This window comes from Enterobacter sp. R-1.6.2, from assembly GCF_035064085.1.
Taxonomy (GTDB): domain Bacteria; phylum Pseudomonadota; class Gammaproteobacteria; order Enterobacterales; family Enterobacteriaceae; genus Enterobacter; species Enterobacter asburiae_B.
In genome coordinates, this window is sequence record NZ_JASEYI010000002.1 from 115,344 (window position 1) to 171,355 (window position 56,012).

The window sequence follows — 56,012 nt, forward strand, 5'->3', positions numbered from 1 at the left end:
CGAAAGTATTGAACAAGCCATCGAACGTGCTGGCACCAAAGCCGGTAACAAAGGTGCAGAAGCTGCACTGACCGCGCTTGAAATGATCAATGTATTGAAAGCCATCAAGGCCTGATTTTTTTGTAAGGGGAATTCCGTGAAACCTGCTGCTCGTCGCCGCGCCCGTGAATGTGCCGTCCAGGCACTTTACTCCTGGCAGTTGTCCCAGAACGACATCGCTGATGTCGAATACCAGTTCCTGTCAGAACAGGACGTAAAAGACGTTGACGTTCTGTACTTCCGCGAACTGCTGTCGGGAGTGGCGACTAATAGCGCGTATCTCGATGGCCTGATGAAGCCATACCTGTCCCGTCTGCTCGAAGAGCTGGGCCAGGTGGAAAAAGCAGTGTTGCGTATCGCGCTGTTTGAGCTGTCTAAACGTGATGATGTGCCGTATAAAGTGGCCATCAACGAAGCGATCGAACTGGCGAAAACCTTCGGCGCTGAAGACAGCCACAAGTTTGTAAACGGCGTACTTGATAAAGCAGCACCTGCGATCCGTCCCCACAAAAAGTGATCCGCAAACCGGAGTCCTGCATTGCCTGACGGGCAGTGCGGCTCCGGTTTTTTCTTTTATTTGCTGAGGCATAACGTATGGCATGCGGCGAATTCTCCCTGATTGCCCGTTATTTCGACCGTGTCAGAACCTCTCGTCTTGATGTTGAAACCGGCATTGGCGATGACTGTGCACTTCTCAATATTCCCGAAAAACAGACGCTGGCAATCAGCACCGACACCCTGGTGTGCGGCCGTCATTTCTTACCGGATATCGATCCTGCCGATCTGGCGTATAAAGCCCTGGCGGTTAACGTCAGCGATCTGGCGGCGATGGGTGCCGATCCCGCGTGGCTGACGCTGGCTCTGACCCTGCCAGAGGTAGATGAAGCCTGGCTGGAAGCCTTTAGCGATGCGCTGTTTGAGCAGCTTAGCTATTACGATATGCAGCTGATTGGCGGCGATACGACTGCCGGTCCGCTGTCGATGACGCTGGCGATCCACGGCTACGTGCCGCTCGGCCGCGCGCTGAAGCGCTCAGGCGCAAAACCGGGCGACTGGATCTACGTGACCGGTACGCCGGGCGACAGCGCGGCAGGGCTGGCGATCCTGCAGAACCGTTTAACGGTTGAAGATGCTGACGACGTGGCGTATCTGGTGAAACGCCATCTGCGGCCAACGCCGCGTATTTTGCACGGACAGGCGCTGCGCGAACGGGCAAGCTCGGCTATCGATCTCTCTGACGGGCTGATCTCGGATCTCGGGCATATCCTGAAGGCCAGCGGCGTAGGCGCGCGCGTTGACCTGGATCTGTTTCCGCTTTCGGAGCAACTGCTTCGCCATGTAGAGCCTGAGCAGGCCCTGCGCTGGGCGCTGTCCGGTGGTGAAGACTACGAGCTGTGCTTCACGGTGCCTGAGCTCAACCGTGGAACGCTGGACGTGGCGTTAGCGCATCTCGGCGCGAAGTTTACCTGCATCGGTCAGATCATGCCGGAGAGTGAAGGGCTGAAGTTTGTGAAAGACGGTGCGCCCGTTACGCTGGACTGGAAAGGGTACGATCACTTCGCGTGAGTTTGTGCGCTCTGTATTGCCGGGTGGCGCTGCGCTTACCCGGCCTACAAACAGGGTGCGATCGTAGGCCGGGTAAGGCGGAGCCGTCACCCGGCAAGTGTTTACTTAAACCCCACTACCGGATGCTGCTGATACGGCGTCTCCAGCTCGGCAACCTGCTCCGGCGTCAGCGTGATATCCACCGCATTCAGCAGCTCATCAAGTTGTTCTTCCCGCGACGTTCCAATAATCGGCGCTGCGACCCCGCGCTTGCCCAGCAGCCACGCCAGGGCCACCTGAGCGCGGGTTGCACCGGTATCGTCGGCGATCCCGGCTAAACGTTCGGCAATCAGCGCATCGCTGGCTTCTGTACCGCCATAGAGATTTTTTCCCACTTCATCCGATACCAGCCGAGCCGTGGTTTCACCCCATGGACGGGTCAGGCGACCGCGCGCCAGCGGGCTCCACGGGATCACCGCCACGCCCTCCTGATGGCATAGCGGCAGCATCTCGCGTTCTTCTTCACGATAGATCAGATTGTAGTGATCCTGCATGGTGACAAAGCGCTCCCAGCCGTGCTGCGCCTGGAGATCCAGCGCCTGAGCAAACTGCGACGCGTGCATAGACGATGCGCCGATGTAGCGAGCTTTCCCGGCTTTCACCACGTCGTTCAGCGCTTCAAGCGTCTCCTCGACTGGCGTGTTGTAATCCCAGCGGTGAATTTGCAGCAGATCGACGTAATCCATGTTCAGGCGTCTGAGGCTGTCATCAATGGAGCGCAGGATCTGCGCGCGAGAAAGGCCCTCAGCCAGATCGCCCACCGGATAGTAGACCTTGGTGGCGACGACGACGTCATCACGGCGGGCAAAATCGCGCAGGGCGCGGCCGACAATTTCCTCGCTGCTGCCGTCTGAGTAGCTGTTGGCGGTGTCAAAGAAGTTAATGCCGCCCTCGATGGCGCGTTTGATAATCGGACGGCTGCTCTCTTCCGGCAGCGTCCAGGCGTGGTTTCCCCGATCGGGCTCGCCAAAGGTCATGCAGCCCAGGCAAAGTCGGGAAACCTTAAGGTCCGTTTTTCCTAATGTTGTGTATTGCACGGTTCCGCTCCTGCTGTTTAAACACCAGGTTTAAGCATAGCAGGAGCGGAAAAGGGGGAAGGGTCAGTCCAGCCAGGTACGGATTTTGGCTTCGATACCGGCGGCGTCCAGGCCTATCGCCGCACGGGCTTCGTCCTGAGTACCTTGCGGAATGAAGCGATCCGGCAGGCCGAGGTTCAGCACCGGCACGGCTTTACGGTTCGCCATCAGCACCTCGTTCACGCCGCTGCCCGCGCCGCCCATGATGGCGTTTTCTTCCAGCGTGACCAGCACGTCGTGGGTCTCAGCCATACTCAGGATCAGAGATTCATCGAGGGGCTTCACAAAGCGCATGTCCACCAGGGTGGCATTCAGCGCTTCAGCCGCTTTAGCCGCCTCTGGCATCAGCGTGCCGAAGTTCAGGATCGCCACTTTCTCACCGCGACGCTTCACCAGACCTTTACCGATCGGCAGTTTTTCCAGCGGCTGAAGCTCAACGCCTACCGCATTGCCGCGCGGGTAGCGAACGGCGCTTGGGCCATCCTGATAGTGGTAGCCGGTAAACAGCATCTGACGACATTCGTTCTCGTCGCTTGGCGTCATGACAACCATATCCGGAATACAGCGCAGGAACGACAGATCAAACGCGCCCTGGTGCGTCTGGCCGTCGGCACCGACGATGCCCGCACGATCGATAGCAAACAGTACCGGCAGCTTCTGAATCGCCACGTCATGGATCACCTGATCGTAGGCGCGCTGCAGGAAGGTGGAATAGATCGCGACAACGGGCTTGTAGCCGCCAATCGCCAGGCCCGCTGCAAACGTCACCGCATGCTGCTCGGCAATGGCGACGTCAAAATACTGGTCAGGGTATTTTCTGGAGAACTCCACCATGCCGGAACCTTCACGCATGGCCGGGGTGATCGCCATCAGCTTGTTGTCTTTGGCTGCGGTTTCGCACAGCCAGTCGCCGAAGATTTTGGAATAGCTCGGCATGCCGCCGCTGCTTTTTGGCAGACAGCCGCTGGACGGGTCAAATTTCGGTACCGCGTGAAAGGTGATCGGATCTTTTTCCGCCGGTTCGTAACCGCGCCCTTTTTTGGTCATGATATGCAGGAACTGCGGGCCTTTCAGGTCGCGCATGTTCTTGAGCGTGGTCACCAGTCCCAGCACGTCGTGACCGTCAACCGGGCCAATATAGTTAAAGCCCAGCTCTTCAAACAGGGTGCCCGGCACCACCATGCCTTTGATGTGTTCTTCGGTACGCTTGAGCAGCTCTTTAATCGGCGGTACGCCGGAGAAGACTTTCTTGCCGCCTTCGCGCAGCGAGGAGTAAAGCTTGCCGGAGAGCAGCTGGGCCAGATGGTTGTTAAGCGCGCCGACGTTCTCGGAGATCGACATTTCGTTATCGTTGAGGATAACCAGCATGTCCGGCTTGATGTCGCCCGCGTGGTTCATGGCTTCGAAGGCCATACCGGCGGTAATGGCGCCGTCGCCAATCACGCAGACGGTGCGGCGCTGCTTGTTCTCTTTCTCGGCGGCAACGGCAATACCGATGCCCGCAGAAATGGAGGTGGAGGAGTGGCCGACGCTCAGCACGTCATACTCGCTCTCACCGCGCCACGGGAACGGGTGCAGGCCGTCTTTCTGACGAATGGTGCCAATTTTATCGCGACGTCCGGTCAGAATTTTGTGCGGATAGGCCTGGTGTCCCACGTCCCAGATGAGCTGATCGAACGGCGTGTTATAGACGTAGTGCAGCGCCACGGTCAGCTCTACCGTGCCAAGCCCGGAGGCGAAATGGCCGCTGGAGCGGCTTACGCTGTCGAGCAGGTAGCGACGCAGCTCGTCGCACAGCTTCGGCAGGCTCTCTTTCGGCAACAGACGTAACTCCTGGGTGGAGTCAACTAACGCCAGTGTCGGGTATTTGGCAATATCAAAACTCATCAAAGGCTCATCGAGATATATAGTTTATTTATCACGCTGGATTATATAGTCCGCTAGCGCTTCCAGTGCCGAGGTATCCAGCGATTGCGCGGCCAGTTCATTTAGCGACTGGCGGGCATCGTCAATCAGATCCCGGGCTTTACGTTGGGCTTGCTCAAGACCCAGCAGGGCGGGGTAGGTACTTTTGCCAAGCTGCTGGTCCGCACCCTGACGTTTACCCAATGTTGCAGTATCGCCCACCACATCCAGAATGTCATCCTGAACCTGGAATGCCAGACCGATACTTTCTGCGTATCTGTCCAGAATCGGCAGGGCTTTGCGCCCTTGTTCACCCGCGCTCAGCGCGCCCAGGCGAACGGCGGAACGAATCAACGCCCCGGTTTTATGGCGATGAATACGCTCCAGCTGTTCCAGATTAACCTGACGTCCTTCCGCTTCAAGATCCAGCGCCTGTCCGCCGCACATGCCGGCCACGCCGCTGGCCATTGCCAGCTCGGAGATCATCGCCAGGCGGTCGCGGTCGGCCACTTCCGCCATCGGCGCGTCGCTCAGAATCGAGAACGCCAGCGTTTGCAGGGCATCACCCGCCAGAATGGCATTCGCCTCGCCAAACTTGATATGGCAGGTGGGTTGACCCCGACGCAAATCGTCGTCGTCCATGGCCGGGAGATCGTCGTGGATCAGCGAGTAGGCGTGGATGCACTCCACGGCGGCTGCCGGGGCGTCCAGCGTGTTATCGCTGATGCCAAACATATTGCCTGTGGCGTACACCAGGAACGGGCGCAGGCGCTTTCCACCCAAGAGTGCGCCATAGTGCATGGCTTCAACCAGAGGAGTGTTCTGAAAAGGCTGTGGCGCAATAAAACGGCGCAGGGCGTCGTTGGCGCGTTCGACACGCGCCTGAAGCTCGTTGGCAAAATCCATTTACTCGGCGTCCGGTGTGAAAGGCGTGGTCTTCGCGTCTTCGCTGTCGGAAAGCAGGATCTGCACGCGCTGCTCGGCCTGCTGCAGTTTGACCTGCCCCTGGCGCGCCAGCTGCACGCCACGCTCGAATTCGTTGAGCGCCTCTTCCAGCGTGAGATCGCCGCTTTCAAGACGGGTAACGATTTGCTCCAGTTCACTCAGCGCAGTTTCGAAACTGGCCGGTGCGTCGTTCTTCTTCGGCATAGTGAATTGACTCTTATATTCTCAGCCCCGACATGGTAACGGACTCAGGGCAATTATCAAATAACGCGCAATGTGCACAGGAGCGGCGCGATGGTGGTATACTTGCGCGCCTGGATGCAGCCACGGGTGTGGGCTGCTGTACTCTTTTCCATTACAAGCCTTAATACGCTTGCCTAAGAAACATTGCCGCCATGAAGTTTATCATTAAATTGTTCCCTGAAATCACCATCAAAAGCCAATCTGTGCGTTTGCGCTTTATTAAAATTCTCACCGGGAACATTCGTAACGTATTAAAGCACTACGACGAAACCCTCGCCGTGGTGCGCCACTGGGACCACGTTGAAGTGCGCGCCAAAGACGAAAACAAACGTCAGGATATTCGCGACGCGCTGACCCGTATTCCGGGGATCCACCATATCCTGGAAGTGGAAGATGTTCCGTTCAGCGATATGCACGACATCTTCGAGAAAGCGCTGGTGCAGTACCGCGACCAGATCGAAGGCAAAACCTTCTGCGTGCGCGTGAAGCGTCGCGGCAAGCACGAGTTCAGCTCTATTGAAGTGGAACGTTACGTTGGCGGCGGTTTGAACCAGCACGTTGAAACGGCGCGCGTTCGTCTGACCAACCCGGACGTGACCGTGAACCTGGAGATCGAAAACGATCGCCTGCTGCTGGTGAAAGGGCGCTATGAAGGTATCGGCGGCTTCCCGATTGGCACCCAGGAAGACGTATTGTCCCTGATCTCCGGCGGCTTCGACTCCGGCGTCTCCAGCTATATGCTGATGCGTCGCGGTTGCCGTGTGCACTACTGCTTCTTCAACCTGGGCGGCGCGGCGCACGAAATCGGCGTTCGTCAGGTCGCGCATTACCTGTGGAACCGCTTCGGCAGCTCCCACCGCGTGCGTTTCGTGGCGATCAACTTCGAACCTGTGGTCGGCGAAATCCTCGAAAAAGTGGACGACGGCCAGATGGGCGTGGTGCTGAAGCGCATGATGGTGCGTGCGGCGTCCAAAGTTGCCGAGCGCTACGGCGTACAAGCGCTGGTCACCGGTGAAGCGCTGGGCCAGGTCTCCAGCCAGACGCTGACCAACCTGCGTCTGATCGACAACGTGTCTGATACGCTGATCCTGCGCCCGCTGATCTCACACGATAAAGAGCACATCATCGATCTGGCGCGCGAAATCGGCACCGAAGATTTTGCCCGCACCATGCCGGAATACTGCGGCGTGATCTCAAAAAGCCCAACGGTGAAGGCGGTGAAGGCGAAGATCGAAGCGGAAGAAGAGAACTTCGATTTCAGCATTCTGGAAAAAGTGGTGGAGGAAGCGTCCAACATCGACATCCGCGAGATTGCCCAGCAGACCGAGCAGGAAGTCGTTGAAGTTGAAACCGTGAGCGGTTTCGGCGCTAACGATGCGATTCTGGATATCCGCTCCATTGACGAGCAGGATGACAAGCCGCTGCAGGTTGAAGGCGTCGACGTGGTTTCTCTGCCGTTCTATAAGCTGAGCACCAAGTTTGGCGATCTCGACCAGAGCAAAACGTATCTGCTGTGGTGCGAGCGCGGGGTGATGAGCCGCCTGCAGGCGCTGTATCTGCGCGAGCAGGGCTTTGCGAATGTGAAGGTGTATCGCCCGTAGCGTGCGGCCTGGAGCCCTCACCCCGACCCTCTCCCACAGGGAGAGGGCGCAAACATAAAAAACGGCAACCAAAGGTTGCCGTTTTGCTTTTACCTCGCGCCACCCGGCTTTTTTTATCCACTACTCTTCATAGTAATTATAAATTCCCGCCGGCATCACCAGCGATGACGCCACTTCGTACGCTTTCTCGCGCCCGACCAGCAGGTCAATAATCTTTAAGCCAAAATCAATCGCGGTGCCTGGCCCCTGGCTGGTCAGCAAGTTGACGCGCGGATCCCAGACGACGCGTTTATCCACCCAGTGCTCTTCCGGGATCGTATCCTTCAACCCCGGGAAGCCGGTCATGTTGCCGATGGGGAAGATATCGTGCGGAACCAGAACCGTTCCTGCTGCGGCACAGATTGCCGCGACGATGCGGCCGGATAAATGAAACTGACGCACGGTCTCGACCAGCAGCGGGCTATCGCGAAAACATTCCGCGCCTTTTAAGCCGCCGGGCAGCACGATGATGTCGTAATCGCCGTCAGCCACCTGAACGAGGGGGGCATCCGCAAGGATTTTCACCCCGCGCGAGCAGGTGATTGCCAGATTGCCGTCGCTGGCGACGCTGGCGGTGGTGACCTTAATGCCGCCGCGCACCATCAAATCAATGGTGGTGACCGCTTCCATCTCTTCGCTACCAGGGGCGAGACAGATCAGTGCTGACGCGCTCATATTCACTCTCCTTACGTTTAACAAGGTCATACAGACGGGCGTTTTCCGGCACGGAAATGCCGTGCGCGCGGGCGCGTTTTAGCAGATAGCCGGTAATGTAGTCGATCTCCGTGTGGCGTAAAGCCCGAACATCCTGCAGCATCGAGGAGATGTTTTCTGCCGTGCTCTCAATGACCTGCTCGACATAACAGCGTAAATCGTCGGCCGAGGTATGCAGGCCTTCCCGCTCAACGACCGCCGCGACTTCCGCACACAAAATCGCAACGTCCTGCGGATGATTTTTCAGCTCCCCGTTCGGGCAATTCCACAGCGCCGTCAGCGGATTGATCACGCAATTTACCGCCAGCTTGCGCCACAGCTGAGGGCGGATGTTGTTGTGCCAGGCGACGTCCGGCAGCACCTTCTGCAGCACATCGGCAAGATAGCTGTAATCTCCATCCTGAGTTCTGGCGGGCCCGATGTGCGTCACGCCGCTGGCGACATGCACGATGATGTTGCCGTCGCGACGCGCAGCGTGCGTGGTCGTCGCCATCAGCAGGGGCTGCGGGACGCTTTTCAGCTCATCAAGGGTTCCCATGCCGTTATGCAGCAGCAGTATGGGCGAAGTGGGGGGGAGCAGCGCGGCCAGTGTCTTTACCGCGTCTGAGACCTGCCACGCTTTGAGCGTCACCAGTAAAAGATCGCTTTGCGCCAGGAAATCAGGATCGTTCGCGGTGAGGGATTCGTTAAAGATGCTTCCGTCTTCACCAATCAGGTTTACACTGCAATAGGGCTGGGGCACGCGCAGCCAGCCCTGAACCTCATGTCCGTGCTTGCACAGCGCGGTCAGCCACAGCTGACCAAGCGCTCCGCATCCGAGCACCGTAATTTTCATTGTTCCTCCTCACCTGCAACTGCGCCAGGTGTTACAGCTTAATTATACAGCTAAGCTTCTGTTGAGTTATGCCTCGTAGCGGGTATTATGCAACGCAACAAAAGTGAAGGGAGAAGAAAAGATGCCATCTTTCGATATTGTTTCCGAAGTTGATATCCAGGAAGTTCGCAACGGCGTTGAGAACGCAACCCGCGAAGTTGAGTCACGTTTCGATTTTCGTGGCGTTGAGGCGTCGTTTGAGCTGAACGACGCAAATAAGACCATTAAGGTGCTGAGCGAGTCTGATTTCCAGGTGAATCAGCTGCTCGACATTCTGCGCGCCAAGCTGTTAAAGCGCGGCATCGAAGGGACGTCTCTGGACGTGCCGGAAGAGTTTGTGCACAGCGGTAAAAACTGGTTTGTTGAAGCCAGGCTGAAGCAGGGCATCGAGAGCGCGGTGCAGAAGAAGATCGTTAAGCTTATTAAAGACAGCAAGCTGAAGGTGCAGGCGCAGATCCAGGGCGAAGAAATTCGCGTGACCGGTAAGTCCCGCGATGACCTCCAGTCCGTAATGGCGCTGGTGCGCGGCGGCGATCTGGGGCAACCGTTCCAGTTTAAAAACTTCCGCGATTGATATAAAAAAGCCCGGTTTAACCGGGCTTTTTTTCACGCTTTGAGCGCCTGCTCGACCTCGAAGCGGTTGGTCATTTTACTGTCTATTTTGACGTAAGCGCTGCGCTCTTCCGGGACGATGAGCACCTCTGTCACACCCTCTTTGGCTTCCAGACGCTGCTTCAGCACATCGCTGATTTCCACATCATCCGGGATTTCCACGCGCAGGCTGCTCACGTAGCGCGGCTCTTTCATGGTGCTGGCGACCAGCAGCCAGACTGTCGCCAATAGCGCACCGGCGAGAAACACGGTTTGTGAATCAAACAGGCCGTCCACCCAGCCGCCGAGCGAGCCGCCGATCGCCACGCCGAGAAACTGGCTGGTGGAGTAGATGCCCATCGCGGTGCCTTTGTAACCGGCGGGGGACTCTTTGCTGATCAGCGACGGCAGCAGCGCTTCCATCAGGTTAAAGGCCAGGAAGAACAGCTGCACGCCGGCAATCAGCTCCCAGAAGTGCGGGCCAGCACCCCAGAGCACAATTTCGGCAATCAGCAGGACCGCCACGCAGCCCACGAAGACGCGCTTCATTTTGCGCTTCACTTCGGCGTAGATGATGAACGGCACGACGGAGACAAACGAAATCAGCATCGTGACCAGATAGATTTTCCAGTGCTCAGCCGCCGGGAAACCCGCTGCGGCAAGCTGGCCGGGCAGGGCGACAAAGGTGGACATCAGCAGGATGTGCAGACACATAATGCCAAAGTTCAGCTTGAGCAGGCGCGGCTCGACAATCACTTTGCTGAAGCAGCCTTTTACCATCCCCGATTCACGGTTCAGGACGTGGTTCTTGCTGTCCGGCACGACCCACAGGGTTAAGGCAATACCGATGGTCGCCAGCACGGCAATCATCCAGAACAGGGCGTGCAGACCCAACGTGTGCGTAATGATGGGGCCCAGCACCATCGCAATCGCAAAGGTCACGCCAAAGCTCACGCCGATGAACGCCATCGCTTTAGTACGGTTTTGCTCGCGGGTTAAGTCGGACAGCAGCGCCATCACCGCGGCGGCAATCGCGCCGGAACCCTGCAGGGCGCGGCCGAGAATAATCCCCCAGATGGAGTGGGAGAGGGCGGCAATCACGCTTCCGAGCACAAAGACCAGCAGCCCGCCGACGATCAGCGGCTTTCGGCCCACCCGATCAGAGAGCAGGCCAAACGGGATCTGGAAAACCGCCTGCGCCAGGCCGTAGATGCCGATCGCGAGGCCAATCAGCGCCTCGCTGGCCCCCTGCAGCGCCATACCGTACGTGGTCAGAACAGGCAGGACCATAAACATGCCAAGCATCCGTAGCGAGAAGACAGTCCCTAAGCCCCAGGTCGCGCGTAGCTCGCCTGGCGTCATTTTATAATCGTTCATTACCACCTCAGTTCAAAAGCAGGCCATAGTGTAGTGCGGGGAAGGGGCGGGGTAAATAAAGGGTTATTTAACAAATATTACATGCGTTATTAGTAGATTCAGTGAATAAAAAAGGGTGCCGAAGCACCCTTTTATTGACCTGTTTGGCTTACCAGACGTAAGTCAGCAGGTTGTGTGAATCTGGCACCATGAAGTCCACGGACATCATCACGGACAGCGAGGTGATGGCCACAATCGAGAACACAAACAGTTTGCGCGCCCAGACTTTGTCATCTTCCACTTTGTAACCGCGCAGCGCCATACCGAGCCACCAGACGCTCACCGCAGCCGCTACCGCCAGATATTTATACCCGGCGTAACCACCCAGAGAGAGCATCAGCGTTGCCACGGCAAAGGCGATGATGTACAACGTGATGTGGTTCTTGGCAACAGAAATGCCCTTCACGACCGGCAGAACCGGGATGTTCGCTGCCTGATAATCCTTAAAGCGGAAAATCGCGATGGCATAAGAGTGCGGCATCTGCCACAGGCTAAAGATAGCCAGCAGGATCAGCGCACCGCTGTCGAACTCGTTCGTGACCGCGCAGTAGCCAATCACCGGCGGCGCAGCGCCGGAGAGAGAACCAATCAGCGTGCCGTAGACGGAGTGGCGTTTCATATACAGGCTGTAGACGCCCACATACACCACGAACCCCATCACCCCCAGCCAGCAGGCCAGCGGGTTAGCACCAAACCACAGCAGCATAAAGCCAGCAATACCCAGCAAGGTGGCGTACACCAGCGAGACGGAAGGGGCGATCAGGCCTTTCACCAGCACCCGATTTTTGGTCCTTTCCATCTTCTTGTCGATATCCATGTCGATGTAGTTGTTAAATACACAACCGGACGCAACAACCAGTGACACACCGACCAGCGTGTAGATAAAGAGGGTGTAATCAATGCTGCCCTTAGAGGCCAGCAGGAACCCTCCGATCACGGAGATCAGGTTGCCAAAGATGATGCCTGGTTTCGTTACTTGCAGGTATTGCTTAAACATACTCGCCGCTCTTAGTGAACCATCATGTTGTAGTTGAGGTTCCACATAATCCAGATGGAACCGACTACCAGGATAGCGATGATAATCACGGTAAAGATAAAGGCGGTCATATTCCAGCCTTCATCGGACTTAGTGTTCATGTGCAGGAAGCAAACCAGATGCACCAGAATCTGAATCACCGCGGTCACCAGGATTGCACCCAGAATAACCGGCTTAGACGCAGAACCGCTCATCACCATCCAGAACGGGATCACCGTCAGGATGATCGACAGGATGAAACCTGTCATGTAGGTTTTTACGCTACCGTGGGAAGCGCCATGATCGTTTGAATGACTCATTACATCGCCCCCATCAGATATACAACAGAGAACACACAGATCCACACCACGTCCAGGAAGTGCCAGAACAGGCTCAGGCACATGATACGGGTACGGTTAGTGCTGGTCAGGCCGCGACGGGATACCTGGAACATCAGTACCGCCATCCAGATCAGACCAGAGGTCACGTGCAGACCGTGGGTACCGACCAGCGCGAAGAACGCGGACAGGAAGCCACTGCGATCCGGACCGAAACCTTCCAGAATCAGGTGATGGAATTCATAGATTTCCATCCCGATAAATCCAGCACCAAACAGCCAGGTCAACGCCAGCCAGGACACAACCTGGCTCTTGTTGTTTTTGTACATGGCGATAGCCGCCATGCCGTAGGTGATGGAGCTGAATAACAGCAGTGCGGTTTCAACCAGAACGAACGGCAGTTCAAAGATGTCCTTGCCAGCCGGGCCGCCCGCCGTGCCGTTCACCAGAACGGCGTAGGTCGCGAACAGACAGCAGAACAGAATGCAGTCGCTCATCAGGTAGATCCAGAAACCGAAGACTTTGGTCGGTCCTGTATCGTGGTGCGCATGTTCATGCGCGTGGGCAGTTGAGTGCGCCAGAGTATCAGTTGCCATTTTTCAGCCCCGCTTTAGAAATCTCGTCGAAATGCTGATTTTCCAGCTTCTCAACTTCACGGACTGGTACGTAGTAGTCCACGTCCTCGTCAAAGCTCTTCACAATCCAGCTGATTACGATGCCAGCGAAGCCAACAATCGCCATCCACCAGATGTGCCAGATCATTGCGAAACCAAATACCGTTGCGAAGGCGGCAATCACAATGCCCGCACCGCTGTTTTTCGGCATGTGGATTTCTTCGTAATGAGCAGGTTGCTTGTACGCTTCACCTTTTTCTTTCATTTCCCAGAATGCGTCGCGTTCATGAACCTGCGGCACGATGGCAAAGTTATAGAAAGGAGGTGGAGAAGAGGTCGCCCACTCCAGCGTACGGCCACCCCATGGGTCACCGGTCAGGTCACGGTTCTGGTCGCGGTCGCGAATAGACACGTAGAACTGAATCAGCTGAGACGCGATACCGCAGGCAATCAGCACGGCACCGCCCGCTGCAACCATCAGCATTGGGTGGAACTGCGGATCGATCTGCTGGCTCAGACGACGGGTCATACCCATGAAGCCCAGCACGTACAGCGGCATAAATGCTACGAAGAAGCCGATGATCCAGAACCAGAACGCGCGTTTACCCCATTTTTCGTTCAGCGTGAAGCCGAACGCTTTTGGCCACCAGTAGGTTACGCCAGCGAAGCAGCCGAAGACCACGCCACCGATGATAACGTTATGGAAGTGCGCAATCAGGAACAGGCTGTTGTGCAGAACGAAGTCAGCACCTGGTACCGCCAGCAGTACGCCGGTCATCCCACCTACGGAGAAGGTCACGATGAAGCCGATGGTCCACAGCATCGCTGAGTGGAACACGATACGGCCCTGGTACATGGTGAACAGCCAGTTGAAGATCTTCACCCCGGTAGGGATGGCGATAATCATGGTGGTAATACCGAAGAAGGCGTTTACGTTCGCGCCCGCACCCATGGTGAAGAAGTGGTGCAGCCAAACAATGAACGACAGAACGGTAATACACACGGTTGCCCACACCAGAGAGGTGTAACCAAACAGACGTTTACGCGAGAAGGTTGCCGCGATTTCGGAGAACACACCGAACACAGGCAGAACCAGAATGTACACTTCCGGGTGACCCCAGGCCCAAATCAGGTTGATGTACATCATCATGTTGCCACCCATATCATTCGTGAAGAAATGGGTGCCCAGGTAGCGGTCCAGGGTCAGCAGCGCGATGGTGACGGTCAGAATTGGGAAGGAGGCTATAATCAGGATGTTGGCGCACAGAGATGCCCAGGTAAATACCGGCATCTTGAACATGGTCATGCCTGGGGCACGCATCTTGATAATGGTCACGAAGAAGTTGATACCGGTCAGGGTAGTACCGACACCGGAGAGCTGAAGCGCCCAAATCCAGTAGTCGACGCCAACGCCCGGACTGTACTCAATTCCTGACAGCGGCGGGTAAGCCAGCCAGCCGGTCTGCGCGAATTCGCCCACACCCAGTGACAGGTTAACCAGGATAACGCCGACAACCGTGAACCAGAAGCTCAGGTTGTTCAGGAACGGGAACGCCACGTCGCGCGCGCCGATTTGCAGCGGAACGACAACGTTCATCAGACCGATAACCAGCGGCATCGCCACGAAGAAGATCATGATAACGCCGTGGGCGGTAAAGATCTGATCGTAGTGGTGCGGTGGCAGGAAGCCGGCTTCGCCCGCAGAAGCGAGTGCCTGCTGGCTACGCATCATGATCGCATCCGCAAAGCCACGAATTAACATGACGATACCGACGATGCAGTACATGATACCGAGTTTTTTGTGGTCAACCGAAGTCAGCCACTCGTTCCACAGGTAGCTCCACTTACCGAAGTAAGTGATCAGGGCCAGTAAGGCCGCGCCACCAATGATAATTGCAGCCACCGTAACCACGATAATCGGTTCATGGTAGGGCACTGCATCCAGTGTCAATTTTCCGAACATTTTCTTCCTCGGCCCCTTAGTGAGCGGTTTCCGCGTGGCTCATGTCCATGCCTTCCATACCTTCGTGCGCGCTGTGCTCGCCTTCAGGCTGGGTCATGTCCATGCTCTTGCCGTGATCCATAAATTTGCCAATAACGTCTTTGAACAAATCTGGTTTCACATTAGAGAAGTACTCCACCTTGTTGTATTCGCTTGGTGCAGCCACTTTTTCGAACGCCGCCATGTCAGACATGGTGTTTGGAGACTGCTTCGCTTTTTCAACCCACTGGTCGAAAGCGGCACGGTCTGGCGTCGCAATAGCTTTGAACTTCATACCTGAGAAGCCCGGGCCGCTATAGCTGGCGGAGATACCATCATAGGTGCCTGCTTCATTCGCGATCAGGTGCAGGTTGGTCTGCATACCGGCCATCGCGTAAATCTGGCTACCCAGACGTGGGATGAAGAAGGAGTTCATTACGGAGTTGGAGGTCACTTTGAACTGAACCGGAGTGTTCGCCGGGAAGGCGATTTCATTCACGGTAGCAATACCCTGCTCTGGATAGATGAAGAACCATTTCCAGTCCATGGAGACCACTTCAATGGTAATAGGTTTCTCATCGTGAACCAGCGGTTTGCTTGGCTCAAGTGCGTGAGTGGTTTTCCAGGTCAGTACGGCAAGGAACAGGATGATCAGAATAGGTACCGTCCAGACCACAGCTTCCACTTTATTGGAGTGTGACCAGTTAGGGCTATACTTCGCATCTTTATTGCTCGCACGATACTTCCAGGCGAAACCAACAGCCATCAAAATGGCAGGAATAACCACAATCAACATCAGGCCAAAAGCCGTCAATATCAGTGAACGTTGTTCCAGTCCAATCTGTCCTTTGGGGTCTAGTAGTGCAGAATCGCAGCCACTGAGTAATACAGTGCCCGCGAATAATGACAACCATCCCAAACTTTTATTGTATTTCCCGAGTCTCATTTAACGACCTCAATTCCACGGAGTCTGGTGGCGTTTAAAGTGTGCGGGCATTTTACGGGAAGGTTACATTACTGTAAACATCATTAGGCCTGTGTCAGGAAGGTGTTACCGGGTTCTGCCGCACGTGTCACAAGTGTTGCAAATTATGTCGGTTTTTATGACCGAAGCCGCATGGCATGGGCTTTATAACGAAAGGACCCCCAAGCATACCCTAAAAGGGGCAATTGGTATAACCATTGTTGAAAATAAACAAAAAATTAACAATTAATTATCAATAAAAAGACATCTGAAAAACGAAAAATCAAACTCTCGTATGCTGAATCGTTTAATGAAAAATAGCGTTTTGGAATGGGAGCCAATAATTTCCAAATCCTATCCCGCACAAAACAACAAATATTTTTTTTGCGCCTGGCGGCTATTTCGCCGTTATAATTTCGGTTAGTGATTACAACGGGAAATAACCTTTCGCATTTTTCTTCAGGTCATCTGCGTTTTACGCAACGCCATGAAATCAAGCAGACCTCCGGTCAGGATCCCGGCGATAGCCAGCAGGGCGCCTGCGTCCAGCAGAAGGGCTTCGAAAGGGAGTACCAGAGAGGTGCTGGCATTGATAATAAGCACCACAAGCCAGAGCGCCAGAGCAATGCAACCCGCCATTAACAGACGCAGCGCAAAACGGTAGGCGCGGCGATATTCGGTGCGCGGCATAAAATGTTCTGTCCGCTGGGTATATTCCAGCGTCTGACGGCAGACCAGCAGCAATAAAATCCCCGGCACGGCAGCCACGACCGAGAAGAGATAAAATGTTGGCCAGCCGTGGGCTTCCACGAACCAGCCGGCAATCGGGCCAACGTACACGCGGCCAACTGCGGAAAGCGCCGAGAGCAGAGCGAACTGGGTAGCGGAAAACGACTTATTGCACAGGGTCATCAGCAGGGCGACAAACGCCGCTGTTCCCATGCCGCCGCAGAGGTTTTCGAAGAACACCGCCGCGGCCATGCTGATCGTATGTTTGTCGGTAATCGACAGCAGCCAGTAGCCTGCGTTAGAGGCGCCCTGAAGGATGCCGAAAATCAGCAGCGCGCGAAACAGTGTCAGGCGCTGCATCAGCACGCCGCCATAAAGCGCGCCGACAATCGTCGCAAACAGCCCCAGCGTTTTATTCACCACACCCACTTCACCGGCGTCAAAACCGACGCCCCGGATCAGGAAGGTGGTGGTCAAACTCATGGCAAAGGCATCGCCCAGCTTATAAAGGACGATGAGCAGCAGGATCAGCCAGGCGTTGTTGCGGCCAAAGAAGTCACGGAGCGGTTCGGCGACGGCCTGCTCCAGCGAGCGGGGAACCGGGATGACGTCACTCGGTTCGGGCGCGAACAGCGTCGCGATGATGCAGGGGATCAGCAGGGCGGCCATCAGCCAGTACATGCCCTGCCAGCCGAGGTAACGGTCGGCCAGCCACAGCGCCAGCCCGCCGGAGACCAGCATCCCGAGGCGATAGCCCAGCACGCTGATTGCTGCACCGGCGCCGCGCTCTTCAGCAGGTAACACGTCCGTCTTCCAGGCGTCGAACACGATATCCTGAGAGGCGGAACAGAAGGCAATCACTACCGCAAGCGCGGCCATCCAGCGAAGCTGGGGGGTGGGTTCAAGAAACCCCATTGCCGCAATAGCCAGCAGCAGCAGGATCTGCGTCATCACTAGCCAGCCGCGTCGACGTCCGAGGAAAGGCGGCGTGTAGCGATCCATGACCGGAGACCACAGGAACTTAAAGACATAGGCCTGGCCAACAAGCGAGAAGAAACCGATGGTTTTAAGATCGATGTTCTCAACCGTCATCCACGCCTGAAGCGTGCCGGAAGTGAGCGCGAGGGGTAAACCCGAGGCGAAGCCGAGGATCAGCAGGATCGCTGATTTCGGTTGCTGGAAAATGCGTAAGTAATGGCTGGACATGTTCTTATAAAACTGACCCGGTGATACACCGGGTCAGAGAGCGGGATTAACGCGCGTTCTGCTTGATGAAGTCGTGAATGCTGGTGTCCTGCGCCATATCGGCGATGGTATCGGTCAGCACGCTGTTCACGGCGTTAGCAATGTTCTGGTTAGAAGCCTGGAAGGCACCTTCAACAGAGTAGCTGGCGCGGTAGTTTTTGGTCATCTTGTTGCCATTCTTAGCGGTGGCAATGATGGCGATATCCGCTTTGGTCGCAATGTTGTAGCGCACGTTGCCCTGAGACACGTCAGCGTACAGGTTATTCACGATAATCTGCAGATCAACCGCGCCGCTTGGGCCAATCATGTAGCCGCGAGCGGTCATCTGTTTCTCCAGCACTTCCTGGAGCAGGAAGCGCAGGTCGCGGGAGGCGGTGAGAGTAACCTGCTGGTTATCGCGGGTCACTTTAGCCAGCGCCTGATCCTGACGCTGATCGGCACCGTTAATGCTCACGGTGACGCCCATCAGGCTTGGATCCTGCTGAGGCAGGGTGATTTTTGGTGAGACATCAATGGTGGTAGGTGGGGTAGCACAGCCTGCCAGCATAAAAAGGGCTACCAACGGAAAGAAGAGTTTTTTTAACATTTTCGGGTTCTCAACGAATCGTAAGCATATAAAGAGAAAAATTGCCGCCATCATAACATCGCCAACGGCGAGGGGAAGTGGTCAACGCATGTAAATTCATCGCCTTGTCCGAAAACTGACCAGATCACCCTTTTTCCCAATCCGTGTATGACAAAACGTATGAGTCTCACAGTGAACTTCATTCGTTTGAATGAGAAAATCAGACGAAAGCTAAATATTTGTTGTCAAGGTGTAATGGAAACGGTAAAAGCGGCTAACATTTAAAGGGATGGGTGACATCCTGGCGTTGTCGGAGGAGTAATTTCATGATGATACGTGAGCATATAGAAGATAAATTAAGGGCAGCGTTCAACCCTGTGTTCCTCGAAGTCGTCGACGAAAGCTATCGTCATAACGTGCCGGCAGGTTCTGAAAGCCACTTTAAAGTGGTTCTGGTTAGCGATCGCTTCACGGGAGAACGTTTCCTGAATCGACACCGCTTGATCTACAGCACCTTGACGGAAGAACTCTCCACGACCGTGCATGCGCTGGCACTGCATACCTACACCATTAAGGAATGGGAAGGCCTGCAGGATACGGTTTTCGCATCGCCGCCCTGTCGCGGTGCAGGCACTATCGCCTGATAAATCGGATTTGCAACGGCTGGAGCTTTTCCAGTATGTTGCTTACAGATTTCCTCAAAACGGCCTCCGGGCCGTTTTGTTTTGTCTGAGTTTTGAGCGAATGGAGCGATTTTAAGACTAAAAATAGCCTTAAAGTGTGAAAAAAGCCGCAGCAACATGCCCCAACCGTTCTCGACTCACCTAAGTGATGCCGCTATAATGCCGCGTCTTATTGAATGTCTTCGGGATGATTCTGGCGACAGGGAATGTGAATCTGCACTAAGAGAGCATCCCGGTATAACAGACAGATTCAGAGTTGACCGAGCACTGTGATTTTTTTGAGGTAACAAGATGCAAGTTTCAGTTGAAACCACTCAAGGCCTTGGCCGCCGTGTAACGATTACTATCGCTGCTGACAGCATCGAAACTGCTGTGAAAAGCGAGCTGGTCAACGTAGCAAAAAAAGTACGTATTGACGGCTTCCGCAAGGGCAAAGTACCAATGAATGTTGTTGCTCAGCGTTATGGCGCTTCCGTGCGTCAGGATGTGCTGGGTGAACTGATGAGCCGTAACTTTATTGATGCGATCATCAAAGAAAAAATCAATCCGGCCGGCGCGCCGAACTACGTTCCAGGCGAATACAAACTGGGCGAAGACTTCACCTACTCCGTTGAGTTCGAAGTGTACCCGGAAGTTGAGCTGAAAGGTCTGGAATCTATCGAAGTTGAAAAACCAGTTGTTTCCGTGACTGACGAAGACGTTGACGGCATGCTGGATACCCTGCGCAAACAGCAGGCGAACTGGAAAGAGAAAGAAGGCGCTGTTGACGCTGAAGACCGTGTCACCATCGACTTCACCGGTTCTGTAGACGGCGAAGAGTTCGAAGGCGGTAAAGCGTCTGACTTCGTACTGGCGATGGGCCAGGGTCGTATGATCCCAGGCTTCGAAGACGGTATCAAAGGCCACAAGGCTGGCGAAGAGTTCACCATCGACGTGACCTTCCCGGAAGAATACCACGCTGAAAACCTGAAAGGGAAAGCAGCGAAGTTCGCTATCAACCTGAAAAAAGTTGAAGAGCGCGAACTGCCAGAACTGACTGAAGAATTCATCAAGCGTTTCGGCGTGGAAGATGGTTCCGTAGCGGGTCTGCGTACCGAAGTGCGTAAGAACATGGAACGCGAACTGAACGGCGCTGTACGTAACCGTGTGAAATCTCAGGCGATCGAAGGTCTGGTGAAAGCCAACGAAATCGACGTTCCAGCTGCCCTGATCGACAGCGAAATCGACGTTCTGCGCCGTCAGGCTGCACAGCGTTTCGGTGGCAACCAGCAGCAAGCGATGGAACTGCCACGCGAGCTGTTCGAAGAGCAAGCGAAACGCCGCGTTGTTGTTGGCCTGCTGCTGGGCGAAGTAATTCGTACCCACGAGCTGAAAGCTGACGAAGAGCGTGTGAAAGGCCTGATCGAAGAGATGGCTTCTGCATACGAAGATCCATCAGAAGTGATCGAGTTCTACGGTAAGAACAAAGAGCTGATGGACAACATGCGCAACGTTGCCCTGGAAGAGCAGGCTGTTGAAGCGGTACTGGCGAAAGCGAAAGTGACCGAAAAAGCGACCTCTTTCAACGAACTGATGAACCAGCAGGCGTAATTTCGCCCCAACGGTTTAAAGTTTGAACAGAAAACCCGTTGCCTTGCGGCAGCGGGTTTTTTTTATCGCAGCGATAGCCCAGGAAGAGTGCTAAAACGCCCTTTCGGTGTTAGCGTAACAACAAAAGGTTGTTATGCTTGAAATAGGGCACTGTGAACCCCATAAGTACGTAATCATGATGAATGAGACTGGCTGATAATCCGTCCGTAAGGTTACAATCAGTACAGCAGGTGTTTTCAATTTTGATCCAGGAGACGGAAATGTCATACAGTGGCGAACGAGATAACTTTGCACCCCATATGGCTCTGGTGCCAATGGTTATTGAACAGACCTCACGTGGTGAGCGTTCTTTTGATATCTATTCCCGTCTGCTCAAGGAACGCGTTATCTTTCTGACCGGCCAGGTGGAAGACCACATGGCTAACCTGATCGTGGCGCAGATGCTGTTTCTGGAAGCGGAAAACCCGGAAAAAGACATTTACCTGTACATTAACTCCCCGGGTGGCGTGATTACAGCAGGAATGTCCATTTATGACACCATGCAATTCATCAAGCCTGATGTAAGCACTATCTGTATGGGTCAGGCTGCATCTATGGGCGCGTTCCTGTTAACAGCAGGGGCGAAAGGTAAGCGTTTCTGCTTGCCAAATTCCCGCGTGATGATTCACCAGCCGCTGGGCGGTTACCAGGGGCAGGCGACGGATATCGAAATCCACGCCCGTGAAATTCTGAAAGTAAAAGCGCGCATGAATGAACTTATGGCGCAGCATACGGGTCAACCACTCGAGCAGATCGAGCGCGATACCGAGCGCGATCGCTTCCTCTCTGCTCCAGAGGCAGTTGAGTACGGCTTAGTCGACTCCGTGTTGACCCATCGTAATTGATGCCCGCGACGCGAGTGTGCCGCTATACTAAGGTAGGGCGGCACGCTGCTGATTGCAGCTTGCGTCTTAGAATGGCATTTGCGTCGTCATGTGCGGCACAAAGAACTTAAAAAGAGGTTTGGACTCATGACAGATAAACGCAAAGATGGTTCGGGCAAACTGCTGTACTGCTCTTTTTGCGGCAAAAGCCAGCATGAAGTGCGTAAACTGATTGCCGGGCCGTCCGTGTATATCTGCGACGAATGTGTCGATTTATGTAACGACATCATTCGCGAAGAGATTAAAGAAGTCGCACCGCACCGTGAGCGCAGCGCGCTGCCAACGCCGCATGAAATTCGTCATCACCTTGACGACTACGTCATCGGACAGGAGCAGGCCAAGAAAGTGCTGGCGGTAGCGGTCTATAACCACTACAAACGTCTGCGTAACGGCGACACCAGCAATGGCGTAGAACTGGGTAAAAGTAACATTCTGCTGATCGGCCCAACCGGTTCCGGTAAAACGCTGCTGGCTGAAACCCTGGCGCGTCTGCTTGATGTTCCGTTTACGATGGCGGATGCCACCACCCTGACCGAGGCCGGTTATGTGGGTGAGGACGTCGAAAACATCATTCAGAAACTGCTGCAGAAGTGCGATTACGACGTACAGAAAGCCCAGCGCGGGATTGTTTACATCGATGAGATCGACAAGATCTCCCGTAAATCTGACAACCCGTCCATTACCCGTGACGTATCGGGTGAAGGCGTACAGCAGGCGCTGCTGAAGCTGATTGAAGGTACGGTTGCTGCCGTTCCGCCACAGGGTGGTCGTAAACATCCGCAGCAGGAGTTCCTGCAGGTTGATACCTCCAAGATCCTGTTCATCTGTGGTGGCGCGTTTGCTGGTCTGGACAAAGTCATCTCCCACCGTGTTGAAACCGGCTCCGGCATTGGTTTTGGCGCAACGGTGAAATCGACGTCCGAAAAACCAAACGAAGGCGAACTGCTGTCTCAGGTTGAACCGGAAGATTTGATCAAATTCGGTCTGATCCCTGAATTCATCGGCCGTCTGCCGGTTGTGGCAACGCTGAATGAGCTGAGCGAAGACGCGCTGATCCAGATCCTGAAAGAGCCGAAAAATGCGCTGACCAAGCAGTATCAGGCGCTGTTCAACCTGGAAGGCGTTGATCTGGAATTCCGCGACGAAGCGCTGGATGCTATTGCCAAGAAAGCGATGGTCCGTAAAACCGGTGCCCGTGGTCTGCGTTCAATTGTTGAAGCGGCTCTGCTCGACACCATGTACGATCTTCCGTCGATGGAAGACGTTGAGAAAGTGGTGATTGACGAGTCCGTCATTAGCGGTCAAACCAAGCCGCTGCTGATTTACGGCAAACCGGAAGCGCAGCAGGCATCTGGCGAATAATTAACCAAATCATACAAGCAGTTAATCAAAAAGGGGGGATTTTATCTCCCCTTTACTTTTTCCGTATTCATAGCGTTGAATGTGTGGGAAACATCCCCATATACTGGATACATGTTAATGGTTATGTGAAGCACAGTGACATGACCAGCTTACCTGGCGGACACTAACTAAGAGAGAGCTCTATGAATCCTGAGCGTTCTGAACGCATTGAAATCCCCGTATTGCCGTTGCGCGATGTGGTGGTTTATCCGCACATGGTCATACCCTTATTTGTAGGGCGGGAAAAATCTATCCGTTGCCTCGAAGCCGCCATGGATCATGATAAAAAAATCATGCTGGTCGCGCAGAAAGAAGCATCAACGGATGAGCCGGGTGTAAACGATCTTTTCACCGTCGGGACCGTGGCCTCTATTTTGCAGATGCTGAAGCTGCCTGACGGCACCGTGAAGGTGCTGGTAGAAGGCCTGCAGCGTGCGCGTATTACCACTCTGTCAGACGACGGCGAGCACTTCTCTGCAAAGGCAGAGTACCTTGATTCGCCTGAGCTTGATGAGCGCGAGCAGGAAGTGCTGGTTCGCACCGCCATTAGCCAGTTTGAAGGCTATATCAAGCTGAACAAGAAAATTCCACCAGAAGTGCTGACGTCGCTGAACAGCATCGACGATCCTGCGCGTCTGGCGGACACCATCGCTGCACATATGCCGCTGAAGCTGGCTGACAAGCAGTCCGTGCTGGAAATGTCCGACGTTAACGAACGTCTGGAATACCTGATGGCGATGATGGAGTCTGAAATCGATCTGCTGCAGGTTGAGAAGCGCATTCGCAACCGCGTCAAAAAGCAGATGGAGAAATCTCAGCGTGAGTACTATCTGAACGAGCAAATGAAGGCCATTCAGAAAGAACTGGGCGAGATGGACGACGCGCCGGACGAAAACGAAGCGCTGAAGCGTAAGATCGACGCGGCGAAGATGCCGAAAGAGGCGAAAGAGAAGGCTGAAGCAGAACTGCAGAAGCTGAAAATGATGTCTCCAATGTCGGCTGAAGCGACCGTTGTACGCGGCTACATTGAGTGGATGGTGCAGGTTCCGTGGAACGCCCGCAGCAAGGTCAAAAAAGACCTGCGTCAGGCGCAGGAAATCCTGGATACCGACCACTACGGTCTGGAACGCGTGAAAGACCGCATTCTTGAGTACCTCGCGGTACAAAGCCGTGTAAACAAAATTAAAGGCCCAATTCTGTGCCTGGTTGGACCGCCGGGGGTGGGTAAAACCTCTCTGGGTCAGTCCATCGCCAAAGCGACCGGACGTAAGTATATCCGTATGGCGCTGGGTGGCGTACGTGATGAAGCGGAAATCCGCGGTCACCGCCGTACCTACATTGGTTCTATGCCGGGTAAACTGATCCAGAAGATGGCGAAAGTGGGGGTTAAAAACCCGCTGTTCCTGCTCGATGAGATCGACAAGATGTCGTCGGACATGCGTGGCGACCCTGCGTCTGCACTGCTGGAAGTGCTTGATCCAGAACAGAACGTAGCGTTCAGCGATCACTACCTGGAAGTGGACTACGACCTGAGCGATGTGATGTTCGTGGCGACCTCCAACTCCATGAACATTCCGGCCCCGCTGCTGGACCGTATGGAAGTGATCCGTCTCTCCGGTTATACCGAAGATGAGAAGCTGAACATCGCTAAGCAGCACCTGCTGCCGAAACAGATTGAGCGTAACGCGCTGAAAGCCAACGAGCTGACCGTCGAGGACAGCGCGATTATCGGCATCATTCGCTACTACACCCGTGAAGCGGGCGTGCGTAGCCTTGAGCGTGAAATCTCTAAACTGTGTCGTAAAGCGGTGAAACAGCTGCTGCTGGATAAGAGCCTGAAGCACATTGTGATTAACGGCGACAATCTGCATGCCTATCTCGGCGTTCAGCGCTTCGACTACGGTCGCGCGGACAACGAAAACCGCGTTGGTCAGGTGACCGGCCTGGCATGGACGGAAGTGGGCGGCGATCTGCTGACCATCGAAACCGCCTGTGTCCCTGGCAAAGGCAAGCTGACCTACACCGGCTCGCTGGGTGAAGTGATGCAGGAATCCATCCAGGCAGCGCTTACCGTGGTGCGCGCGCGTGCGGAGAAACTGGGTATCAACCCTGATTTCTACGAAAAACGCGACATCCACGTGCACGTTCCGGAAGGGGCGACGCCGAAAGATGGCCCAAGCGCGGGTATTGCCATGTGTACCGCTCTGGTTTCCTGCCTGACAGGTAACCCGGTGCGTGCCGATGTGGCAATGACCGGTGAAATTACGCTGCGTGGTCAGGTTCTGCCGATTGGTGGTTTAAAAGAAAAACTGCTGGCGGCACACCGCGGTGGGATCAAAACCGTATTGATCCCTTACGAAAACAAACGCGATCTGGAAGAGATTCCGGACAATGTGATTGCCGACCTGCAGATCCATCCTGTGAAGCGAATTGAGGAAGTTCTCAGTCTCGCACTGCAGAATGAACCCTCCGGAATGCAGGTTGTAACCGCAAAATAGTGACCTCGCGCAAAGAGCGTCAATAAAAACAAGGCTGGTAAGTCATTTCGCACTTGCCAGCCTTTTTTTGTATAGCTAATTTAGATTGCTGATTAGGTCCGTCATCAACAACGGGTGTTGTAAGGTCATGGCAGGCCTGATATAACTGCTGCGCGGTCGCGTTGTGAAGGATTCAGGCGCGATATAAATTATAAAGAGAGGAAGAGAACAGTGAATAAATCTCAACTGATTGACAAAATTGCTGCGGGTGCTGATATTTCTAAAGCTGCAGCTGGACGTGCGTTAGATGCCTTAATTGCTTCTGTTACTGAATCTCTGCAGGCTGGGGACGACGTTGCACTGGTAGGTTTCGGTACTTTTGCTGTTAAAGAGCGTGCTGCCCGTACTGGCCGCAACCCTCAGACCGGTAAAGAGATCACCATTGCTGCTGCTAAAGTGCCGGGTTTCCGTGCAGGTAAAGCGCTGAAAGACGCAGTAAACTGATTGCTTTCCCGTTTCAGGGAAGCCGGAAAGTACAAGGGCGCATCATTTGATGTGCCTTTTTTGTTTGTCCAGACCTGATTTGTGCGAGTTTATGCGAGTTGTGGGCTGACAATCGCCCCGTTTTCTTGTCACAATACGCCTTCACGCGCGACGGGCAGGATTTTCCGTCAGCGTCAGGTAACCAGTCACCTACAGCGGAGTGTTGTTACACCATGATGGACAGCTTACGCACGGCTGCTAACAGTCTCGTGCTCAAGATTATTTTCGGTATCATTATCGTGTCGTTCATATTGACCGGCGTGAGCAGTTACCTTATTGGCGGTGGCGCAAACTACGCCGCAAAAGTGAATGGCCAGGAAATCAGCCGTGGTCAGTTCGAGAATGCTTTTGCCGGTGAACGTAACCGTATGCAGCAACAGCTGGGCGACCAATTCTCTGAACTGGCGGCGAACGAAGGGTACATGAAGACCCTGCGCCAACAGACACTGAACCGTCTTATCGACGAAGCGCTGCTTGATCAGTATGCCAAAAAACTGGGCCTTGGCATCAGCGATGAGCAGGTGAAAAAAGCCATCTTCTCCACGCAAGCCTTCCAGTCTAACGGTAAATTCGACAACGCGCGTTACAACAGCATCGTCAATCAAATGGGGATGACGGCCGACCAGTACGCTCAGGCGCTGCGTAACCAGCTGACCACCCAGCAGCTCATCAATGCCGTCGTGGGCACCGATTTCATGCTCAAAGGTGAAACGGATGAACTGGCCGCGCTGGTGGCGCAGCAGCGTGTTGTACGCGAAGCGACCATTGATGTGAACGCCCTGGCGGTGAAACAGCAGGTGAGCGACGCTGACGTCAACGCTTACTACGAGCAGAACAAGAATTCCTTTGTTTCTCCAGAGCAGTTCCGCGTGAGCTACATCAAGCTGGATGCGGCCGCGCTGCAGGAAACCGCGTCTGATGCTGAAATCCAGTCTTACTACGATCAGCATCAGGATCAGTTCACTCAGCCGCAGCGTAACCGCTACAGCGTAATTCAGACGAAAACCGAGGCTGATGCTAAAGCGGCGCTGGATAAGCTGAATAAAGGCGCTGATTTCGCGACCGTTGCGAAAGCGAAATCCACCGACATTATCTCTGCGAAAAACGGCGGCGATATGGGCTGGCTGGAAGATGCGACCACCCCTGACGAGCTGAAAAATGCCGGTCTGAAAGAGAAAGGCCAGCTTTCTGGCGTCATTAAGTCTTCCGTTGGTTTCCTGGTCGTGCGTCTGGACGACATCACCGCGGCGAAAACTAAGCCGCTGGCTGACGTTCGTGATGATATCGCGGCGAAAGTGAAACAGGAAAAAGCGCTGGATGCCTACTACGCGCTGCAGCAGAAGGTAAGCGATGCTGCCAGCAACGACAACGAATCTCTGGCAGGTGCAGAGCAGGCGGCGGGCGTGAAGGCGGTTGAGACGGGCTGGTTTGGTCGTGACAACCTTCCGGAAGAGCTGAACTTCAAACCGGTTTCCGATGCCATCTTCAACGGTGGTCTGGTGGGCGAAAACGGCACGCCGGGCAGTAACTCTGACATCATTACCGTCGACGGCGATCGTGCGTTTGTGTTGCGCGTCAGCGAGCACAAGCCAGAAGCGGTCAAACCGCTGGCGGAAGTGAAGGATCAGGTCGTCGCTCAGGTTAAGCACAACAAAGCGGAACAGCAGGCGAAACTGGATGCTGAGAAGATTCTGTCCGATCTGAAAGCGGGTAAAGAAGACGCGCTGAAAGCAGCTGGCCTGAGCTTCGGTGAAGCGAAAACGCTGAGCCGTACCGGCCAGGACCCAATCAGCCAGGCCGCGTTTGGTCTGACTCTGCCTGCGAAGGACAAGCCAAGCTTTGGTACCACCACCGATACGCAGGGTAACGTCGTTCTGCTGGCGCTGGATGAAGTAAAAGCCGGCACCCTGCCAGAAGCGCAGAAGAAAGCGATGGTTCAGGGAATTACCCAGAACAATGCCCAGATTGCCTTCGAAGCCATGATGAGTAACCTGCGTAAAGAAGCCAAAATCAAGCTGGGTGATGTAATGACTCAGCAGCAGTAATTACGTGTCTGCTCGCAGATTTTCGTAACGCTCTGCAAAAACTAAAGGCCGCTTTCGCGGCCTTTTCCATTTCTGCAATCTGCTGTTTGTGCCGGTTTTATCTGGCGGCTATTGTGACCTGGCTGTCAACAAACAAGGAGATACAGCATGAAATGTGGAATCAAAGCACTGTTAATTACGCTGGCTATTGCCACCACCGGGATGAGCGCGGGCGCGCTGGCGGCGACGCCTGCTGCCAAAGCACAGGCTACGCAGAGCAAGTCCGATGCGGCAGCGCCGGTGCAGGGGCAAACCAAAGCGACAGATGCCGGTAAAAATGCGGATGATGAAGGTACGCGGGTCAGTATCAATTCGGCCTCAGCGGAAGATCTCGCCCGTGCGTTGAACGGCGTGGGCCTGAAAAAAGCGCAGGCCATCGTCAGCTACCGCGAAGAGTATGGTCCTTTCAAAACGGTCGACGATCTCAAGCAGGTGCCGGGCATGGGCAGCGCGCTGGTTGAGCGCAACCTCTCACACCTGACGCTGTAATTACGCAATTTCTTGCACTGCGGCAAAATTTTGCCAGGATAAAGAGGTCATACCAGTTATGACCTCTCTTCCTACAATAACAGTAAAGGCTATTGCGCTATGCAGACAAAAATCAAAGTACGCGGTTTTCATCTCGACGTTTATCAGCATGTGAACAATGCTCGCTATCTTGAGTTTCTTGAAGAAGCGCGCTGGGACGGGCTGGAAAACAGCGAAAGCTTTCAGTGGCTGACCGCGCACAACATCGCGTTTGTGGTCGTCAATATCAACATCAACTACCGCCGTCCGGCCGTGCTGGGTGACGTGCTCACGGTAACCAGCCAGGTGCAACAGATCAATGGCAAAAGTGGCGTATTAAGCCAGGTGGTGACGCTCGATCCAGAAGGGCAGGTGGTCGCAGATGCGATGATCACCTTTGTCTGTATCGATCTGAAAACGCAGAAAGCGCTGCCGCTGGAAGGGGAGCTGCGGGAAAAGCTGGAGTTGATGATCGTGTAAGACATGTTAAGGCGTACTCGTGCTGTCGACACCTGTTTGCGACAGCACGGTCAAGTAGCCCTATTTAAGACCGGTCTTTTTCTGCATCGCGGCTATCACGCCGGATTTATCGGCAAGATAGTGGTTTAGCCCGTTAGCGCGCAGATTACAGGCCGCACACTGGCCGCAACCGTCGCCTTTGATGCCGTTATAGCAGGTGAGCGTTTCGCTGCGAACAAGGTCCAGCTTGCCCCAGTAGTCCGCCAGCGCCCAGGTTTCGGCTTTATCCAGCCACATGAGCGGAGTTTCAAAGCGCGTCTCTTTCGCCATCCCCAGATTGACGGCGTGGTTTAACGCCTTCACGAACTCATCGCGACAGTCCGGGTAGCCGGAGAAGTCGGTCTCGCAAACGCCCGTGATCACCGCTTCGGCTTTTACCTGGTAGGCGTAGATCGCCGTCAGAGTCAGGAACAGGATATTACGGCCCGGCACGAAGGTATTTGGAATGCCGCTGGCATCGGGTTCATAGTCTGGCACAGGAATACTGTCGCGGGTGAGGCTGCTCACGGCCAGTTCATTTAACAGCGTAACGTCCAGCACCTTGTGCGCGCGTGCGCCCAGTTTCAGGGCAAGTTCACGGGCAACGTCGATTTCAGCGCGATGACGCTGACCATAATCGAAAGTGACACAGTGAACTTCATCGTACTGATGAAGGGCCTGGACCAGGCAGGTAGTAGAGTCTTGTCCTCCGCTGAACACGACGACGGCACGTTTCATAAATCATCTCGACTGTTACGGTAAAAACGTTATGTTACCGTCTGACCACGACGGCGACCAGCTTCTTCACGATTTGGGCGCGGGCAGCCAGGCTTCGGTAAAGTCAAACCAGCCGCGGGTATTGAGGCGTATACCATTCACGCCTGGCGGAGCACTGATTTGGTATTGATAATTAAAGAGTGGCGTCAGCACCGCACTCTCCATTAACCGGTTAAAGATGGCTTGCAGTCCCGCGTGTCTATCCCGAGCCTCGGCCTGAGTCTGTACCGCATCCAGCGTGGCTTGCAGATGGGCGTAAGCCGGTGCGCTAAGAACGTGCGGCCAGAGGGCATCGCAGCGCAGCCACTGTTCAAGCGTATATTCCGGCGCTTCGCCAATCAGCCTGTCCCCCATCATGATGTCTGCATCGGCAAGCTCCAGGCATCCGTCCCACGTCTTGGCGTCGTGAAAGATGACGGTCAGTTCACACCCCTGTAGCGCCAGGTATGCCTTCAACTGGCTGGCCATGGTGTGAAGCTCAACAGGGAGATGGTAAACCAGCGTCAACGCTTCAGGGAGGGTGACGTCCGATAAATCAGGCCATTCGGGGATTGTCCAGTCGGGAAGCAGTTCCTGGGTGGGTGTGATGAGCCCTTCGTTTAGCGGAAGTGTGTGAAGAAGCCTGGAGAGATGAATGATATTGATAAGCCGCTTTGCCTGGATCTCACTCAGGTGCGCGCTCTGTTTTAGCGTGAGGTAACAGAACCCCAGGCTGGTGCTGCTGCTTACCAGCCGCAGACTTTCCAGCTCGTCGGCCTCGCCGATCGCGATTTGCACCGGGTGGCGACAGCTGGTGCCCAGGCTGTAATCAAAAAGCTGGGGAGTGATCCAGTATTCGATGGCTTTGAGCAGCGGATGGCTCAGGTGATACTGCTCATGGCTTTCCAGACGAACCAGGTCGGGCTCAAAGGCGGCCAGCCGAAACGGGCCACTGCCAACCACAGGATGGTCGGGATGCGCCAGACGGCTACAGTAGGTTGCCAGCCTGTGCGGCAGCCAGTAGTCCGGTTGATGCAGCGTAAACGTCAGACACTGTGGATGCGTTGTTTCGATACATAAGACGCTCTGAAACAGAGTGCGCAGGGCAGGAAGCGTCAACAGCGCTGTCAGACTTCGCTGGAGTTGCGGCGTTTCTATTTTATCGCCGTTATGCCAGTGCACGGTGGAGCGAATGTAGAAATGCCAGCGCAGGCCGTCAGCAGAGACATCCCAGTGATGCGCCAGATCGCCCGTAGGTTCACTGCTATTACCGTTAAAACGCGTCAGGCCTGAGAAGACCTCTCCCGCCAGATGCTGCTCTGCCCGGCCCGGTAAAAAACCCGGCTGAAGCGGCTCCAGCGAGCGATAGTAGGGGATGCGCAGCGTCGGCGTGTCGTTTTGCCACTGCCCGCCCAAAAAAGGGTGCAGCAATGACCGCAACGCTTCAGGGGCAAGCTGCGCCAGTTCCAGCGCGTTATGCTGCTGCCCGCTTTTCAGCGCTTCTTCCATCATCGCATTGCGCAGTGACTCCGGGGCGACATGGAACGTGAGCTCACCGCGCTTACCACGGCCAGACTGCGCTCGCCAGCTGAGCCAGCCCGCCTCCTGGGCCTGGCGCAGCAGGGTTCGGACATGCCGCTCGCTACAAAAACAGCGGGCGGCCAGCTCGCTGATGGTGACCTGTTGCGTTGCACCCTGCGAAGGCTGCCAGAGGCGGTGATACTGGTTGAGTCGATTGAGCTGGCGCATAAGAAACCCGGAACAATAATTTTCATCTATTCACTATTACTTCCGTATATCTCACACGATACTGTTGCACAAGTTAACCGCATCACATTTCGGGAGTAATCATGGCTCGGCTCGCTGCATTTGATATGGACGGTACGCTGTTAATGCCGGATCACCGTTTAGGGGAAAAAACCCTGAACACGCTGAAGCGCCTGCGCGAGCGTGATGTCACCCTGACGTTTGCCACTGGCCGCCATGTGCTGGAGATGCGCCATTTGCTGGGCGCGTTTTCCCTCGACGCCTTTCTAATCACCGGCAACGGGACGCGAATTCACTCCGTAGAAGGCGATGTGCTGCACCGGCAGGATCTCAACCCGGAAGTGGCGGACATCGTGCTGCACAGCACCTGGGACACGCAGGCCAGTATCCACGTCTTTAACGATCGGGGCTGGTTTACCGGACGTGAAATTCCTGAACTGCTGCACGCGCATGTATACAGCGGTTTCAAATATCAGCTTATCGATCTGCGTCGGATCCCCGCTCATGCGGTAACCAAGATCTGCTTCTGCGGCGATCATGACGATCTGTGCCGCTTAAGGATTCAGCTGAATGAGGCGCTGGGCGACCGGGCGCACCTGACCTTCTCGGCGGTGGATTGTCTGGAAGTGCTGCCGGTGGGTTGTAACAAAGGCTCCGCTCTGGCGGTACTCAGCGACCACCTGGGCTTAACGCTGCAGGAGTGTATGGCGTTTGGTGACGCCATGAACGACCGCGAAATGCTGGGTAGCGTAGGTCGCGGTCTGATCATGGGGAATGCGATGGCGCAGCTGAAAGCAGAACTTCCCCATCTGCCGGTTATTGGCCACTGCCGCAATGAAGCAGTGTCCCATTTTTTGACGCATTGGCTGGACAACAATAATCTCCCGTATTCCCCCGAATAGTGAGACCCTTCCAGCAAGCCAGACTTCGGTCTGGCTTTTTTTATTTCACCAGGTCTGCAATCTGCGCTTTCCACGGGGCGATATCGCCGATGTTGGCCTGCACCCACTCCGCGTTGTAGTAGGTATCGAGATAACGCTCGCCGCTGTCGCACAGCAGCGTGACGATGGAACCGGTGCGGCCCTCTTCGCGCATACGGGCGGCAAGCTGCAGTGCGCCCCACATATTTGTGCCCGTCGATGCGCCCACTTTGCGCCCCAGCTGCGTTTCCAGCCAGTGCGCCGTTGCCACGCTTGCGGCATCCGGCACGCGCATCATCTCATCCACGACGTCGGGGATGAAAGAGGGCTCCACGCGCGGGCGGCCAATCCCTTCAATTTTACTGCCCACCGGGCTGCGCAGCTCCGCATTGCGGTTTTGCCAGTAGTCGAGGAACACGGAGTTCTGCGGGTCAACCACCATCAGTTGGGTATCGTATCCCTGACAGCGGATGTAGCGTCCAATCGTGGCTGACGTGCCGCCGGTACCGGCGCTCATGACGATACAGGACGGAACCGGATGCGGTTCGTGGGTCATCTGGCGGAAAATACTGTCGGCAATGTTGTTATTGCCGCGCCAGTCGGTCGCGCGCTCGGCGAAGGTGAACTGGTCCATATAGTGACCGTTCAGCTCACGGGCCAGCATTTCGGAGGCGGCGTAGATTTCGCAGGCGCTTTCCACAAAGTGGCAGCGTCCGCCGTAAAATTCGATCTGTTCGATTTTGCGTTTTGCGGTGCAGGACGGCATTACCGCGATAAACGGCAGGCCCAGCAGACGGGCGAAATAGGCTTCGGACACTGCCGTTGAACCGGACGAAGATTCAATAATAGTGGTGCCTTCTTTAATCCAGCCGTTACATAAACCGTATAAAAACAGCGAGCGCGCCAGGCGATGCTTCAGGCTGCCGGTGGGATGGGTGCTTTCATCTTTCAGATAGAGCTGAATGCCGTCAAATCCCGGCAGGGAAATGCGAATCAGGTGCGTATCGGCCGAGCGCTGATAGTCGGCATTGATTTCGCTGATCGCATGTTTAACCCAGGTGCTATTCATCATCGTTATCCGTTTGTCATTTTGTGCCTAGGATAGCGAAAAGCACAGAAAAAATTGTTGCTATCTGGCCTTTAAAATAGAAAGAAGAGAGAAAAATTTTCTCTGTGAGGTGGGTATGCTAGATAAAATTGACCGCAAGCTCCTTTCATTGCTGCAAAATGACTGTACCCTCTCTTTGCAGGCGCTGGCAGATGCCGTTAATCTGACCACCACCCCGTGCTGGAAGCGGCTTAAGAAGCTGGAAGATGACGGCATTCTTCTGGGGCGCGTCGCGTTGTTAGATCCCGAAAAACTGGGGCTTGGGCTGACGGCATTTGTGCTGATAAAAACCCAGCATCACAGCAGCGAGTGGTATTGCCGCTTCGTCACTCAGGTGTCTGAGATGCCCGAGGTGCTCGGTTTCTGGCGTATGGCCGGAGAGTATGATTACCTGATGCGCGTCCAGGTGGCCGACATGAAGCGCTATGATGATTTCTACAAGCGGCTGGTGAACAGCGTTCCGGGTCTGTCGGACGTCACCTCAAGCTTTGCCATGGAACAGATTAAATACACCACAGCATTACCCATTGAATAACTTCGTAAAATACCTTCAGGAACAAACCGCGTGCGATTATTTGCCCAATTAAGCTGGTACTTTCGTCGGGAGTGGCAACGCTACCTCGGTGCAGTCGCCCTGCTTATTATTATTGCCATCCTGCAGCTGATCCCGCCGAAAGTGGTGGGGTACGTCGTGGATGGGGTCACCGAACAGCATTACACCACCGCACGGGTGTTGATGTGGGTCGGCACGCTGGTGCTGACGGCGGTCATTGTTTATCTGCTGCGCTACGTCTGGCGCGTGCTGCTGTTTGGTGCGTCCTATCAGCTGGCCGTTGAGCTACGTGAAGATTTTTACCGCCAGCTGAGCCGACAGCATCCCGAATTTTATCTTCGTCATCGCACCGGGGATCTCATCGCCCGCGCGACGAACGACGTCGATCGCGTGGTCTTTGCCGCCGGGGAAGGAGTGCTGACGCTGGTGGACTCGCTGGTGATGGGCTGTGCGGTGCTGATCGTGATGTCCACGCAGATCAGCTGGCAGTTGACCCTGCTCGCCCTGCTGCCGATGCCGATCATGGCGCTGGCGATCAATCGCTATGGCGAACAGCTGCACGAGCGCTTCAAGCTGGCGCAGGCGGCGTTTTCGTCGCTGAACGATCGCACCCAGGAGAGCATGACCAGCATCCGCATGATCAAAGCGTTTGGCCTGGAAGACCGTCAGTCTGCGCTGTTTGCCGCCGATGCGGCAGACACCGGGGCGAAAAACATGCGCGTCGCGCGTATCGACGCCCGTTTTGACCCGACGATTTATATCGCAATCGGCATGGCAAATATGCTGGCCATTGGCGGCGGAAGCTGGATGGTGGTGCAGGGCACGCTTACCCTGGGGCAATTGACCAGCTTTGCGATGTATCTGGGTCTCATGATCTGGCCGATGCTGGCGCTGGCCTGGATGTTTAACATCGTGGAGCGCGGGAGCGCCGCCTACAGCCGCATTCGCGCCATGCTGGCCGAAGCGCCGGTGGTCATCGACGGTAGCGAGGCCGTACCGGAAGGGCGCGGCGTCATGACCGTCGACGTCCGCAAGTTTGTCTACCCGCATACGGAGCATCCGGTGCTGGAGAACGTTAGTTTTACGCTTCAGCCGGGCCAGATGCTGGGGATCTGCGGCCCGACGGGATCCGGCAAAAGTACCGTACTCTCTCTGCTTCAGCGCCACTTTGACGTCACCGAGGGCGATATCCGCTTTCACGATATTCCCCTGACCAGACTGCTGCTGGACGAGTGGCGCGGTCGCCTGGCGGTCGTCAGCCAGACGCCGTTTTTATTTTCGGACACCGTGGCGAACAACATTGCCCTGGGACGCCCCGGGGCGACGCAGGAAGAGATTGAACATGTGGCGCGTCTGGCCAGCGTTCATGATGATATTTTGCGTCTGCCGCAGGGGTACGAAACGGAAGTCGGGGAACGCGGCGTCATGCTGTCCGGCGGGCAAAAGCAGCGTATATCGATTGCCCGCGCGCTGCTGCTGAATGCTGAAATTCTGATCCTAGATGATGCGCTTTCCGCCGTGGACGGCCGTACCGAGCATCAAATTCTGCATAACCTGCGCCAGTGGGGCGACGGACGCACGGTGATTATCAGCGCCCACCGCTTGTCGGCGCTCACCGAAGCCAGCGAAATTGTGGTCTTACAGCACGGGCACATTGCCCAGCGCGGGCAGCATGAAACGCTTGCCGAGCAGCCGGGCTGGTATCGCGATATGTACCGCTATCAACAGCTTGAGGCGGCGCTGGACGATGCGCCGGAGCAGGATGAGGAGGCCGCCAATGCGTAAGCTCGGAACGATGTGGCCGACGCTCAAGCGTCTGCTGGCCTACGGCTCGCCGTGGCGTAAACCGCTCTCCGTGGCCGTGCTTCTACTCTGGATTGCGGCGATTGCTGAAGTGAGCGGTCCGCTGCTCATCAGCTATTTTATCGACAACATGGTCGCCAAAAGCTACCTTCCGCTGGGGCTGGTGGCGGGTTTAGGCGTGGCCTACGTTGGCCTGCAGCTGGCGGCGGCAGGGCTGCACTATGCGCAGTCGCTGCTGTTTAACCGCGCAGCCGTGGGCGTCGTTCAGCAGCTGCGTACGGATGTGATGGACGCGGCGCTTCGCCAGCCGCTCAGCGAGTTTGACATCCAGCCGGTCGGGCAGGTGATTTCGCGCGTGACCAACGATACCGAGGTGATCCGCGATCTGTACGTTACCGTGGTCGCGACGGTGTTACGCAGCGCGGCGCTGATTGGCGCGATGCTGGTGGCGATGTTCAGCCTCGACTGGCGCATGGCGCTGGTGGCGATCACCATCTTCCCGGCGGTGCTGATTGTCATGGTCATTTACCAGCGTTACAGCACGCCAATCGTGCGTCGGGTGCGCGCGTATCTGGCCGACATCAACGATGGCTTCAATGAAGTGATCAACGGCATGAGCGTCATCCAGCAGTTCCGCCAGCAGGCGCGCTTTGGCGAACGCATGGGGGAAGCCAGCCGTTCGCACTACATGGCGCGTATGCAGACGCTGCGGCTTGATGGTTTCCTGCTGCGTCCGCTGCTGAGCCTTTTCTCGGCGCTGGTGCTTTGCGGGCTGCTGATGCTCTTTGGGCTGAGCTCAAACGGTACGATTGAAGTGGGCGTGCTGTACGCCTTTATCAGCTATCTCGGACGCCTTAACGAGCCGTTGATCGAGCTTACCACCCAGCAATCGATGCTGCAGCAGGCGGTGGTCGCCGGTGAGCGCGTGTTTGAGCTGATGGACAGGCCGCGCCAGGCCTACGGCAATGACGAGCGGCCTCTGCAAAGCGGGAGTATCGCCTTTGATAACGTCTCGTTTGCCTATCGCGAAGACCGGCTGGTGCTGCAGGACATCACGCTTGACGTTCCGTCGCGCGGTTTCGTGGCGCTGGTAGGGCATACCGGCAGCGGTAAGAGCACGCTTGCCAGCCTGTTGATGGGCTATTACCCGGTCACGCACGGCGAAATCCGCCTCGACGGGCGCCCGCTCGCGTCTCTCAGCCACACCGTGTTGCGTAAAGGCGTCGCGATGGTGCAGCAGGATCCGGTCGTGCTGGCCGATACCTTCTACGCCAACGTGACCCTGGGGCGAGACTACTCGCAGGAGCAGGTCTGGGACGTGCTGGAAAAAGTGCAGCTGGCAGAGCTGGCGCGCGGGTTTAGCGATGGGATCAATACCAAACTGGGCGAGCAGGGGAACAATCTCTCCGTCGGGCAAAAGCAGCTCCTGGCGCTGGCGCGGGTGCTGATTGAAACGCCGCAGATACTGATTCTGGACGAAGCCACGGCCAGTATTGACTCCGGCACCGAGCAGGCCATCCAGCAGGCGCTGGCCGCCGTACGCGACCATACGACGCTGGTGGTGATTGCCCACCGTCTTTCCACCATCGTCGATGCCGATACCATTCTGGTGCTACATCGCGGACAGGCCGTTGAACGCGGTACGCACCGTGAACTGCTGGAAGCAAAAGGGCGCTACTGGCAGATGTACCAGCTGCAGCTGGCGGGCGAGGAGCTGGCGGCCAGCGTGCGTGATGAAGAGTCGCTTAGCGCCTGATGCACCAAAATGAGGCGACGCGCTAACAGTCATTCCTGTTGGTGCAAAACTGAAACGCACCGTGCACCGGCATGGTGCGTTTTTTTTCGCCTGTTCGTTTATTACGGCCGCGTAATGCTCTGTGCGCCGCCGTTCCCCCTCGTTTTCATTTCTGGCACACCCCTTGCAATATCTTCTGCGTAAGCTGCGGCCATTACCGAATTCTGACTGGAGGGGATCTATGAAGCTGGTTACGGTTGTAATCAAACCATTCAAACTCGAAGACGTGCGTGAAGCGTTGTCTTCAATGGGTATTCAGGGACTGACTGTCACCGAAGTGAAAGGCTTTGGTCGTCAGAAGGGTCATGCCGAGCTTTATCGCGGGGCGGAATACAGCGTTAACTTTCTGCCAAAAGTAAAAATTGATGTCGCGATTGCTGACGACCAGCTTGATGAAGTCATTGATGTCATTAGCAAAGCGGCTTATACCGGCAAAATTGGCGACGGCAAAATTTTCGTTGCCGAACTGCAGCGCGTCATTCGCATCCGTACCGGCGAATCTGACGAAGCGGCATTGTAAATAACGCCTGGCACACAGTGATAGGGATCGAGAAAATGAAGATAGCAACACTTAAAACGGGTCTGGGTTCGCTGGCGCTGCTGCCGGGCCTGGCGCTGGCTGCTACCCCTGCGGTGGTCGACAAAGCCGATAACGCCTTTATGATGATCAGCACCGCGCTGGTGCTGTTCATGTCAATTCCGGGCATTGCGCTGTTCTACGGCGGCCTGATCCGTGGCAAAAACGTTCTCTCCATGCTGACGCAGGTTGCCGTGACGTTCGCACTGGTCTGCGTGCTGTGGGTGGTTTACGGTTACTCGCTGGCGTTCGGCACGGGCAACGCGTTCTTTGGTAACTTCGACTGGGTGATGCTGAAAAATATTGAGCTGACCGCGCTGATGGGCAGTTTCTATCAATACATCCACGTTGCGTTCCAGGGCTCCTTCGCCTGTATTACCGTCGGGCTGATTGTGGGCGCGCTCGCCGAGCGTATCCGTTTCTCTGCCGTGCTGATCTTCGTGGTGGTCTGGATGACGCTCTCCTATGTGCCGATTGCGCACATGGTCTGGGGTGGCGGTCTGCTGGCAACGCACGGCGCGCTGGACTTCGCGGGCGGTACCGTTGTACACATCAACGCCGCGGTAGCGGGTCTGGTGGGTGCCTACCTGATTGGCAAACGCGTGGGCTTCGGTAAAGAAGCGTTTAAACCGCACAACCTGCCGATGGTGTTTACCGGTACGGCTATCCTCTACTTTGGCTGGTTTGGCTTCAACGCCGGCTCGGCAAGTGCAGCAAACGAAATCGCCGCGCTGGCCTTCGTGAACACCGTTGTGGCGACGGCGGGTGCAATCCTCTCCTGGGTGTTTGGCGAGTGGGCGGTACGCGGCAAACCTTCTCTGCTGGGTGCCTGCTCGGGTGCCATTGCCGGTCTGGTTGGCATTACGCCAGCGTGTGGTTATGTCGGCGTGGGTGGCGCGCTGCTTGTCGGCCTGGTGTCCGGTCTGGCGGGTCTGTGGGGCGTGACCGCACTGAAACGTGTGCTGCGCGTTGACGACCCATGCGATGTGTTTGGTGTCCACGGCGTGTGCGGTATCGTGGGTTGTATCATGACCGGTATCTTCGCCGCGAAATCGCTCGGTGGCGTGGGCTACGCAGAAGGCGTGACCATGGTTCATCAGGTGCTGGTGCAGCTGGAAAGTATTGCTATCACCGTTGTCTGGTCTGCCGTTGTGGCCTTCATTGGCTATAAGCTGGCGGATATGACGGTGGGTCTGCGCGTACCGGAAGAGCAGGAGCGCGAAGGTCTGGACGTCAACAGCCACGGCGAGAATGCGTATAACGCCTGATAAACAGCAAAACGGCAACCTTTGGTTGCCGTTTTTAATGTGTATCCCCTCTCCCCGTGGGAGAGGGTCAGGGTGAGGGCATCAGGCCGCACACAATCACCCGCGATTACGCATCACCCCTTCCTGCACCGTAGACGCGACCAGCACGCCGTCCTGAGTATAAAACTCCCCGCGCACAAACCCGCGCGCGCTCGACGCTGACGTACTCTCCACGCTGTAAAGCAGCCACTCATTCATGTTGAACGGACGGTGGAACCACATGGAGTGATCGATCGTCGCGACCTGCATCCCTTTTTCCAGGAAACCAACCCCGTGCGGCTGCAGCGCCACCGGCAGGAAGTTGAAATCTGACGCATAGCCGAGCAGATACTGATGCACGCGGAAATCTTCCGGCACGGTCCCGTTGGCACGGATCCAGACCTGGCGCTTCGGTTCGGCGGTATGGCCTTTCATCGGGTTGTGGAACTCAACCGGGCGGATCTCCAGAGGCTTATCGCAGAGAAATTTCTCTTTGACCTGCGGCGGAAGCAGATGCGCCAGCGCGCGGGCGATATCCGTCTCTGATTTTAAAGAGTCGGGCGACGGAGCCGGGGGCATCACTTTTTGATGTTCGTAGCCGGGTTCCGGCGCCTGGAAAGAGGCGGTCATGTAAAAGATCGGCTTGCCGTTTTGAATGGCCGCTACGCGGCGTGCGCTGAAGCTGTTGCCGTCTCGCAGGACTTCAACATCATACACAATCGGTTTTGCGCTATCGCCAGGGCGTAAGAAGTAGCTGTGGAACGAATGCACCAGACGGTCTGCCGGGACAGTCTCCTTTGCTGCGTACAGAGCTTGTCCAACGACTTGCCCCCCGAAGACCTGGCGTAAGCCGAGATCTTCGCTCTGTCCGCGAAAGAATCCTTCCTCAATTTTTTCCAGATTCAGTAATGTCAGCAGATTGTTCAGTGCCTGACTCATAGTTGTCCTCAATAAACGCCGTAGCGAAAGATAGGCAGAGTATAACGCAGAAATGAAAGTGGTCCGATGGGTAGAATAATCTGAATATCGGCACGTTTTCAGGCATAAATCGGTGATCTGTGCCACACTTGAATACGTTATGTGATTGAAACGACATCGGATGGGATCGATCCCGCTGGTGCATTGATAAGGAGACTTCAATGAAACTCGTGCCCATGCTAAGTGGTGTAGCTATTGCGGTGGCGTTGTCCGCCTGTGCCGGTAAAAGCGCCCAAGTGCCAGTACCAGCAGCCGACCCGAACGGGATTAATACCCTTTCACAGCAATCCATTCAGCAGCCTAATGTTTCCGGTACCATCTGGATTAAACAGAAAGTGGCGTTGCCGCCGGATGCGGTATTAACCGTAACGCTGTCTGATGCTTCTCTGGCCGACGCGCCGTCGAAAGTCGTTGCCCAGCGTGCCGTTCGTACTGAAGGCAAGCAGGCGCCGTTTAGCTTCGTATTGCCGTATAACCCGTCGGACGTGCAGCCTAACGCCCGTATCCTGCTGAGCGCAGCGGTAACCATCAACGGCAAGCTGGTCTTTATCACCGATACGGTCCAGGAAGCGATCAACAACGGTGGGACAAAAATCGATCTGAACCTGGTGCCGGTGCAGCAGACCGAAGTGCCGGTCGCACCGCAGACCAATCAGCCGTCTCTGCCAACTCCACCGACTCAGATGTAATTTCTGCATTTCCCCTCTCCTCCGGGAGAGGGGTCAATATACCCAGCGAAACTTCTGCAAATCGATCTGACCCGACCCTGACACCTGCACACCCTCTGAAAGTAACGCCTGACGCTGACGCTGAAGATCCGGCCCGGTGAGTGAAATGGCGCCATGACGGTTCACCACCCGATGCCAGGGCAGCGTACTGCCTTCCGGCAGCCGTTTCAGGACGCCTCCAACCTGTCGCGCCGCGCGCGGGGAACCGGCCAGACGCGCGACATCACCATAGGTGGTGACGTAGCCTTCCGGGATTGAGGCCACGATTTGCCATACGCGCTGTGGAAAGGAGTCGTGTTCGTCCATACCTTTACCTGTGGGGAGTTTCTGGAAAGCTATGGTAAACGAAGATCTTCATGATTGCTGCGCCTGTTTGCGCAAGAAACCAGCATCCGGTTGCTGGTCGCTTGCAATTGGGCTTTAGCACAGGGATAATGCGCCAGCGCGTTGGTTATCAACGCTCTCAATGGGGGCTCTGTTGGTTCTCCCGCAACGCTACTCTGTTCACCAGGTCAGGTCCGGAAGGAAGCAGCCAGGGCAGACGACGTGTGTGCCGGGATGTAGCTGGCAGGGCCCCCACCCATTTGTGACCTCCTAAGATTCTTCAGCTTCACCTCTCCCTCAAAGCATTACTCCACAATAAAACTACGCCTGTATCGTGTAATATATATTTCATTGCACTGAAATATTATTGTCATAAACCTGTAATGATAGACTGTCATTTTATAATCGGACGGTTATTTTCTTCCATAACTCAAAAAAATATATATCTGGATAACATTGTTAAGTTCGTGTATTAAATAAAGTACTTATTCCGAAGGGAAGTGACAAACATGGCTACAGCGGTATTAAACGTTAAGATTGATGACGCGCTAAAAGAAAGACTTCGCCACTATGCGGAAGTCAATAACGAGAATTTAAGCGTGACGACAGAGAAACTGCTGCTGCTGGCGTTCGAAGCAGTAGAAGAGGCGGGAGTATCGGAAGAGGATATTGATAATCAGCATACGGAAGAAGAGAGTGTTTCTCCTTTTACTCCTAAAGAAATCAAGGCTCTACGTAAACTTCTGAAGAAGAGAAAATGAAACAACAACTGTCAACCGCCAGTGACTACAACGAGGCCTGCGATCTGTTGCGTTCAGGCTACGTGAAGCATGTACGTCTTGGCTGGAATGTTGGAAGCGATGAGTTCTTTCGTATTGCGTCTGACTGGTGTGATACCGGTGCAAAAATAAAGAAAGACGGTGATAACTTCGTTATTTCACTAAAAGGCTTTCCTATTCCTCCTCAGCATTAAACCCTGACCAGTGAAAACTGCTGACTGCATATATTACAGTCAGCAGTTTTTATTTTATGATCTGCTTCAAATATTTAAATATCAGATCACGCTGCGTTTTAACGATGGCACGTTTTTATTCAGGGCGAGCCATAACGGTTTGATCCTAAGCAACGCCTGCTCAAGCTCTGTCGATTCCAGCGAGAAGGGCATACGTAAATAGCGGTCAAACGCCCCCGATAAACCAAATCGCGTCCCGGTTCCCAGGTTAATCCCGATTATTTCTGCCCGTGCGGCAAGCTGTGTCGCCAGCATGCCCGGGAGCTCTATCCAGTAAGAGAGCCCGCCTTCCGCCTCGTGGAATTTCCACTCAGGGAAATGTTCGCGCAGTAGGTCACCACATCGATCGCGCCGTTCCGCCAGCATCTTCCGGCGTGCGGGCAGAAACGTCTCGCTGTTGTTAATGAGCCACTGCATTGCCAGCTGTTCGAGCAGCGGCGAGCCTAAATCCAGCGTATCCCGCGTCTGGGCAAGGGTGGCGATGATGCGCGATGAGGCACGGATCCAGCCGAGACGCAGCCCGCCCCAGAAGCTTTTTCCGGCAGAGCCTAAGGTGATGACGGTGGCCTGCGGGTTAAAGGCGGCCAGCGGTGGCGGGGGAGGCGCATCAAACCAGAGATCCACCATCGTTTCATCCACCACCAGCGCCGTGCGGGTTTGGGCTGCAATATCCGTGATGGCCTGACGGGTGGCGATATCCATACAGCGCCCGGTCGGATTATGAAAATCTGGCATCAGATAGGCCAGGCGCGGCGCCGTCTGGGCAAGCGTTGCGGCAAAGCCATCCGTATCCCAGCCGGTTTCCGGCAGCGACACCCCGACTGGCCGACACTGCGCCCCCTGAATGGCGGCAATCGCCAGCGGGTAGGTGGGATGATCGACCACGACGCGGTCCCCCGGCCCTGTCATCATCCGCAGCACCAGCGCAAAGCCGCTGACGGCGCCATTAACCACCATCACTTCGTCTGCGCGGGTGGGAAGGCCCCGCGCGGTATAGCGCGCAGCGATGGCCTCCCGCAGCGTCGGTAGCCCCAGCTGATCGTAGCCCGTCAGCGAGAGATGCGGGGTAATGGCCGTGAGCGCATGGGCATAAGCCTGATGGATCTCCGGCCCGGCATTCAGGGCGGCAGTGGAGAGATCCAGTGCGGCGCTCGCCGCGGAAAGGGTGGGAACGGCGCGCGTGTCCGGGAGAATGACCCGCGACCCGCTGCCGTGGCGGCTTTCAAGGTACCCTTCTTCACGCAGGTGGGCGAGGGCGCTGCTGACGGTGGTTCGGCTCACGTCCAGCGCGGAGGCCAGCTCACGCTCGCCCGGTAGACGCGTATTCAAAGCCAGACGTCCATCAAGAATTAACAGACGCAGCGCGTCGGCCAGCTGTCGCCAGAGCGGGGTGCGGGATGAGGCTTGCTGCCAGTGTCCTAAAAGGCGTACCAGAGACTGGCTTCCGAAGCGACGTGATGACATATGCAGTCCACTATTTGAAAACTGGACATTAATCATAGTGCCATTTTAGGTCAGGATGAAAGCCTGGTTCACTGGAGAAGATAAAAATGCTACGTCGTCTGCTACAACTCTATGTCGGTTTAGGATTGTATGGCCTTTCCACCGCGATGTTTATTCGTTCCGATTTGGGTGTCGATCCCTGGGATGTGTTTCACCTCGGGGTGGGGATGCAGCTGGGGATGACTATCGGGACGGTGATCATTGTGACCGGCGCGGCGGTGCTGCTGCTGTGGATCCCGCTGCGCCAGATGCCGGGCCTTGGCACGATCAGCAACGTGATTTGTATCGGCCTGGCGGCGGACGCCAGCATGGCGCTTATCCCGGAGCTGGATTCGTTACCCGTTCGAATTGCTTTCCTGGTGTCGGGCATCGTGATGAACGCGATTGCGACCAGCATGTACATCGGGGCCGGTTTCGGGCCTGGCCCGCGCGACGGCCTGATGACCGGCATTCACGCCCGGCTGGGGTGGTCCATTCGCAGCGTGCGTACCTCAATTGAGGTGTCCGTTCTGCTGATTGGGTGCGTGCTTGGCGGCACGTTTGGAGTGGGAACCGTACTGTATGCTCTGACCATTGGCCCGCTTATCCAGCTCTGCCTGCCCTGGTTCCGCCAGAAGCCACGCATTGCGGAAATACCCCAGCCGGAGCGGGTTGTTTAATTTTGCGAAGCGCTCACATGTTTTAACGGCGTCGCTGTGCCAGAATAGACGCTTCGAAAATCGCGATGCCAGAAAGCATGAAAGCAATCACTCTCTATGATGTCGCCCTCCTTGCGGGGGTTTCTTATCAGACCGTTTCCCGCGTCATTAACGACGCGGAACATGTCTCTGCCCGCACGCGAGAAAAGGTGCAGCAGGCGATGGCGGAGCTGCACTACGTTCCTAACCTTCGGGCGCAGCAGCTGGCGGGAAAACGCACCCGTACGCTGGGCCTCATCACCACCGACCTGGCCCTGCACGCGCCTTCGCAAATTGTGTCGGCGGTCAAATCGCGTGCGGCGGAACAGGGGGCGAGCGTCCTTATCTCCATGGTGGAGCAACCCCAGCAGTGTCAGGCCGCGCTTCAGGCGCTGCTGGCACAGCGGGTGGACGCGCTGCTGGTGAATGTGCCGCTTGACGATCCGCACGCCGAAGAGCTCGGGGTGCTGGCGTCGCCCGTCCCGGTGCTGTTCCTCGATGTGGCGCCCTCAGCGCGGGTAAACAGCCTCGTGTTTAACGCGGAGCAGGGGGCGCGTCTGGGCGTTGAGCATCTGCTTTCTCTGGGGCATCAGCGCATTGCCCTGCTGAGCGGGCCGGAAAGCTCGGTCTCTGCGCGGGCGCGCCTGGCGGGCTGGAAAGCGACGCTGGCGCTGGCGGGTCTTAACGCGACGGCTGTGGCCTACGGTGACTGGAGCGCGGCCAGCGGTTATGAGAAGGGACACGTGCTGCTGTCGGGTGCGGCATTACCGGACGCGATTCTGGTGGCGAACGATCAGATGGCGCTCGGGGCGATGCGCGCCTGCGCGGAAAAAGGGATCGCGATACCTGGCCAGCTTTCGGTGGTAGGGTTTGACGATACGGCCGACAGCGCCTGGTTTTCCCCGCCGCTGACAACCATTCGTCAGGCGTTTCGCGAGGCGGGCGAACGCAGCGTGGAGTGGCTGCTGGCGCCTTCCGGGGGCGAAGCGTGCCGGCAGGTTCAGCTGCCGGTGACGCTGGTTACCCGTCATTCCAGCGCGCGCCGCAACCCTAAGCAGGCCGAACGCGAGGATCTGGCGCAGCAGCTCAGAAGCCTGGCACTCCTTGCCGAGCAGATTGCCCGCAAATAAAACTTTGTGATCGGACTCGCTACCCCGCGATTGAACGCTTTACCGTTGCCCGGTGCCAGGGCATGTTAACCAAAATTGTGAGCGCTTCGCAAAGAGGTTACTATGTCCACCACTTCACCGCTGACCCTCAGCGCCATTCTGGCCCGTCGGGACTGGGAAAATCCTGGCGTCACCCAGTGGAACCGTCTGGCCGCACACGCGCCGTTGCACAGCTGGCGCAATGAACACTCTGCCAGAGAGGACGCTGGATCGACCAGCAGGCACTCTCTGAACGGAGTGTGGCAGTTTAGCTTCTTTACCGCGCCGGAGCAGGTTCCTCAGGCATGGGTAACCGAAGATTGCGCCGATGCCGTTGCGATGCCCGTGCCGTCTAACTGGCAGATGCAGGGTTTCGACACGCCCATCTATACCAATGTCACCTATCCCATTCCCGTTAACCCGCCTTTCGTGCCGCAGGAAAATCCGACCGGTTGTTACTCGCTCACATTTGAGGTGGATGACGCCTGGCTTCAGAGCGGGCAGACCCGCATCATCTTCGACGGCGTGAACTCCGCGTTCCATCTCTGGTGCAACGGACAGTGGATGGGCTATTCCCAGGACAGCCGATTGCCCGCCGAATTTGACCTCTCGGCGGCCTTGCGCCCCGGGCAGAACCGCCTGGCGGTCATGGTATTGCGCTGGTGCGACGGCAGCTATCTGGAAGATCAGGACATGTGGCGCATGAGCGGCATCTTCCGCGATGTGACGCTGCTGCATAAACCCGAGACGCAGATTGCCGATTATCACGTGGTGACGGACCTGAATGCGGAGCTGGACCGCGCGGTGCTGAAGATGGATGTCGCGCTGACAGGCGCTGGCTTTGCAGACTGCGAGGTGGTCATGACCCTGTGGCGCAGGGGTGAAAAATGCGCCAGCGTTTCCCGGCGGCCAGGATCTGCCATCGTCGACGAGCGCGGCAGCTGGGCAGAGCGGCTAACGACGGCGATCCCCGTCGACCAGCCCGCGCTCTGGAGCGCTGAAACGCCAGAACTGTATCGCCTGACGATTGCGCTTCTTAACCCGCAGGGTGAGGTGCTGGAGGTTGAGGCGTGCGACGTGGGCTTCCGCCGCGTTGAGATCGGCAATGGCCTGCTGAAGCTTAACGGTAAACCGCTGCTAATCCGCGGGATTAACCGACACGAGCATCATCCGGAAAACGGCCAGGTGATGGACGAAGCGACCATGCGCCGCGATATCGAAATCATGAAGCAGCACAACTTCAACGCCGTGCGCTGCTCGCACTACCCGAATCATCCCATGTGGTACCGGCTTTGCGACCGCTACGGGCTGTACGTCGTTGACGAAGCCAATATCGAAACGCACGGCATGGTGCCGATGAGCCGCCTTGCTGACGATCCGCGCTGGCTGCCCGCCATGAGCGAACGCGTGACCCGCATGGTGCAGCGCGATCGTAATCATCCCTCGGTTATCATCTGGTCCCTGGGCAATGAGTCGGGCCACGGCGCGAATCACGATGCGCTGTACCGCTGGCTGAAAACCACCGATCCTACGCGTCCGGTGCAGTATGAAGGCGGCGGCGCGAACACGGCGGCGACCGATATTGTCTGTCCGATGTACGCCCGGGTCGATCGGGATCAGCCCTTCCCGGCAGTGCCTAAATGGTCAATCAAGAAATGGATCGGCATGCCGGACGAAACGCGCCCGCTGATCCTCTGTGAATACGCCCACGCGATGGGAAATAGCTTCGGCGGGTTTGCGAAATACTGGGAAGCGTTTCGCAGCCATCCTCGCCTGCAGGGCGGGTTTGTCTGGGACTGGGTCGATCAGGCCCTGACGAAACGGGATGAAAAGGGCAACGCGTTCTGGGCCTACGGCGGAGACTTCGGGGATAAGCCGAACGATCGGCAGTTTTGTCTTAACGGGCTGGTGTTCCCCGATCGCACGCCGCATCCGGCGCTGTACGAGGCGCAGCGTGCCCAGCAGTTCTTTACCTTTACGCGGGTCAGCACCTCTCCGCTGGTGATTGAGGTGCAAAGCGGCTACCTGTTCCGCCACACCGATAACGAAGTGCTGAACTGGACGGTTGCCCGGGACGGGGACGTGCTGGCCGCGGGCGAGGTGACGCTCTCGATGGCGCCTGAAGGCACCCAGCGTCTGGAGATTGACCTGCCGGCGCTGAAAGCCGTGCCGGGTGAGGTCTGGCTGAACGTTGAAGTACGCCAGCCGCGGGCAACGCCGTGGTCTCCGGCTGACCACCGCTGCGCGTGGGAGCAGTGGCCGCTTCCGGCTCCCCTTTTTATTGCTCCGCCAGTCCCGGCGGGCGAGCCGCCGGTGTTAACGCAAAACGATCGCATCCTGGAGATCGCCCATCGTCAACAGCGCTGGCAGTTCGATCGCGCAACCGGAAACCTGTCCCAATGGTGGCGAAACGGCGTTGAAACGCTGCTTTCACCTCTGACGGATAACGTCAGCCGCGCGCCGCTGGATAACGACATTGGCGTGAGTGAAGCGACGCAGATCGATCCGAACGCCTGGGTTGAACGCTGGAAAGCGGCGGGCATGTATGAACTCACCTCGCGCGTTCTGCACTGTGAGGCGCAGCAGCACGCAGGCGACGTGGTGGTCACAACCCAGCACGTGCTTGAGTATCGCGGCAAAGCCTTGTTCATGAGCCGTAAAGTCTGGCGGGTGGACGATCGGGGCGTTCTGCATGGCGATATTCGGATTGATGTTGCATCTGATATCCCTGAACCCGCGCGCGTTGGCCTGAGCGTTCATCTTGCCGAAACGCCGGAAAACGTTCACTGGCTGGGGCTGGGGCCGCATGAAAACTACCCGGACAGAAAGCTGGCGGCGCAGCAGGGTCGCTGGACATTACCTCTCGAGGCCATGCACACGCCGTATATCTTCCCGACGGAAAATGGTTTGCGCTGCGATACCCGGGAGCTTGTAGTGGGCACGCATCATCTGAACGGCCGGTTCCACTTCTCGGTGAGTCGCTACGGCCAGCAGCAGCTGCGTGAGACAACCCATCATCATCTGCTGCGCGAAGAGCCGGGATGCTGGCTCAATCTCGATGCGTTCCATATGGGCGTGGGCGGCGACGACTCCTGGAGCCCCAGCGTCTCGCCGGAATTCCTCCTGCAGACACGCCAGCTTCGCTATACCTTCAGCTGGCAGCAGAACCCTTAACTGACCATGAAGATGCGGCCACAGAGCGTGGCCGCAGTCTTACGCCAGAATGCCGCTCAGGCCATGCAGGCTCATGTAAATCCCTACTACGGTAATCAGCGCAGCGGAGATCCACGGCGCTTTACGGGAGAATTCGCTAAACCCGGGCCAGCGTTTGGTCGCGTGCTTGAGGCTTAAGGCGGCAATCGCGCCGGAAGCGACCAGCGTTAACGCCAGACCAATGCTGAAGCTGAACACCAGCGTCGCGCCGAGGGCGAAATGCTTCAGCTGCAGGCAGATCAGCAGTACGGTGATGGACGCCGGGCAGGGGATAAGCCCGCCGGTCAGGCCAAACATCACGATCTGGCCGGTGGTGACGTTTTGACCGCTGAAGCGCCGGTTAATATCCTGCGCGTGAGCGCGCTGGTGGGCGTCCTGCCACTCTTCTTCAACCAGCGAGTGTTCGTGGTGGTGGTGGTGATGATCATGATGGTGGTCATGGTCATTGTGGTGGTGATCATGGTCGTGATGATGATGATCGTGCGGCTGGCTCTCTTTCCAGGTTCGCCACGCCATCCACAGGGCGATCGCAACGATCAGCACCCCGGAAATCAGCTGGAACCAGGGTTCGGACGTGTGTGCATCCCAGCCCCGACCAAACCATAATCCCGCCATCGCAACGAGCCAGACCACCGCCGTATGGGAGAGCGTGGCCGCCAGGCCGAGCAGCACCGCCTGTTTCAGCGTGCCGCGGATGGCAACAATAAAGGCGGCCATCATTGTTTTTGAATGGCCCGGTTCCAGGCCATGTAGCGCACCGAGCAGGATAGCGCTGGGAACAAACAGCCAGGCGTTGCCCTGCTGAAGGAGTGAAGCAAAATCGGTCATGGGAAATTCCGGAGTGGAAAGCGTGCGGAGATACTACTCCCCCCCAGTAGCGTAATACTACCCCCCAGTAGAAAAATACTCAGGGGGAGTAGCGCGTGGTATGCTTTAAAAGCCAAAAAATAAGGGGTACAGAGATGTCACATACCGTTCGAGACAAGAAGATGCTACTGACTCGCCTGAAGAAAATTCAGGGGCAGAGCACCGCGCTGGAAAAAATGCTCAACAGCGATCACGAATGCGCCGAGGTGTTACAGCAGCTGGCGGCGATCCGCGGGGCGGTCAATGGCATGATGATGCAGGTGATCGAAGGGCATTTAACCGATCATGTGGTGAAAGAGCCTGAAGAAGCGCAGCGTGAAGCCGATCTTGGCGTGGTGTTGCGGGTGATGAAATCCTATCTTAAGTAGAATGCATGCCGAGGTTATTTTCTGCCCAAAGAATAAATTCCGTCTTTGGCAGCGCTTTGCTGTAGTACCACCCCTGCCCGTACTGCACGCCGTGGCGGTGTAGCCAGGCGAGTTGCCCTGCGGTTTCGACGCCCTCCGCTACCATCGCCAGCTTCAGCGACTTCGCTATTTCAATGATGTGCGGCGTCACATTTTTATACTCCAGCGCATCCACGAACGATTTATCAATTTTTAGCGTATCGACGTCCAGATCCTGCAGATAGCTCAGGCTGGAATAGCCCGTGCCAAAATCATCAATATAGACAGGGTGGCCCGAACGACGAAATGCGGCGATAGCCGGTGCGCTAATTTTGGGATCGGCAAAGCCGCGCTCGGTGAGCTCAAGGGCGATTTGCCGGGGGTGGATTTGCCACTTGTTCAGGAGCTGGCTCAGCAGAGGCGGCAGGATGCCGGAGGTTAAATCGGCAGGGGCGAGGTTAATGGAGATATGCTGATCCGGATAGCGTTGCAGCCAGTGGCCCATATCTTCAAACACCTTTTCGATGACTAACTGTGTCAGCTTCGAGATGAGCCCCGTTTGCTCGGCAAGGGGGACAAAAATATCCGGCGAGAGGCAGCTTCCGTCCGGCTGCGGCCAGCGCGTTAGCGCCTCAGCGCCCACAATTTTTCCGCTACAGAGCGCCACGATGGGCTGATAGTGGACCACAAAATCCCGGCTGTTAATTGCGTCAAGCAGGCGATTGCGCGGCGACTGGATACGCCGCAGGATCCGCAGGACAAACAGTGCGGCGAGCAGGCTTATCAACATGCCGAACGGTAACCAGAAAAGAAGCTGCCGGTGCCAGGTTTCAGCCAGCGGTTTGAGCGTTGCCCATGCGACAACGGTAAACCCAAGCTCAGGTACAGACTTCATGACGTACATTGAACCGTTGTACTGCACGCTTTTCACACCCCGCTCCTGAACCATGTCGCGGATGTGAGAGTCGAGCTTGCTGCTGCTGGCGAATATGCGGTGCGTTGCGCTTCCTACCAGGGCGGCATCAATCGCTATCTCGCCGAAAGGGATCACGTCCACCAGCGAGGCAGGATCGATCATGACAAGGTAGTGGCCTTTTCCCAGCACCGTCATGTAGCGGTTAAACCCAAGATCGTTTTGCGTGGTCAGCCACGCGCTGTAACCATCTTCGGTAATGCGCATTGGAGGGGGAAAAGGGGACGCATGGCTGGTTTGCTCCAGGGAGGAGCAGAGCGGTCGAAGGTTGTCGATATAAATCACTTCCTGGACATATCGCCACGAGAAAGCGACCCGGCGCATTTCCCGCAATTGCAAGGGGCTACACGGCACTCCCTCAAAAGCCTGCAGGTGATCGAGCGCTTCTTTTGCCTGATCCACAACCCTGTCGGTGCGTACCAGCACGCGGGAGGCATAGTTATCCAGCGCATCCGCAAATTTATCTTCCGCCTGGCGGTGGGCCAGCCAGATGCTCAGGCAAATGGGGACCAGCACAGAAAAGATAAGTACGCCAGTCACCAGACTGACCAGATGTCGGGTTTTCATGCTGTCGTGTCCTTCCTCGTATACCCGTTCCTGGGCATTGAGTTCCCTGCCTGAAGAGAAAGATTTTACCGCGAAATGATATAGTTATAGCACGAGGTTGGCATGGTTTTCATTTTATCTCAGGCATACGAGAAATTATCGTCAGAAGAGAGGGGTTGTTTTTTCAACCTCGCCTGGATATTATTTTGTTATGTTATAACAAAACATAAAGGATTTACGATGAAACCCGATATCCACCCAGCCTATCGCACCGTGGTATTCCACGACACCAGCGCTAATGAGTACTTCAAAGTCGGCTCAACCATTAAAACCGACCGCGAAATTGAACTCGACGGTGAAACGTATCCGTACATCACCATCGAGGTTTCTTCAAAATCGCACCCGTTTTATACCGGTAAGCAGAAAACGTTCTCCACGGACGGCAGCGCAGCGCGCTTCCGCAAGCGTTTTGGCGGTTTTCTCAATGCGAAGCGGAGCTAACCATGCAGGTACTTAACTCATTACGCAGTGCAAAGCAGCGTCACCCGGATTGCCAGATAGTCAAACGCAAGGGACGCTTATACGTAATTTGCAAATCTAATCCGCGCTTTAAGGCGGTTCAGGGACGTAAAAAAAGACGCTAAACGCGCGTTTCTCGCCAGCTTTCCAAGGATCTTTTCTGTTTGCCATCGGCGGTAAAATTGTCGGTGGCAAGCCAGCTTTCAAAGGCGCTCGCCAGCGCAGGCCACTCTTTGTCGAGAATCGAAAACCAGTCGGTATCCCGGTTACGGCCTTTTATGACCAGCGCCTGACGAAAGCGCCCTTCAAACTGAAAGCCCAGACGCAGCGCCGCTTTGCGGGAAGGCTCGTTCAGGCTATTGCACTTCCATTCATAACGCCGGTACCCCAGGGTATCGAACACGTACCGCATCAGCAGATACTGCGCTTCTGTCGACCCTGGCGTGCGGCTTAACAGAGGAGAGAAGTGAACGTGACCCACTTCCACGACCCCGTTTTTAGGATCGATCCGCATCAGGGACAGCGTCCCGACAGGAGACTGGGTCCGGTTATCCATAACGGTAAAGTGGATGGGATCGGATAACTCACTTACGCTCGCCACCCAGTCGGCAAACTCCTCTGCGGTGGCATCGGGTTCACGCAGCAGCCACGTCCAGCTGCGGGTATCTTCGGCCAGGGAATAGGCGGAGAACAACGCGTGGGCATGCTCCACGCGCAGCGGCTCAAGCCGACAATAGTGACCCTGAAGGACCACCCGGGACGGGTGCTGACGAGGCTGCCAGTCGATAAGGGCTTCGCCTACAGGCTGTCCAAACTCGTTGAATGTATTCATCTTTATTTCCATGACGTTGAAAAGATCTCCAGATTAGTGAATTGCTGGTTCCTTAAAAAGAACCACCAGGCTATGTTTTTCTGGTACCACAAGGAGGGAAGATGAATATACCGGGTGATGAGCTTTACACTTTGCTCCATGCTGCGCTGAAAAAGCGTGGGCAAGAGACGCTTCAGCGCGCGCTCTATCTCGCTTTGCGGGAGGCCATACTGAGCGGAAGGCTTCGGTCCGGCAGCCAGCTGCCCGGTTCGCGAACGCTGGCGCAGCAGATCTCGGTTTCCCGAAACACCGTCAATGCCGCGCTGGACCAGCTCACGCTCGAAGGTTATTTACTGCGTAACCGTCAGGGAACGCGGGTGGGGCAATTCGCTCATCGTACGATTGCCCGGGCATTGCCGGATCCTGACATCAGGCTGACAAAACGGGTCGCCCTGCTGCCCGCGCCCGTGCCGCGCGACACCCCGGTGATGGCGTTTACGCCGGGAACGCCAGCCATTAACTATTTCCCCTTGCCGCTGTGGCGGCGATTGTACGATCGTGTCCTGCGCGAGGAGGGAAGCGCCCTGTTAGGCTATGGCGACCCGGCCGGCGAGCCGTCGCTGCGCGCCGCGATTGCCCGGCATCTCGCCCTGTCCCGCGGTATCGACTGCGACTCCAGCCAGATTGCGATAACCGAAGGGGCGCTTGAAGGCGTCAACCTCTGCACGATGCTGTTAAGCGAGCCTGGCGATGTCTCCTGGGTAGAAAACCCCGGCTATAGCGGGGCAAAGAGTGCGTTTGTTAAAACTGGCCTGGCAATGACGGGAATACCGGTAGATGACGAGGGAATGTGCTGGGAAGGGCTGGATGCGCCTGCGCCCTCAATGATTTTTACCTCACCTTCGCATCAGTTCCCTTACGGGAGCGTGCTCAGCGCGCGGCGGCGGCTGGCGCTGCTGGAGCTGGCCCGGCAGCACAACGCGTGGATCATTGAAGACGATTACGACAGCGAGTTCCGCTATGCCGGTGAGCCCGTACCGGCGATGCTGGGAATGGTCAACAATGCGCCCGTTGTGTATCTGGGGACGTTCAGTAAAACGCTGTTTCCTTCGCTCAGAATGGGGTTCATGGTGCTACCGCCAGCGCTGGCGAAAGCGGCTCGTCCGGCCATCGGCTCGCTGTTGCGCGGGGGACATCGTGCGGAGCAGCGTACCCTGGCGCTATTTATTGAAGAAGGTCATTACGCCCGTCACCTTGCCGCCATGCGTCGGCTCTACCGTAAACGCTACCGCCAGCTGCGGGAGGTGCTGAGCGCAGAGCTTCATTCTCCGCATCGCATTCTGGCAGGCGAAGGGGGAATGCATCTGACGCTGGCGATAGACGGTATTGACGACCAGAAGCTGGTGGAGCAGGCGAGGGCGTTTCAGCTGGCACCCGCTGCGCTGAGCGGGTACTACCTGGAGGCGAAGCAGGGGCAAACCGGTCTGGTTTTAGGTTACGGCAATACCTCTGCTTCTCAGTTTGCGCCGGGGATCCGACGTCTGCAGGCGTTAATTACGCAGCAGCAGGGCGGGAAAGGGTAAAGACATCATAGAAAGAGAGCTGACCTTTGGTGGAGACCATTTTCTGCAGCTTCTCTTTTTGCCCGGCTTCTACCGCCGGTGAATGCATGATGTTTTCGATCAGCTCCTCTGGCACGTAACGCGTGTTGTACCATTCGCCGTTATAGCAGACCCGGAAATCGAGCACGTCGATATCTTCGTAACGGTAGCGCGGATTCACGTCGAAAAAGAAAAAGGCGTTAAAGACGACAAACAGTACAACCAGCAGCCAGACGGAGTCCACCAGCGTTTCGGACTTCAGCATCACAATCAGCGTCGCCAGCCAGGCGGCATACATGGCGACAAACAGTCCAGGATGTTTGCGAATAAAGCTAATGCTAAAGCGCGGGCGATTGTCGCGCTTTTCGCGGAGGTTAAGATCGTCGATGGTGGCGGTAAGCAGGCGCTGTATCTCGGTCATTTTTTGCCTTCATAAGAGTTGACAATACAGGGGGTCTGCCAATTTTAGGGGAGCCATCAGGCTGAAAAAAGTAACAGTCTGGCGCTAAAAGACTATAACAGTTGACTCCCCGCAACCTTACAGCGTTTTGATGATTTTTGCCGGATTGCCGCCAACGACGACGTTAGCCGGGACGTCTTTCGTCACGACGGCGCCGGAGGCCACCACCACATTATCACCAATGGTGACGCCAGGGTTAATGACAGCCCGGCCGCCAATCCAGACGTTATTGCCAATCCTGACGGGTTTTCCAAACTCCACGCCGCTGTTTCGTTCTTCCGCGTCCAGGGGATGGGTAGCCGTATAAATATGAACACCCGGCGCGAGCATGCAGTTATCGCCAATATGCACAGGGCAGACATCCAGCATCACGCAGTCGAAGTTAGCGTAAAAGTTTTTGCCCAGATAAATGTTATATCCATAGTCGCAGCGGAAGCTCGGCTCAATATAAGCACCTGCGCTTTGTCCCAGAAGTTCCGCCAGAATGTTCTGGCGT

54 protein-coding genes, 1 other RNA gene and 1 pseudogene (2 of these 56 cut by a window edge) are annotated in these 56,012 nt (G+C 56.1%); 31 read left to right on the plus strand and 25 right to left on the minus strand.

Annotation, left to right across the window (positions count from 1 at the left end; all coding sequences use genetic code 11):
* The 3 genes from ribE to thiL form a co-directional block, all read left to right on the plus strand.
* On the plus strand, positions 1-115 hold the end of the coding sequence (gene ribE / locus QMN93_RS02335) for a 6,7-dimethyl-8-ribityllumazine synthase (protein ID WP_006176874.1). It extends 356 nt beyond the left edge of the window; 115 of the gene's 471 nt are visible here — the last part of the coding sequence; its start codon lies beyond the left edge, outside the window; the stop codon is at positions 113-115.
* Between the two features lie 21 nt (positions 116-136).
* A complete protein-coding gene (gene nusB / locus QMN93_RS02340) occupies positions 137-556 on the plus strand; it encodes a transcription antitermination factor NusB (RefSeq protein ID WP_006809908.1) in 420 nt (139 codons plus the stop codon).
* 77 nt (positions 557-633) lie between these two features.
* Positions 634-1,605, plus strand: coding sequence for a thiamine-phosphate kinase (gene thiL / locus QMN93_RS02345; protein ID WP_182383108.1), 972 nt, complete (start codon positions 634-636; stop codon positions 1,603-1,605).
* A gap of 101 nt (positions 1,606-1,706) precedes the next feature.
* Here the strand turns inward: thiL and QMN93_RS02350 are convergent, their stop codons facing one another.
* The 4 genes from QMN93_RS02350 to xseB all read right to left on the minus strand — a co-directional run bounded on the left by QMN93_RS02350 (position 1,707) and on the right by xseB (position 5,774).
* Complete coding sequence (locus tag QMN93_RS02350; RefSeq protein WP_182383109.1) at positions 1,707-2,681, minus strand: aldo/keto reductase; 975 nt, start codon at positions 2,679-2,681, stop codon at positions 1,707-1,709.
* Positions 2,682-2,744: 63 nt separating this feature from the next.
* Positions 2,745-4,607, minus strand: coding sequence for a 1-deoxy-D-xylulose-5-phosphate synthase (dxs, locus tag QMN93_RS02355; protein WP_182383110.1), 1,863 nt, complete (start codon positions 4,605-4,607; stop codon positions 2,745-2,747).
* A 24-nt stretch (positions 4,608-4,631) separates the two neighbouring features.
* On the minus strand, positions 4,632-5,531 hold the full coding sequence (gene ispA / locus QMN93_RS02360; protein ID WP_182383111.1) for a (2E,6E)-farnesyl diphosphate synthase: 900 nt from the start codon (positions 5,529-5,531) through the stop codon (positions 4,632-4,634).
* Positions 5,532-5,774: an exodeoxyribonuclease VII small subunit gene (gene xseB / locus QMN93_RS02365; RefSeq protein WP_182383112.1), complete on the minus strand. Its 243-nt coding sequence runs from the start codon at positions 5,772-5,774 to the stop codon at positions 5,532-5,534.
* 191 nt (positions 5,775-5,965) lie between these two features.
* On the opposite strand from xseB, the gene thiI reads away from it, so the two are divergent.
* On the plus strand, positions 5,966-7,414 hold the full coding sequence (gene thiI / locus QMN93_RS02370; RefSeq protein WP_048978945.1) for a tRNA uracil 4-sulfurtransferase ThiI: 1,449 nt from the start codon (positions 5,966-5,968) through the stop codon (positions 7,412-7,414).
* Positions 7,415-7,534: 120 nt separating this feature from the next.
* Here the strand turns inward: thiI and yajL are convergent, their stop codons facing one another.
* Together yajL and panE are read right to left on the minus strand one after the other, a co-directional pair.
* Positions 7,535-8,128 (minus strand): protein deglycase YajL, encoded by a 594-nt coding sequence (gene yajL, locus QMN93_RS02375; RefSeq protein ID WP_069303737.1) that lies wholly within the window; start codon positions 8,126-8,128, stop codon positions 7,535-7,537.
* Complete coding sequence (gene panE, locus QMN93_RS02380) at positions 8,091-9,002, minus strand: 2-dehydropantoate 2-reductase (RefSeq protein WP_323619443.1); 912 nt, start codon at positions 9,000-9,002, stop codon at positions 8,091-8,093. Before panE ends, yajL begins: the two co-directional genes overlap by 38 nt.
* A 121-nt stretch (positions 9,003-9,123) precedes the next feature.
* Here panE and QMN93_RS02385 point away from each other — a divergent pair, with 121 nt between their 5' ends.
* Positions 9,124-9,615, plus strand: a complete 492-nt coding sequence (locus QMN93_RS02385; protein ID WP_033144770.1) for a YajQ family cyclic di-GMP-binding protein — start codon at positions 9,124-9,126, stop codon at positions 9,613-9,615.
* A gap of 32 nt (positions 9,616-9,647) precedes the next feature.
* Here QMN93_RS02385 and QMN93_RS02390 read toward each other — a convergent pair whose 3' ends face one another.
* The 8 genes from QMN93_RS02390 to QMN93_RS02425 all read right to left on the minus strand — a co-directional run bounded on the left by QMN93_RS02390 (position 9,648) and on the right by QMN93_RS02425 (position 18,520).
* Positions 9,648-11,009, minus strand: a complete 1,362-nt coding sequence (locus QMN93_RS02390; protein ID WP_045887932.1) for an MFS transporter — start codon at positions 11,007-11,009, stop codon at positions 9,648-9,650.
* A 148-nt stretch (positions 11,010-11,157) separates the two neighbouring features.
* Complete coding sequence (gene cyoE / locus QMN93_RS02395; protein WP_013095848.1) at positions 11,158-12,045, minus strand: heme o synthase; 888 nt, start codon at positions 12,043-12,045, stop codon at positions 11,158-11,160.
* Positions 12,046-12,056: 11 nt separating this feature from the next.
* On the minus strand, positions 12,057-12,383 hold the full coding sequence (locus tag QMN93_RS02400; protein WP_006176899.1) for a cytochrome o ubiquinol oxidase subunit IV: 327 nt from the start codon (positions 12,381-12,383) through the stop codon (positions 12,057-12,059).
* Positions 12,383-12,997, minus strand: a complete 615-nt coding sequence (locus tag QMN93_RS02405; protein ID WP_023334703.1) for a cytochrome o ubiquinol oxidase subunit III — start codon at positions 12,995-12,997, stop codon at positions 12,383-12,385. Before QMN93_RS02405 ends, QMN93_RS02400 begins: the two co-directional genes overlap by 1 nt.
* Complete coding sequence (gene cyoB, locus QMN93_RS02410; protein ID WP_014168864.1) at positions 12,987-14,978, minus strand: cytochrome o ubiquinol oxidase subunit I; 1,992 nt, start codon at positions 14,976-14,978, stop codon at positions 12,987-12,989. Before cyoB ends, QMN93_RS02405 begins: the two co-directional genes overlap by 11 nt.
* A 16-nt stretch (positions 14,979-14,994) precedes the next feature.
* A complete protein-coding gene (cyoA, locus tag QMN93_RS02415; RefSeq protein WP_014882770.1) occupies positions 14,995-15,942 on the minus strand; it encodes a cytochrome o ubiquinol oxidase subunit II in 948 nt (315 codons plus the stop codon).
* 477 nt (positions 15,943-16,419) lie between these two features.
* Positions 16,420-17,895, minus strand: a complete 1,476-nt coding sequence (ampG, locus tag QMN93_RS02420) for a muropeptide MFS transporter AmpG (protein ID WP_193138871.1) — start codon at positions 17,893-17,895, stop codon at positions 16,420-16,422.
* A 46-nt stretch (positions 17,896-17,941) separates the two neighbouring features.
* Positions 17,942-18,520, minus strand: coding sequence for a lipoprotein (locus QMN93_RS02425; protein ID WP_023310568.1), 579 nt, complete (start codon positions 18,518-18,520; stop codon positions 17,942-17,944).
* 305 nt (positions 18,521-18,825) lie between these two features.
* On the opposite strand from QMN93_RS02425, the gene bolA reads away from it, so the two are divergent.
* The 9 genes from bolA to QMN93_RS02470 all read left to right on the plus strand — a co-directional run bounded on the left by bolA (position 18,826) and on the right by QMN93_RS02470 (position 29,187).
* Positions 18,826-19,143, plus strand: a complete 318-nt coding sequence (gene bolA / locus QMN93_RS02430; RefSeq protein ID WP_021241655.1) for a transcriptional regulator BolA — start codon at positions 18,826-18,828, stop codon at positions 19,141-19,143.
* A gap of 330 nt (positions 19,144-19,473) precedes the next feature.
* Positions 19,474-20,772 (plus strand): trigger factor, encoded by a 1,299-nt coding sequence (tig, locus tag QMN93_RS02435; RefSeq protein ID WP_023310569.1) that lies wholly within the window; start codon positions 19,474-19,476, stop codon positions 20,770-20,772.
* Positions 20,773-21,032: 260 nt separating this feature from the next.
* A complete protein-coding gene (gene clpP, locus QMN93_RS02440; protein ID WP_010428105.1) occupies positions 21,033-21,656 on the plus strand; it encodes an ATP-dependent Clp endopeptidase proteolytic subunit ClpP in 624 nt (207 codons plus the stop codon).
* A gap of 126 nt (positions 21,657-21,782) precedes the next feature.
* Entirely contained in the window at positions 21,783-23,057 is a 1,275-nt protein-coding gene (clpX, locus tag QMN93_RS02445) for an ATP-dependent protease ATP-binding subunit ClpX (protein ID WP_023310570.1), read from the plus strand.
* 182 nt (positions 23,058-23,239) lie between these two features.
* Entirely contained in the window at positions 23,240-25,594 is a 2,355-nt protein-coding gene (lon, locus tag QMN93_RS02450) for an endopeptidase La (protein ID WP_023334706.1), read from the plus strand.
* 210 nt (positions 25,595-25,804) lie between these two features.
* Positions 25,805-26,077 (plus strand): nucleoid-associated protein HU-beta, encoded by a 273-nt coding sequence (hupB, locus tag QMN93_RS02455; protein WP_002444653.1) that lies wholly within the window; start codon positions 25,805-25,807, stop codon positions 26,075-26,077.
* Between the two features lie 212 nt (positions 26,078-26,289).
* Positions 26,290-28,161, plus strand: a complete 1,872-nt coding sequence (gene ppiD, locus QMN93_RS02460) for a peptidylprolyl isomerase (RefSeq protein WP_182383113.1) — start codon at positions 26,290-26,292, stop codon at positions 28,159-28,161.
* A gap of 147 nt (positions 28,162-28,308) precedes the next feature.
* Positions 28,309-28,689 (plus strand): helix-hairpin-helix domain-containing protein, encoded by a 381-nt coding sequence (locus tag QMN93_RS02465; protein ID WP_039263937.1) that lies wholly within the window; start codon positions 28,309-28,311, stop codon positions 28,687-28,689.
* Positions 28,690-28,788: 99 nt separating this feature from the next.
* Positions 28,789-29,187, plus strand: coding sequence for a YbgC/FadM family acyl-CoA thioesterase (locus tag QMN93_RS02470; RefSeq protein WP_069303738.1), 399 nt, complete (start codon positions 28,789-28,791; stop codon positions 29,185-29,187).
* Positions 29,188-29,247: 60 nt separating this feature from the next.
* Here the strand turns inward: QMN93_RS02470 and queC are convergent, their stop codons facing one another.
* Positions 29,248-29,943, minus strand: coding sequence for a 7-cyano-7-deazaguanine synthase QueC (queC, locus tag QMN93_RS02475; RefSeq protein ID WP_182383114.1), 696 nt, complete (start codon positions 29,941-29,943; stop codon positions 29,248-29,250).
* A 66-nt stretch (positions 29,944-30,009) separates the two neighbouring features.
* Positions 30,010-31,710: an SgrR family transcriptional regulator gene (locus tag QMN93_RS02480; RefSeq protein WP_182383115.1), complete on the minus strand. Its 1,701-nt coding sequence runs from the start codon at positions 31,708-31,710 to the stop codon at positions 30,010-30,012.
* Between the two features lie 101 nt (positions 31,711-31,811).
* Between QMN93_RS02480 and cof the strand changes: the two genes are divergently transcribed.
* A complete protein-coding gene (gene cof / locus QMN93_RS02485) occupies positions 31,812-32,630 on the plus strand; it encodes an HMP-PP phosphatase (RefSeq protein ID WP_039263943.1) in 819 nt (272 codons plus the stop codon).
* A 40-nt stretch (positions 32,631-32,670) separates the two neighbouring features.
* On the opposite strand, the gene QMN93_RS02490 is transcribed toward cof, so the two are convergent.
* Positions 32,671-33,720: a PLP-dependent cysteine synthase family protein gene (locus QMN93_RS02490; RefSeq protein WP_220471316.1), complete on the minus strand. Its 1,050-nt coding sequence runs from the start codon at positions 33,718-33,720 to the stop codon at positions 32,671-32,673.
* A 112-nt stretch (positions 33,721-33,832) separates the two neighbouring features.
* Between QMN93_RS02490 and QMN93_RS02495 the strand changes: the two genes are divergently transcribed.
* The 5 genes from QMN93_RS02495 to amtB all read left to right on the plus strand — a co-directional run bounded on the left by QMN93_RS02495 (position 33,833) and on the right by amtB (position 39,752).
* On the plus strand, positions 33,833-34,291 hold the full coding sequence (locus tag QMN93_RS02495) for an Lrp/AsnC family transcriptional regulator (RefSeq protein WP_023310581.1): 459 nt from the start codon (positions 33,833-33,835) through the stop codon (positions 34,289-34,291).
* 30 nt (positions 34,292-34,321) lie between these two features.
* A complete protein-coding gene (locus tag QMN93_RS02500) occupies positions 34,322-36,094 on the plus strand; it encodes a SmdA family multidrug ABC transporter permease/ATP-binding protein (RefSeq protein WP_033144778.1) in 1,773 nt (590 codons plus the stop codon).
* Positions 36,087-37,868, plus strand: coding sequence for a SmdB family multidrug efflux ABC transporter permease/ATP-binding protein (locus QMN93_RS02505; RefSeq protein WP_087822099.1), 1,782 nt, complete (start codon positions 36,087-36,089; stop codon positions 37,866-37,868). The genes QMN93_RS02500 and QMN93_RS02505 overlap by 8 nt, the downstream gene beginning before the upstream one ends.
* 220 nt (positions 37,869-38,088) lie before the next feature.
* The gene (gene glnK / locus QMN93_RS02510) at positions 38,089-38,427 is read left to right on the plus strand and encodes a P-II family nitrogen regulator (RefSeq protein WP_008503304.1); all 339 of its coding nucleotides are present in this window, start codon (positions 38,089-38,091) and stop codon (positions 38,425-38,427) included.
* 35 nt (positions 38,428-38,462) lie between these two features.
* Positions 38,463-39,752: an ammonium transporter AmtB gene (gene amtB / locus QMN93_RS02515; RefSeq protein ID WP_023310584.1), complete on the plus strand. Its 1,290-nt coding sequence runs from the start codon at positions 38,463-38,465 to the stop codon at positions 39,750-39,752.
* Between the two features lie 96 nt (positions 39,753-39,848).
* Here amtB and tesB read toward each other — a convergent pair whose 3' ends face one another.
* Positions 39,849-40,709, minus strand: a complete 861-nt coding sequence (gene tesB / locus QMN93_RS02520) for an acyl-CoA thioesterase II (RefSeq protein WP_193138872.1) — start codon at positions 40,707-40,709, stop codon at positions 39,849-39,851.
* 200 nt (positions 40,710-40,909) lie between these two features.
* Here tesB and QMN93_RS02525 point away from each other — a divergent pair, with 200 nt between their 5' ends.
* Positions 40,910-41,437 (plus strand): YbaY family lipoprotein, encoded by a 528-nt coding sequence (locus tag QMN93_RS02525; protein WP_008503301.1) that lies wholly within the window; start codon positions 40,910-40,912, stop codon positions 41,435-41,437.
* Between the two features lie 33 nt (positions 41,438-41,470).
* Here the strand turns inward: QMN93_RS02525 and QMN93_RS02530 are convergent.
* Positions 41,471-41,868: pseudogene (locus QMN93_RS02530) on the minus strand (MGMT family protein).
* Positions 41,869-41,952: 84 nt separating this feature from the next.
* On the opposite strand from QMN93_RS02530, the gene ffs reads away from it, so the two are divergent.
* From ffs to QMN93_RS02545, 3 genes are all read left to right on the plus strand, one after another.
* An RNA gene (gene ffs, locus QMN93_RS02535) (signal recognition particle sRNA small type) lies at positions 41,953-42,049 on the plus strand.
* A gap of 260 nt (positions 42,050-42,309) precedes the next feature.
* Complete coding sequence (locus tag QMN93_RS02540; protein ID WP_023310587.1) at positions 42,310-42,561, plus strand: hypothetical protein; 252 nt, start codon at positions 42,310-42,312, stop codon at positions 42,559-42,561.
* Positions 42,558-42,773, plus strand: coding sequence for a hypothetical protein (locus QMN93_RS02545; RefSeq protein ID WP_023310588.1), 216 nt, complete (start codon positions 42,558-42,560; stop codon positions 42,771-42,773). Before QMN93_RS02540 ends, QMN93_RS02545 begins: the two co-directional genes overlap by 4 nt.
* Positions 42,774-42,854: 81 nt before the next feature.
* On the opposite strand, the gene QMN93_RS02550 is transcribed toward QMN93_RS02545, so the two are convergent.
* Positions 42,855-44,276, minus strand: a complete 1,422-nt coding sequence (locus QMN93_RS02550) for a PLP-dependent aminotransferase family protein (protein WP_193138873.1) — start codon at positions 44,274-44,276, stop codon at positions 42,855-42,857.
* Between the two features lie 86 nt (positions 44,277-44,362).
* Between QMN93_RS02550 and QMN93_RS02555 the strand changes: the two genes are divergently transcribed.
* The 3 genes from QMN93_RS02555 (at position 44,363) to QMN93_RS02565 (ending at position 49,314) form a co-directional block, all read left to right on the plus strand.
* On the plus strand, positions 44,363-44,974 hold the full coding sequence (locus tag QMN93_RS02555) for a YitT family protein (protein WP_087822102.1): 612 nt from the start codon (positions 44,363-44,365) through the stop codon (positions 44,972-44,974).
* A gap of 77 nt (positions 44,975-45,051) precedes the next feature.
* On the plus strand, positions 45,052-46,122 hold the full coding sequence (locus QMN93_RS02560; protein ID WP_182383118.1) for a LacI family DNA-binding transcriptional regulator: 1,071 nt from the start codon (positions 45,052-45,054) through the stop codon (positions 46,120-46,122).
* 102 nt (positions 46,123-46,224) lie between these two features.
* Positions 46,225-49,314: a beta-galactosidase gene (locus tag QMN93_RS02565; RefSeq protein ID WP_193138874.1), complete on the plus strand. Its 3,090-nt coding sequence runs from the start codon at positions 46,225-46,227 to the stop codon at positions 49,312-49,314.
* 39 nt (positions 49,315-49,353) lie between these two features.
* Here QMN93_RS02565 and QMN93_RS02570 read toward each other — a convergent pair whose 3' ends face one another.
* Complete coding sequence (locus QMN93_RS02570) at positions 49,354-50,181, minus strand: nickel/cobalt efflux protein RcnA (protein WP_182383120.1); 828 nt, start codon at positions 50,179-50,181, stop codon at positions 49,354-49,356.
* 134 nt (positions 50,182-50,315) lie between these two features.
* Between QMN93_RS02570 and QMN93_RS02575 the strand changes: the two genes are divergently transcribed.
* Positions 50,316-50,588 (plus strand): metal-sensing transcriptional repressor, encoded by a 273-nt coding sequence (locus QMN93_RS02575; RefSeq protein ID WP_023310594.1) that lies wholly within the window; start codon positions 50,316-50,318, stop codon positions 50,586-50,588.
* On the opposite strand, the gene QMN93_RS02580 is transcribed toward QMN93_RS02575, so the two are convergent.
* Positions 50,581-52,146, minus strand: coding sequence for an EAL domain-containing protein (locus QMN93_RS02580; RefSeq protein WP_069303748.1), 1,566 nt, complete (start codon positions 52,144-52,146; stop codon positions 50,581-50,583). The two genes, QMN93_RS02575 and QMN93_RS02580, sit on opposite strands and share 8 nt — an antisense overlap.
* A gap of 219 nt (positions 52,147-52,365) precedes the next feature.
* On the opposite strand from QMN93_RS02580, the gene QMN93_RS02585 reads away from it, so the two are divergent.
* Together QMN93_RS02585 and ykgO are read left to right on the plus strand one after the other, a co-directional pair.
* Positions 52,366-52,626 (plus strand): type B 50S ribosomal protein L31, encoded by a 261-nt coding sequence (locus QMN93_RS02585; protein ID WP_047061249.1) that lies wholly within the window; start codon positions 52,366-52,368, stop codon positions 52,624-52,626.
* Positions 52,627-52,628: 2 nt separating this feature from the next.
* Complete coding sequence (gene ykgO / locus QMN93_RS02590; RefSeq protein ID WP_003859006.1) at positions 52,629-52,769, plus strand: type B 50S ribosomal protein L36; 141 nt, start codon at positions 52,629-52,631, stop codon at positions 52,767-52,769.
* Here ykgO and QMN93_RS02595 read toward each other — a convergent pair.
* Entirely contained in the window at positions 52,766-53,476 is a 711-nt protein-coding gene (locus QMN93_RS02595; protein ID WP_048975521.1) for a GNAT family N-acetyltransferase, read from the minus strand. The genes ykgO and QMN93_RS02595 overlap by 4 nt on opposite strands.
* Positions 53,477-53,577: 101 nt before the next feature.
* On the opposite strand from QMN93_RS02595, the gene QMN93_RS02600 reads away from it, so the two are divergent.
* Positions 53,578-55,038: a PLP-dependent aminotransferase family protein gene (locus QMN93_RS02600; RefSeq protein ID WP_069303749.1), complete on the plus strand. Its 1,461-nt coding sequence runs from the start codon at positions 53,578-53,580 to the stop codon at positions 55,036-55,038.
* On the opposite strand, the gene QMN93_RS02605 is transcribed toward QMN93_RS02600, so the two are convergent.
* The gene (locus QMN93_RS02605; RefSeq protein WP_023310598.1) at positions 55,010-55,477 is read right to left on the minus strand and encodes a YlaC family protein; all 468 of its coding nucleotides are present in this window, start codon (positions 55,475-55,477) and stop codon (positions 55,010-55,012) included. The genes QMN93_RS02600 and QMN93_RS02605 overlap by 29 nt on opposite strands.
* 117 nt (positions 55,478-55,594) lie before the next feature.
* Positions 55,595-56,012, minus strand: the 3' portion of a protein-coding gene (gene maa, locus QMN93_RS02610) for a maltose O-acetyltransferase (protein ID WP_182383121.1). 134 nt of this gene lie beyond the right edge of the window; 418 of the gene's 552 nt are visible here — the last part of the coding sequence; its start codon lies beyond the right edge, outside the window — the gene reads right to left on this strand; its stop codon occupies positions 55,595-55,597.

What these genes read in the sequence shown, in the direction of transcription:
- yajL (WP_069303737.1), bottom strand. Translation starts at nt 8,128, where the DNA reads ATGAGCGCGTCAGCACTGATCTGTCTCGCCCCTGGTAGCGAAGAGATG.
- QMN93_RS02425 (WP_023310568.1), bottom strand. Translation starts at nt 18,520, where the DNA reads ATGTTAAAAAAACTCTTCTTTCCGTTGGTAGCCCTTTTTATGCTGGCA.
- QMN93_RS02400 (WP_006176899.1), bottom strand. Translation starts at nt 12,383, where the DNA reads ATGAGTCATTCAAACGATCATGGCGCTTCCCACGGTAGCGTAAAAACC.
- tig (WP_023310569.1), top strand. Translation starts at nt 19,474, where the DNA reads ATGCAAGTTTCAGTTGAAACCACTCAAGGCCTTGGCCGCCGTGTAACG.
- ispA (WP_182383111.1), bottom strand. Translation starts at nt 5,531, where the DNA reads ATGGATTTTGCCAACGAGCTTCAGGCGCGTGTCGAACGCGCCAACGAC.
- thiI (WP_048978945.1), top strand. Translation starts at nt 5,966, where the DNA reads ATGAAGTTTATCATTAAATTGTTCCCTGAAATCACCATCAAAAGCCAA.
- xseB (WP_182383112.1), bottom strand. Translation starts at nt 5,774, where the DNA reads ATGCCGAAGAAGAACGACGCACCGGCCAGTTTCGAAACTGCGCTGAGT.
- QMN93_RS02465 (WP_039263937.1), top strand. Translation starts at nt 28,309, where the DNA reads ATGAAATGTGGAATCAAAGCACTGTTAATTACGCTGGCTATTGCCACC.
- QMN93_RS02385 (WP_033144770.1), top strand. Translation starts at nt 9,124, where the DNA reads ATGCCATCTTTCGATATTGTTTCCGAAGTTGATATCCAGGAAGTTCGC.
- QMN93_RS02525 (WP_008503301.1), top strand. Translation starts at nt 40,910, where the DNA reads ATGAAACTCGTGCCCATGCTAAGTGGTGTAGCTATTGCGGTGGCGTTG.
- QMN93_RS02545 (WP_023310588.1), top strand. Translation starts at nt 42,558, where the DNA reads ATGAAACAACAACTGTCAACCGCCAGTGACTACAACGAGGCCTGCGAT.
- QMN93_RS02560 (WP_182383118.1), top strand. Translation starts at nt 45,052, where the DNA reads ATGAAAGCAATCACTCTCTATGATGTCGCCCTCCTTGCGGGGGTTTCT.
- QMN93_RS02575 (WP_023310594.1), top strand. Translation starts at nt 50,316, where the DNA reads ATGTCACATACCGTTCGAGACAAGAAGATGCTACTGACTCGCCTGAAG.
- thiL (WP_182383108.1), top strand. Translation starts at nt 634, where the DNA reads ATGGCATGCGGCGAATTCTCCCTGATTGCCCGTTATTTCGACCGTGTC.
- QMN93_RS02605 (WP_023310598.1), bottom strand. Translation starts at nt 55,477, where the DNA reads ATGACCGAGATACAGCGCCTGCTTACCGCCACCATCGACGATCTTAAC.
- tesB (WP_193138872.1), bottom strand. Translation starts at nt 40,709, where the DNA reads ATGAGTCAGGCACTGAACAATCTGCTGACATTACTGAATCTGGAAAAA.
- QMN93_RS02580 (WP_069303748.1), bottom strand. Translation starts at nt 52,146, where the DNA reads ATGAAAACCCGACATCTGGTCAGTCTGGTGACTGGCGTACTTATCTTT.
- cyoB (WP_014168864.1), bottom strand. Translation starts at nt 14,978, where the DNA reads ATGTTCGGAAAATTGACACTGGATGCAGTGCCCTACCATGAACCGATT.
- QMN93_RS02495 (WP_023310581.1), top strand. Translation starts at nt 33,833, where the DNA reads ATGCTAGATAAAATTGACCGCAAGCTCCTTTCATTGCTGCAAAATGAC.
- cyoA (WP_014882770.1), bottom strand. Translation starts at nt 15,942, where the DNA reads ATGAGACTCGGGAAATACAATAAAAGTTTGGGATGGTTGTCATTATTC.
- glnK (WP_008503304.1), top strand. Translation starts at nt 38,089, where the DNA reads ATGAAGCTGGTTACGGTTGTAATCAAACCATTCAAACTCGAAGACGTG.
- QMN93_RS02595 (WP_048975521.1), bottom strand. Translation starts at nt 53,476, where the DNA reads ATGAATACATTCAACGAGTTTGGACAGCCTGTAGGCGAAGCCCTTATC.
- bolA (WP_021241655.1), top strand. Translation starts at nt 18,826, where the DNA reads ATGATGATACGTGAGCATATAGAAGATAAATTAAGGGCAGCGTTCAAC.
- QMN93_RS02565 (WP_193138874.1), top strand. Translation starts at nt 46,225, where the DNA reads ATGTCCACCACTTCACCGCTGACCCTCAGCGCCATTCTGGCCCGTCGG.
- QMN93_RS02480 (WP_182383115.1), bottom strand. Translation starts at nt 31,710, where the DNA reads ATGCGCCAGCTCAATCGACTCAACCAGTATCACCGCCTCTGGCAGCCT.
- QMN93_RS02490 (WP_220471316.1), bottom strand. Translation starts at nt 33,720, where the DNA reads ATGATGAATAGCACCTGGGTTAAACATGCGATCAGCGAAATCAATGCC.
- QMN93_RS02505 (WP_087822099.1), top strand. Translation starts at nt 36,087, where the DNA reads ATGCGTAAGCTCGGAACGATGTGGCCGACGCTCAAGCGTCTGCTGGCC.
- QMN93_RS02585 (WP_047061249.1), top strand. Translation starts at nt 52,366, where the DNA reads ATGAAACCCGATATCCACCCAGCCTATCGCACCGTGGTATTCCACGAC.
- QMN93_RS02405 (WP_023334703.1), bottom strand. Translation starts at nt 12,997, where the DNA reads ATGGCAACTGATACTCTGGCGCACTCAACTGCCCACGCGCATGAACAT.
- QMN93_RS02570 (WP_182383120.1), bottom strand. Translation starts at nt 50,181, where the DNA reads ATGACCGATTTTGCTTCACTCCTTCAGCAGGGCAACGCCTGGCTGTTT.
- QMN93_RS02600 (WP_069303749.1), top strand. Translation starts at nt 53,578, where the DNA reads ATGAATATACCGGGTGATGAGCTTTACACTTTGCTCCATGCTGCGCTG.
- dxs (WP_182383110.1), bottom strand. Translation starts at nt 4,607, where the DNA reads ATGAGTTTTGATATTGCCAAATACCCGACACTGGCGTTAGTTGACTCC.
- cof (WP_039263943.1), top strand. Translation starts at nt 31,812, where the DNA reads ATGGCTCGGCTCGCTGCATTTGATATGGACGGTACGCTGTTAATGCCG.
- clpX (WP_023310570.1), top strand. Translation starts at nt 21,783, where the DNA reads ATGACAGATAAACGCAAAGATGGTTCGGGCAAACTGCTGTACTGCTCT.
- ampG (WP_193138871.1), bottom strand. Translation starts at nt 17,895, where the DNA reads ATGTCCAGCCATTACTTACGCATTTTCCAGCAACCGAAATCAGCGATC.
- ppiD (WP_182383113.1), top strand. Translation starts at nt 26,290, where the DNA reads ATGATGGACAGCTTACGCACGGCTGCTAACAGTCTCGTGCTCAAGATT.
- QMN93_RS02390 (WP_045887932.1), bottom strand. Translation starts at nt 11,009, where the DNA reads ATGAACGATTATAAAATGACGCCAGGCGAGCTACGCGCGACCTGGGGC.
- panE (WP_323619443.1), bottom strand. Translation starts at nt 9,002, where the DNA reads ATGAAAATTACGGTGCTCGGATGCGGAGCGCTTGGTCAGCTGTGGCTG.
- QMN93_RS02550 (WP_193138873.1), bottom strand. Translation starts at nt 44,276, where the DNA reads ATGTCATCACGTCGCTTCGGAAGCCAGTCTCTGGTACGCCTTTTAGGA.
- QMN93_RS02470 (WP_069303738.1), top strand. Translation starts at nt 28,789, where the DNA reads ATGCAGACAAAAATCAAAGTACGCGGTTTTCATCTCGACGTTTATCAG.
- amtB (WP_023310584.1), top strand. Translation starts at nt 38,463, where the DNA reads ATGAAGATAGCAACACTTAAAACGGGTCTGGGTTCGCTGGCGCTGCTG.
- queC (WP_182383114.1), bottom strand. Translation starts at nt 29,943, where the DNA reads ATGAAACGTGCCGTCGTCGTGTTCAGCGGAGGACAAGACTCTACTACC.
- QMN93_RS02540 (WP_023310587.1), top strand. Translation starts at nt 42,310, where the DNA reads ATGGCTACAGCGGTATTAAACGTTAAGATTGATGACGCGCTAAAAGAA.
- cyoE (WP_013095848.1), bottom strand. Translation starts at nt 12,045, where the DNA reads ATGTTTAAGCAATACCTGCAAGTAACGAAACCAGGCATCATCTTTGGC.
- QMN93_RS02555 (WP_087822102.1), top strand. Translation starts at nt 44,363, where the DNA reads ATGCTACGTCGTCTGCTACAACTCTATGTCGGTTTAGGATTGTATGGC.
- ykgO (WP_003859006.1), top strand. Translation starts at nt 52,629, where the DNA reads ATGCAGGTACTTAACTCATTACGCAGTGCAAAGCAGCGTCACCCGGAT.
- lon (WP_023334706.1), top strand. Translation starts at nt 23,240, where the DNA reads ATGAATCCTGAGCGTTCTGAACGCATTGAAATCCCCGTATTGCCGTTG.
- clpP (WP_010428105.1), top strand. Translation starts at nt 21,033, where the DNA reads ATGTCATACAGTGGCGAACGAGATAACTTTGCACCCCATATGGCTCTG.